This is a genomic window from Rhizobium croatiense, assembly GCF_019793465.1.
GTDB lineage: Bacteria > Pseudomonadota > Alphaproteobacteria > Rhizobiales > Rhizobiaceae > Rhizobium > Rhizobium croatiense.
The window spans coordinates 56,530-113,413 of sequence record NZ_JAILYJ010000013.1 but is presented as its reverse complement, the minus strand read 5'-3'; the positions used below and the strand labels follow the sequence as shown (position 1 = coordinate 113,413).

Genomic DNA, 56,884 nt, shown 5'->3' with positions numbered 1-56,884 from the left:
AAGTCTTACTGCTCGGAGAGTTTCATCTCCGGATCGTAATCCTTGCCTTCGACGGTCTTGACGACGGCCTGGCCGCACTGCATCGCGCCGGTTGCGGCATTGAAGGCATAGCTCGGCGAACCCTCCAGCGACCAGCCCTTGTTGAGGGCGGCGGTGACCTTGTGGCAGAAGGACGCGTCGTCGGGACCGGTCAGGAAGCGGTAGAGTTTCATCAGGCGGGCTTTCTTGCAGAAATCAGGCGAGCTTTATGAACCAGAGCCTCGGCCTGGACAAGATGCAGCCGTTCGATCATCCGTCCGTTGGCATTGATGACGTTGAGGCCCCTGGCGTCAGGATCGGCAAAAGCTGATATGACCGCCTCGGCTTCCGCAATCTCCTCCGCACTCGGACCGAAATGCCGGTTGGCAACTTCGATCTGCGAGGGATGAATCAGCATCTTGCCGGCAAAACCCATGGCGCGGCCCTGGCCGCATTCGGCGTCGAAGCCTTCGGCATCCTTAAAATCGTTGAAGACGCTGTCGATCGCCTCGAGCCCATTGGCCCTGACCGCAAGGACGACCTGCATCAGCCACGGCACGAGATAGTTCCGTCCCGGCTGGGGAAGCACGCCCGTTTCCTTGCGCAGATCGTTGAGGCCGACAACGAGGCAATCGAGCCGTGAGCCCGGCGTGCGGCCGGCTTCGGCGATCGCTCCGACATTCATCACGCCGCGCGGCGTCTCGATCATCGCCCAGATGCGCAGCGCCTCCGGCGCATCCGGATCGGCAAGCAGATCGCTGATATCAGTGACATCGCCAGGCTCGTCCACCTTCGGCAGGAGAACGGCGTCGGGCAAAAGCGCCTTGACCAGATCGAAGTCCGCTGCTCCGAATCCGGATGACAAAGAATTGATGCGGATGATCCTTTCCTTGCCCGCAAGTGGCGGGCCGGCAAAAAAGGCGCGCAGATTTTCCCGCGCCTGCTCCTTCTTCTCGGGCGCGACGGAATCCTCCAGGTCGAAAATAACCGCATCGCAATCAAGGGAATGGCTCTTTTCAAGCGCCCGGAGATTGATGGCGGGCACGCTCAGCACCGAGCGGCGCAGATGCAGGGAACGGAGAGGTATGGTTCGGCTCATCACTCATTAGTGCCAAGCTTCACAAAGCCCGGCAAGACAACAAAAAGCCATGCTTGCCTTGCAGAGAGAAAAAAGAAGGACCACATTCCTTTCTGTAGAAAGGTATCAAACCCATGCAGAACATTCGCTCCATCTTCTTCATGCTTGCCGGCGCCACCGTTTTTGTCGCCATGCTGCTTCTCACCTTTTCGGTGACGCTTGCCGTCGGCGGCATCCTGACCGTGCTCATGGTCGGCCGCGCCCTTTCGATGAAGATGAAGCCCGCTCCGATCCGCGCCAAGGCAAACAACGGCCAACGCGAGATGCGCATCTGGAACGACGGTCGCGGCACGATCATCGATCTCTAAGCCGCGTCGCTCAAAAAAACTGACCGACATTGTCGGATCATGCGTCCATGATACGTCTTTGAAGCAGCCAGGCGCTCAGCCGGCGGTTGAACACGATGGAGGACGAGCATGGATACGACGACGGAAAACAATCCGGTTAAAATGCCGCCGGTCAAGAATGGCCTGCTGCCCTATCTGACGGTCGACGGCGCGGTGAAAGCCGCGGAATTCTACAAGAAGGCCTTCGGCGCCGAAGAGGCGCATCGGGTGCCGGTCGATGAGAGCGGCCGCACCATGCATATTCATCTCTATATCAATGGCAGCTCCCTCATGCTGGCGGATGCCTATCCCGAATACGGCCATCCCTTCAAAGGCCATGAAGGCTTCGCCATCCAGCTGGTCATCGACGATATCGATTTCTGGTGGGAGCGCGCGGTGGCCGCCGGCGCCGAAGTCGTCATGCCGATCGAACTGATGTTCTGGGGCGACCGCTACGGCCAGCTTCGCGATCCTTTCGGCGTGCTTTGGGGCCTGAATGCCCCGACCAAATAACAGGACATGAGCGCGCGCGGCCGCGCGAAACGTCGCGCGGCCGCCATTTAGAGCATGTCGCGCAAAAGTGTATCGCGGTTTTGCGATAACGACATGCGTCAAAACAAAGACCTAAAGCGCAAGCAGCGAATCTGAAAGATCGCGACGCGCTTTAGAAAGATTCTCCTTCATTTCGGCGGAAAACTGGACTAGATGCACATTCAGGAAAGTACATTTGCTGAAATGGAGCATTGGTCATGGATAAATTCGTGAAGCTCACGGGCGTTGCGGCGCCCCTGCCGGTCGTCAACATCGACACCGACATGATCATTCCGAAGGATTATCTGAAGACGATCAAGCGCACCGGCCTCGGCACCGGCCTTTTCGCCGAAGCCCGTTATAACGAAGACGGCTCGGAAAATCCCGATTTCGTGCTGAACAAGCCGGCCTATCGTGATGCCAAGATCCTGGTCGCCGGCGACAATTTCGGCTGCGGTTCCTCGCGCGAACACGCGCCCTGGGCGCTGCTCGATTTCGGCATCCGCTGCGTGATCTCCACCAGCTTCGCCGACATTTTCTACAATAACTGCTTCAAGAACGGCATCCTGCCGATCAAGGTCAGCCAGGAAAATCTCGACAAGCTGATGGACGACGCCTCGCGCGGCTCCAACGCCATCCTGACCATCGACCTGGAAAACCTCGAAATCACCGGTCCCGACGGCGGCTCGATCAAATTCGATCTCGACGAGTTCAAGCGCCACTGCCTGCTGAACGGCCTCGACGATATCGGCCTGACGCTGGAAAAGGGCAAGGCGATCGACGAGTTCGAAAAGAAGAACGCCGCTTCGCATCCTTGGGCCGCTTAAGCCCGAACGAATGCCGATCGATCAAGCCGGGCTTTCGCCCGGCTTTTTCTTTGGTCCAAGCATCTCGCGCAAAAGTGTGCAGCGGTTTGCGGCAACAAAGAACCTAAAGCGCAAGGAGCGAATCCGAAAGAACGCGCTTAGAGATCAGAGAAACCGCTCTCTCCAGAGCCTCAGCTTTTCCAGCGACACGCCGATGCCGCCGCAGACTTCGATCAGCGGATTGTCGAAGCGCGCAAGCAGCCCGGCATGCACGTCGGCAACAGCAAGGGCGGCACCGCAGGCCGGCTCGACCAGAATGCGCTGAGCATCGGCAAACTTCAGGCAGGCGGCAACGGCATCGGCATCGCTGACGAGAACACTTTCGATCGGATGCCGTTTCGGCAGTTCGAAGACATGCTGGGCCACCTGCCGCGCGCCGAGCGATGTGGCGATCGAAGTGATGGCAGGCAGGGTAATGCGCTCATTTGCCTTGAGGCTTTCATGCAGCGAAGCCGCCCCTTCGGTTTCGACGGCAATCACAGGCACGTCGGGCAGCCCGTTTCGCTTCAGCCCCTCGACAATGCCGGCAAGCAGCCCGCCGCCGCCGACGCTGGTGACGACGCAGTCGAATTCCGCACCCCTCATCACCACCTCGTCGATCAGCGTCGCATGACCATCCCACAGAAGTGGATGATCGAAAGGATGCACATAGCTTGCCTTGCGGCTTCGGGCGAGTTCGACCGCGTGGGCATTGGCTTCGTCGAAAACGGCGCCGTGCACGAGGACATTGGCGCCGGTAGCGGCAATCGTCTGCCGCACATCGGCGGCCGTCGTCTCCGGCACGACGATCGTGACCGGCACACCGAGCGCCCGGCCGGCATAGGCCGCGGCAATGCCGGCATTGCCGCCGGAAGCGCAGAAGATCTCGCGCGCGCCATTTTCCACCTCGTGCTGGCAAAGCCGGCCGACGCCGCGCAGCTTGAAGCTGCCGGAGGGCTGCAGCGCATCGAGCTTCAGCCAGAGCGGCTTGCCGCTGGCGCTGTAGTCGGGGGCGGTCCGAACCAGCGGCGTGTCGAGATGGAGAGGTGCAAAAGCCATGGGAGAAATCCGGGAAATAAAAGGGTGGCGACCGTTCTAATCCGTTTGCCGGTCCAGGAGCAACCATTGCGGCCGGCGGTGAAGCGTACCGATTCAGGCCTTCTCTCGCTTGAAATGCCCATTTCCGGGGTCTAAGAAGCCGCAGATTGTTTTTCCAGGAGGGCTTCATGACAGCGCGCAATCTTTTCCTGCTGCCGGGTGACGGCATCGGTCCCGAGGCCATGGGCGAGGTCCGCAAGATCATCGCCTATATGAACGAGGCGATGAATGCCGGTTTTGTCACCGACGAAGGCCTTGTCGGCGGCTCTGCCTATGATGCCCATGGCGCGGCGATCTCGGAAGCCGACATGCAGAAGGCGCTGGCCGCCGATGCCGTTCTGTTCGGCGCCGTCGGCGGCCCGAAATGGGATAGCGTGCCGTATGAAGTGCGTCCGGAAGCCGGCCTGCTTCGCCTGCGCAAGGATCTGCAGCTCTTCGCGAACCTGCGTCCCGCCATCTGCTATCCGGCCCTCGCCTCGGCCTCCTCGCTGAAGCCGGAGCTGGTCGAAGGCCTCGATATCCTGATCATCCGCGAGCTGACCGGCGGCGTCTATTTCGGCGAGCCGAAGGAAATCATCGACCTCGGCAACGGCCAGAAGCGCGGCATCGACACGCAGGTCTACGATACTTACGAGATCGAGCGCATCGCCGGCGTCGCCTTCGAAATGGCCCGCACGCGGCAGAACCGCGTCTGCTCGATGGAAAAGCGCAACGTCATGAAGTCGGGCGTGCTCTGGAACCAGGTGGTGACCGAGACGCATAAGGCGAAATATTCCGACGTCCAGCTCGAACATATGCTCGCCGATGCCGGCGGGATGCAGCTGGTGCGCCAGCCGAAGCAGTTCGATGTCATCGTCACCGACAATCTCTTCGGCGACATGCTCTCCGACGTCGCCGCCATGCTGACCGGCTCGCTCGGCATGCTGCCCTCGGCCTCGCTCGGCGCGCCGGACGGCAAGACTGGCAAGCGCAAGGCGCTCTACGAGCCGGTGCACGGTTCGGCCCCCGATATTGCCGGCAAGGGCATCGCCAATCCGATCGCCATGATCGCCTCCTTCGCCATGTGCCTGCGTTACTCCTTCAATCTGGTGAAGGAAGCCGACGACCTGGAAAAGGCGATTGCCAACGTGCTCGACAAGGGCATCCGCACCGGCGACATCATGGCCGATGGCGCAAGGCAGGTCGGTACCGTCGAGATGGGCGATGCGATCCTTGCCGAGTTCAAGGCGCTTTCCGCCTGATATATTTCACGTGAAACAGTTCCCGCCCTTCGCATTGCGCATGCGGAGGGCTTTTTTCATCGATGAACAATCCGCGGTTCAGTCGAATTAGCCAAAACGGGCTATCCTTGGCCATAATCTCGTGTATTTTTGCGCCGGATTTCACGAGCGCATACTCAGCCGTCGGATGAATTTCCGGTTTATGCGCCACAAAGTGATAGAGCGCCTGTCGGACGCGCCGCGCTCGAAGGCTATTTTGAACGGACGACTAAATGCGGGCATTTTGGACTTCCCTGGACAGGCGCTGGCGCCGGAGCGACGCTGCCATGCCGCCTTTGCGCTGGCAGGCTTGTCTCTTCATCACCATCAACGCCGTTATCCTTTCCATGCTGCTCTTCGATGCGCCGATCGGCGCCAGCGAACCTCCCGCGCCGGTGAAGCAGCTTGGCGAGCTCCTGACCGGTTTCGGCGATTCTGCCTGGCTGATCCTTACCAGCATCCTGCTCTTCTTTCAGGGCAGGGCAGGCTACAAGCTCTTGAAGACGGCGCGCTCCAGGGCGCAGGCACTCTATGTCAGCTGGATCGGCGCCTATCTCTTCACCACGGTCGTTTTCTCTGGGCTTCTCGCCAATCTCCTGAAGCGGGCGATCGGAAGGGCTCGCCCCGATCACTTCCACGATTACGGGATGTTTTCTTTCACGCCCTTTTCGGGCCATTCCGCTTTCGAAAGCTTTCCCTCCGGCCATTCCACCACGGTCGGCGCTTTCTTCGCGGCCTTCGCGCTTCTTTTTCCGCGATACCGCGTTGCCTTCGTCGCCTGCGCCATCTGGCTCGGCATGACGCGTGTCATGGTCGGAGCCCATTATCCGAGCGATGTCATCGCCGGCCTTGCCTTCGGCGCCTGGTTCTCGCTGTTGATGGCGATCGTCTTTGCCCGCTGCGGGTTGCTCTTCAAACTGGCGCCGGATGGCTGGCCGCTCGCCAAGCGCCTTTTCCCTGATATGGAAAAGCCCGGCGCCTTGTGAGCGCCGGGCCGTTTCTCGAACTCCTGGAGACGCGCGCGCGTCATCAATCCATTGCGTGGATATCCCTGTTCTTCGTTTCCGGCAGGAAGATCAGGCCGATCACCAGGGTGATCGCCGCAAAGACGATCGGATACCAGAGACCGTAATAGATATCGCCCGCCGCAGCGCTCATCGCGAAGGCCGTCGCCGGCAGCAAGCCGCCGAACCAGCCATTACCGATGTGATAGGGCAGCGACATGCCGGTATAGCGGATGCGGGTCGGGAACAGCTCGACCAGAAGTGCCGCAATCGGGCCGTAGACCATCGTCACATAGAGGACAAGGACGAACAGGATGGCGACCGTGCCGATCCAGTTGACGCGGGCGGGATCGGCGGTCATGGCGAAGGTGCCGCCATTGGCGATGTTGTAGACCGCCATGTCGGTGACGCCATTGGCCTCATCCGCCGTCAGCAGCTTGCCTTCGACCAGCTTGGCCGCCGGCATGGTTTCCTTCTCGCCGGCGCGGATAGCTTCGGCATTGAGCGCCAGTTCCGGATTGGCGGCGATGAAGGCATCGAGCTTGGCATCCGGCACCTTGGCGACGCCGCGTTTCAGCGGATAGCCGGCATCGTGAAGCGCGATGTTGATGCTCTTTTCGAAGGCGGCAGTCATGCCCTTCGCCTTGTCGCCGGCAGCAGCGGCGTCGAAGCTCGGCACCGTCGCGTTACCCACCTTCACCGTCGCCGGTTGTCCGGCAGGGCCGGCCACGACGTCATAAGGCACCGAGTTCTTCGTCAGGAACGCCGTCGCCACGTCACAAGAGCTGGTGAATTTCGCCGTGCCCGTCGGGTTGAACTGGAACTTGCAGTCCGTCGGATCGGCCGTGACCGTCGCGCGGATCGAGGCCTGCGCTTCGGCAAGCGCCGGGTTTGCCGTCCAGGTCATCGCCTTGAAAAGCGGATTATAGGTCACCGCGGCGATGAGAAGACCGGCCATGATGATCGGCTTGCGGCCGATCCTGTCGGAGAGCCCGCCGAAGATGACGAAGAACGGCGTTCCAAGCAGAAGCGAGATGGCGACCATGATGTTGGCCGATTGCAGATCCACCTTCAGCACGTTCTGCAGGAAGAACAGTGCATAGAACTGGCCGCCGTACCAGACGACCGCCTGGCCCATCGTCGCGCCGAGAAGCGCGATGATCGCGATCTTGGCGTTGCGCCATTGGCCGAAAGCTTCGGTCAGCGGCGCCTTGGAGCCTTTGCCTTCCGCCTTCATGCGCTGGAATGCGGGCGACTCGTTCATCTTCAGGCGAATCCAGACGGAAATACCGAGCAGGACGACCGAGACAAGGAACGGAATACGCCAACCCCAGGCGGCGAATTGAACCGGCCCCATCAGCGACTGAACCAGGATGATAACGATCAGCGACAGGAACAGGCCGAGCGTCGCCGTGGTCTGGATCCAGGAAGTGAAATAGCCGCGGCGCCCGTTCGGCGCATGTTCGGCGACATAGGTTGCCGCACCGCCATATTCACCGCCGAGCGCCAGGCCCTGCAGCAGGCGCAAGCCGATCAGGATGATCGGGGCTGCAATGCCGATGCTGGCGGCACCCGGCAGAATGCCGACGAGGAAGGTCGACATACCCATGATCAGGATCGTCACCAGGAAGGTGTATTTGCGGCCGACAAGATCGCCGAGACGGCCGAATACCAGCGCGCCGAAGGGACGCACTAGGAAGCCGGCGGCAAAGGCGAGCAGCGTAAAGATGTTACGCGTCGCCTCGGGATATTGGGTGAAGTAGGTTGCGCCGATATAGGTGGCGAGCGAACCGTAAAGATAGAAATCATACCATTCGAAAACCGTACCGAGCGAAGAGGCGAAGATGACCTTCTTCTCCTCGCCGGTCATCGGACCGGCCTTCGCGCCGTCGATGCTTGCGACATTTGCCATTGTCTGTCCTCCACAGAGTGATGAGCAACGCGCGCGGCCTACTCTCCTCAAGCATACCCCTGGCCGCGACACGCCTGACGGGAGTGTGCCAGAAACGGCAGATCAAAAAGAGGGATGCTTTGGGATTATGACTTTAGTCTAACAGCAGGGCGCTTTGTCGCACGCATCGCGCTCCGTTGGAAGGAAGTTTGACTGCGGTTTGCGATCTGAACCGTTACGCTCTCAGCGCCTGCGCCGGGGATTGCCGATAGGCGAGCACCGCCGGCAGAGCGGCAAGAATTGCGGCAAAGGCGAGCAGTGCCGCCGCAAGCCCGGCGTCTTCACGGGCGAAGCCGACCGGCATGGCGATACCGCTCGTCTCGGAGAATAGGCCGGACAAAGTCAGCGCCGCAGCATAACCGACGGCGAATCCGAGCCCGATGCCGACCGCCACTAGGAAGAAGAATTCCAGCCAGACGATGCCGAAGATCGCGCCGCGCGGGGCGCCGAAGGCTCTCAGCGCGCCGATCTGGCGGCGGCGCTGGCCGATATGGATGACCGTGACCAGCACCAGCGAGGCGGCGACGAGAGTTTGCGCCCCGGCGGCGACCGCGACGAGGATCTGCTTGGCGTTACCGAGCGTGGCGTAGAGACTGGTCAGCACCTCGCCGGGAAAGACGGCGACCGTATTGCCGCTGCGGTAGTCCTGCCGCAGCTTGTAGGCATCGGCGATGGTCTTCGGCTTGACGAGAATAGCAGGAAGGCCGGGAGTGTCCGCAGTCCAGTTCTCGTTGAGCGCGGCATCCGGATCGGCCTCGCCGTGATGCTCATGCCCATCGTGATGATCGCCGGCTTCCTTATGCTCGTGACCGTGTTCAGCGGTAGCCGTGGCGGACGCCGCCTCATCATTGTGCCCGGCGCCCTCCTCCGCATGCTCATGCCCCTCCATGCCATGGATATGCCAGACGGCCTGGATCGGAACCAGAATGGCCCGATCCCAGGCGGTCCCCGTCGGCCGCAGGCGGCCGGCAACATGATAGTCGAGTTCGGTATGGGTCTCGCCGCCTTCTTCGGCCGAACCATGCATCGGCTTGATTTCACCGCCGAGCGGCAGCTTGACTGCGGAGCCGATCACCGCCTCTCCCTCATGTGCGAAAACCTTGCCCTCGGCAAAGCCGCCGGACAGCTTCTCCGCTAGCGTTACCGTCGTCCCGACGATCGGATAGCCGGAGAAGGAATCGCCGAAGCCGATCGGCGCGGCCCAGTCGACACGGGGATCGGCGGCAAGCTTGGCCAACACCTCGCCCGGCATCAGCGGCAGGGGCGAAGGCTGCAGGAAGACGGAGGAGAGTACGAGCTGTGTCTCGCTGCCGCCGGCGCCGATGACGAGATCGAACTTGTCGGCGGCGCGCGCGCTGCCGAGCCGAAGCGCCCGCTCCTGCAGGACGACGCAAACGCCGAGCGCGGTCGCCAGCGCCACCAGCAGCACGACGACCAGCGACCCGGCCCAGAGGCGGCGAAGATCGACAAGAATGAAGCGGATCATGCTGCTTCCCCCGCCGCCGCAGCAGAATCCTCTCTGATCCGGCCGGAGCCGAAGGTGATGCGTCGGTCGAGGCGGCCCGCGAGGCGCTGGTCGTGCGAAACGATGATCAGCGTGCTGCCTTCGGCAACGGCAAGATCGAGGATGAGATCGCCGACGGCCTCGCCGCTTTCGGCGTCGAGGCTTGCGGTCGGCTCGTCGGCGATGATGACGCCGGGTTTGCGCAGCAGCGCGCGGGCGATCGCCACGCGCTGCATCTCGCCGCGCGACATGGTCTCGATCTTCTGGCCGGGACGGGAAAGACCGACCGTGTTCAAAAGCGCATGCGCCCGCTCGATGACGGCGGCCGTGGCGGCGCCGGCAAGCCGGGCGGGCAGGAGCACGTTTTCAAGTGCCGACAGGCCTGGGAAAAGATAGAATTCCTGCATGACCAAGCCGATATTGGCGGCGCGGAACCGGTCGCGCCGGCTTTCCGAGAAGCCGGCAATATCCTCGCCGTTCCAGCGGATGCGGCCCTGGCGAGCCCGCTCCAGCCCGGCGACGATATTGACGAAGGTGCTCTTTCCGGAGCCGGACGCCCCGGTGATGACAACCCTGCTGCCGGCATCGATCGACAGGCGGCCGATCGCCAGCGCCGGCGAGGCGAGCCCCGGGAAGGTGACATCAAGGTTTTCGACATCGAGCGCGAGCATGTCGGGTTCACACGGCGAAATATTCGGCCTGGCGGATGCGCAGCAGGCTGACGAAGCCGGTTTCCGGATCCGTCCAGGAACCATATTCCAGAGTGCCGCGCACTTCGATCGTCTGGCGCGGCTGCACGAAGGTCTGCTTCTCCCCGAGATAGACGACGACGATATTATCAGGCCAGTCCGCATCGGAAGAGCAGAAGGGGCAGAGCGACATCGGCACTTCGGTGAGCACGAAGAACTGCGCCTCGGCCTTCAGCGGCGGCGCCATGAAGCCCTTCATGCTGATCTCCTGGCCTGCGAGACGCTTGACCTTATCGGAGAACTCAAGGCCCAGCACGCCGAACTTGCCATAGAGCTCGTCGAAGGAGAGCAAAGCGACGGCGGCACGAACAGCGTGAGCGGTGAAGGGGAGCGCAACGGCAGCGCCGATCAGCCGGCGGCGGCTGAGATGCAGCGAAGAGAATATGTCCATGGCGACCTCCAGGAAACAAATCCCGGCCGCTGAACGGCCGGGACCATGATCGACGAAAGACGCAAGGCCGGCAAGCGGCCTTGCGTCTAGAGATCAGTTCGTTTGCTTGGCGCCGAGGGCGAAGGTATCGGCGAGCACGCGATAGACGTCGCTCTGTTCCATGTAACCATGGAAGCCTTCGGCGCCCGGACCGGCCGACTGCAGAACGACGTCGTCAACAGCATGGACGCCGCTCTCGCTGGTCTTCGGCAGATTGCCCTGAACGAGGACCGCGCCCGGAACATCCTTGTACTGTTCGTTGGCGACATATTCCTTCTTTTCGTTCTGGACAGCCGGAACGAACGGACCGTCGAGCTTCGGACGGAAGGTTTCGTAATGGTCGGGGCCGTTATTGGCGCTGAGGAACAGGCGGCGGCTGACGTCGACCTTGTCGGGGTAACCGTCGCCGTTTTCGTCCTTGTAGTTCGGGAAGCCGGCTTCGGCATAGGTGCCGACCTTTTCGCGCATTTCCGTGCCCGGCTTCTCGTCATCGACGGTGCCGATGATCGAAACGCCATGCGTGTGGTCGCCGGTGACGACGATCAGCGTATCCGGATGCGCGTTCTGGAATTCGCGGGCAACGCCGATCGCCTTGTCGAATTCGATGGTGTCGATGACGGCGCGATCCCAATCGAGCGGATGCGACATCTTGTCGATCGAGGAGCCTTCGACCATCAGGAAGAAACCGTCAGGATTCTTGGAGAGGCGGTCGAGCGCAACCTTGGTCATGTCGACGAGACCCGGCTGGTTCGGAAACTTGTCGACGGTGCCCTTCTTCAGGAATTCGCGATCGAGCGTGACGTCCATGTTGCCGGTGTGGAAGAGACCGAGGAGATTGCCGTCAGTCGACGCATTGGCTGCAAGCTCGTTCTTATCGGTCGCAAGCTTGTAGCCGGCATCCTGGAACAGCTTGATGTAGTCCTGATTGTCCTTGCGCTTGGAACCGGCGACTTCCTTGCCGAGGAAATAGGCCGAGCCACCGCCGAGGATGACTTCGGGCTTGACCTCGAGGAGCATGCCGACGATGTCGGCCTTGTCGTTGCGGCTGCGGGTGTGGGAAACGACCGCAGCCGGCGTTGCGTCCTCGATTTCGGAGGTCGCGACGATACCGATCGACTTCTTGGTCGTGCGGCGAACGGCTTCCCCAATGGTTTCAACACGCGGGTCGTCGAGCGGAGCGGGCGTACGGTCCGCATAAACGCCGAGGGCGTTGACGGCCGTCTTGTGGCCGGTCATGAAAGCCGACATGGTGTTGGCCGAGTCCGTGGCGACGGCATTCGTCGACGACGTGCCGATGAAAGCCATATGATCGAGATCGTCCATGTTCAGGCGGCCATTCGCTTTGCCTTCGGTCATGCCCTTGGACATGATGCGGGCGGCAGTGCGATGGGCGACGGAAAGGCCGTCGCCGAGCAGGAAGATGATGTTCTTGGCCTTCGGCTGACCGGCGGTTTCGTAAACGTTCCAGGTGACCGACTTCGTTTCGTCGCCGGCAGAGACCTCGACCTTGTAGTCGCCCGGAGCGGAAATCTTCAGGCCGCGCAGCAGCAGAGCGGAGCCGAGGGCCTTGTCTTCCTTGCCCTTTTCCAATTCGACGAACTGAGCCTCGCCTCCGAGGACGGTCTTGTAATCCTGGCCGTTGACCGTGATCTTCACGTCTTCGGGCTTGACCTGCTTGTTGAGCTCGACCTTGAAGTCGAACGGCGAACCGACAAGGATCGTCGCGCGATCAAGCGGGTAGACCGTCGTTGCCTGGGCGGCGCCAGCGAGAATGGTGGTGGCCGCAAAGGCGGCGAGAAGCATGCGCATGGAAAACCCCCGTTTTCGTTGCAGATATTAACAACCGGGTCGGGATACCCCTGGGTGATGACAGCGGCATGACAAGCCGCCGCAGGACGACACCGCTCCTTCCGCCTGGCAGCTATCGGCGCAAAAACCTTGACTCCTATGGAAAACCTTCTAAGAGCAACAGCGGAAAAGGAATCTCCATGGTTCGCGACGAACACGCCATTGCCGCATGCGATGACCGGGCACAGGTTGCCGGGGTGGATATTGCCGTTCCGGTTTCTGCCAAAACCAAGGCCAAAACGACGACGAAAACCGTCTGACGTCTCTGGCCTGCCGCTCTCTCCCCGGCTCGGCTGGGGACAGGAAGACGCGATCCGTCGCGCCTTTCCCCCTCACCGGACCAGAGGAGAGAAGAGAAAGAGAGCTTGAGAAATGGGTTTCAAAGTAGCAATTGCGGGAGCGACCGGAAATGTCGGCCGGGAGATGCTCAACATCCTCGCCGAACGAGGCTTCCCCGCCGATGAGGTCGTGGCGCTCGCCTCGGCGCGTTCGCAGGGCACCGAGGTGTCCTATGGTGACCGGACATTGAAGGTCTCCAATCTGGAGAACTACGATTTCTCCGACACCGACATCTGCCTGATGTCGGCCGGCGGCGAGGTTTCCAAGAAGTTCTCGCCGAAGATCGGCCAGCAGGGCTGCGTTGTTATCGACAATTCCTCGGCCTGGCGCTACGACGCCGACGTGCCGCTGATCGTGCCGGAAGTGAACCCGGATGCCATCAGCCAGTTCACCAAGCGCAACATCATCGCCAACCCGAATTGCTCGACCGCCCAGCTGGTGGTGGCGCTGAAGCCGCTGCACGACTTCGCCAAGATCAAGCGCGTCGTCGTCTCGACCTACCAGTCCGTCTCCGGCGCCGGCAAGGACGGCATGGACGAACTCTTCAACCAGACACGCGCCGTCTTCGTCGCCGATCCGATCGAGAACAAGAAGTTCACCAAGCGCATCGCCTTCAACGTCATCCCGCACATCGATAGCTTCATGGAAGACGGCTATACCAAGGAAGAGTGGAAGGTGCTGGCCGAGACGAAGAAGATGCTCGACCCGAAGATCAAGGTGACCTGCACGGCCGTGCGCGTGCCCGTCTTCATCGGCCATTCGGAATCGGTCAACATCGAGTTCGAAAACGAGATCACCGCCGACCAGGCCCGCGACATCCTGCGCGACGCCCCGGGCTGCCTCGTCATCGACAAGCGCGAGAACGGCGGCTACATCACGCCCTATGAATCCGCCGGCGAAGATGCGACCTACATCTCGCGTATCCGCGAGGACGCGACGGTCGAAAACGGCCTCAATATGTGGGTGGTTTCCGACAACCTGCGCAAGGGCGCAGCGCTGAACGCCATCCAGATCGCCGAGCTGCTCGTCAATCGCGGCCTGGTCAAGCCACGCAAGCAGGCAGCCTGATACCATTTGTAAACCATAAGATGTTAAAGCCCTGCTCGCTGAGCGGGGCTTTTCCGGGCAAATACAACTGTATAAGCGATCGCTAAAAGGTGGTCGTGACAAAATCGCGAGTGGCTGGCATCCTCTTGCCCGCCTGAAAGCTATGCAGATCGAGAGTGGGGTTTCTCAATGCGCATGACAAAGTTGTTTCTGGCGGCCGCTGCGGCAATGGGCCTTCTCCATGCGGTACCGGCGTTCGCGCAAGGACCAGAATGCGGCAATACCAGCGCCGGCTTCGACGCCTGGGTCGCCGATTTCAAACAGACGGCAGCCGCAAACGGCGTCAGCCAGTCGGTGCTCAGCCGCGCCTTCGCCAACGTCAACTACAACAAGCCGACGATCGCCGCCGACCGCGGCCAGAAAAGCTTCAAGCTCTCCTTCGACGCCTTCATGCAGAAGCGCGGTGGTGCCGCCGTCATCTCCCGCGGCCGTTCGATGAAGGCGGCCAACCAGGCGCTTTTTGCCTCGCTCGAGCGTCGCTTCGGCGTTCCCGCCGGCCCGCTAATCGCCATCTGGGGCATGGAGACCGGTTTTGGCAGCTATATGGGCAACCAGCATACGCTGTCGGCTGTTTCGACCCTTGCCTATGACTGCCGTCGTTCGGAATATTTTACCGACCAGCTCTATGCCGCGCTCCAGCTCGTCTCGGAGGGCTATCTGAGCCCGCAGGCCAAGGGTGCCGCCCACGGTGAAATCGGCCAGACGCAGTTCCTGCCGAGGAACGTCGTGCGTTTCGGCGCCGACGGCGACGGCGACGGCCGTGTCGACATGGTCGGTTCCCGAGCCGATGCGCTGGCCTCGACCGCCAATTTTCTCAAGGGCCACGGCTGGCGGGCCGGCGCCGGCTATCAGCCGGGAGAGCCGAATTTCGCTGCCATCCAGGGCTGGAACGCCGCCAGCGTCTATCAGCAGGCGATTGCCTATATCGGCCAGCAGATCGACGGCGGCAGATAGGCCTGCATAGACAACGATCCCCCGAAACGCCGCTGCAAGATGCGGCGTTTTTCATAGGCGGGAATCGAAACCACCGCCGGAGGCCGTCTTGCGGCGCTCCTCCTGCGGCGGAGCCGGTACGACCGGCCCCGAAACGACGCAGTTGCGGCCGGAGGCCTTGGCGGCGTAAAGCGCCAGATCTGCGCGTTTGACAAGATCCTCGAAGTTCCGGCTTGCGCCGTCGTTTGCCCGGCCGGCGCATCCGAAACTCGCCGTCACCTTGAGCAGCTCGCCGCTCGGTAAAGGGATTTCCGCCATCTCGATCGCCAGCCGCACCCGCTCGGCGACGATGGCAGCGTCGTCCGGCGTCGAATCGGGCAGAAGCGCCAGGAATTCCTCGCCGCCGTGGCGCACCAGCAGATCGAAGGAGCGGAAATTCTCGCGCGCGATGCCCGCGACATGGCGAAGCACGGCGTCGCCGGCATCATGACCGTTGACATCGTTGATCTTCTTGAAATGATCGAGATCGAACAGCACGACGGATATCCAGCGCGATCCGTGTTCGGCCTGGGTGAGAAGCGCCGATGCGGCGACCTCGAAGCCGCGCCTGTTGTAGAGGCCGGTCAAGAGGTCGGTCTGGGCGGCGTTGCGCAATTCCGCCACCAGCGCCTCGCGATCCAGCGTCAGCCGGTCGATCAGGCGCAGACCCCTTGCCGCCAGCATCATCACCAAGGTGGCGAGGATCAGCAGACCAGCGCACAGCGCCAGGATCCGCGTCAAATGCAGGTGCGAACGCGTCGAAAAGTTCTCGCCGGTGTCGTGAATATCTCGGGCGGCTTCGATCATCTTCTGCTGCAGGAAACTCATCCGTTCGTTCTGCGCCGTGGCCCAGACGTCACGTATTGTGCGCGTCGGCCGCGATCCGGCGAGTATCGCATCGGTGATGGCATTCGCCTTCACCTGGCTGCTGCGACCGAGATAGCCGACGATATCGCGCTCGATCGACGTCGCGGAATGGAAGACCATGTGATCCATACCCTCGCCGATCATCACTTTTCCCTGCACGAACAGCTCCACCGGAAATCTGACGGAAGGGCCGCGGTCGAGGTAACGCGTGCCGATCCCGGTGATCAGCCTTTCGCCGTAGTAGGTCAGCATGATGCCCATCAGCTGGTTGGATTTCTCGAGCAGCACCGGATCGTTGATCAGCGGGGAGAGCGCATCGACGACGGCAAGCTGCTTGAGAGCCGCGTACCAGTAGATGGCACCGGGATCGCTGCCGGCATAACGACCTTGGTCGACGGCGCTTCGGGCGGCGACGATGCGGCTATAGGCGAGGCTGAGAGCCGACAATTCGTCCACGAGCCCTTCGTCGAGCGCATCGCGGGAAGGCAGGCTGGCGTGAAAAGCCAGGCGTTCGTCGTCGAGCGTCGCCCGACTGCGCTGCATTTCGATCGCGGTCCTACTGCTGGGATGGGCGAGATAGCGGCGCGTGGCGCCGATTTCACTCAGGATTTCCGTGGCGGCGATGGACCCGCCGCGGGCAAGCACGTCGGCGAACTGCCGGTCTTTCTCGAGGTTCCAGTATTGCGTCAGCGAAGTCCGGATAACGACGACGCCCTCAATGAGCATGAAGACGAAGGGCAGCATGATGGCCGCCAGAATAACCTTTTTGATGGTTTCGAACTTCATCGCCAATCGCCACGGTGATCAAGACGTCGGTCGTGCGCGACCAATTCCGGCAGCTTAACAACAATCCTTAAAAAACTGATAAACCCGTTGATCCCTAGATCTCGGGGCGAATGAAATCACGCGTTTCGGCGTCCATCACCCAGAGTTCACCCGTCGATATGTCGAACCAGGCGCCGTGGAGATGCATTTTTCCCGCTTCCTCGAGCGCCTTGATGTCGGGAAAGCTTCTGAGATTGTCGATCGAATTGCGGATCGAGACACGCTCCAGCGCCGTCTGCCGCTCGGCGGCCGTCATCACATCATTGCTCTGGATCTGCTCGGCTGCCGGTTTGACCAGCGACATCCAACGACCGATGAAATCGCCCGGCGACAGCGGCTCGGCATTCGGATCGAGCGCCGCGCGGATGCCGCCGCAGCGGCCATGGCCCATCACCACGATATCCGAGACCTTCAGCGCCTGCACAGCAAATTCGAGCGCGGCCGATGTCGAATGGAAATGACCGTCCGGCTCGTAGGGCGGCACCATATTGGCGACGTTGCGGATGACGAAAAGCTCGCCCGGGCCGGCATCGAAGATCAGCTCGGGCGCCGCACGTGAATCCGAACAGGCAATCACCAGCGTACTGGGACTTTGACCGTTTTCGGCCAGTTGCCGATATCGGTCGCGGGCGTCGGCGTAACGCCCGTTCATAAAGTTGCGATAACCGTCCAGAAGGGTGTTTGGAAAACGCTGCATGCTTCTGGATTAGCGCGCACGGAAGACAAGATCAACTGCTGCACCGCAAAATGAGCAAACTGGCAGATGCGTCATTTTTTCCGCCGCTGCGCCGGGTGGACGAGCCGCCGCATCTGCACCATGGCCATCGGCGTCGAAAGGCTGGACGCGTCGCTTGCCAGCATTAACTCGTTGCTGCCGCGCTTGACCGCACGCGCGAGCACTTCGAACACGCTGGCGGTGGCGAGCTGCAACGCCTTTTCATCCTCGAGGCCGGACAGCAGGCGCGACAGGAAAACCGCGGCGAGCAGGTCGCCGAGACCATTCGGCGGGTTCTCGACGACGCGGTGCTCGGCAAGAAGCGCGTGACGGCCGGAGAGGTAGAGATTACCGGTGCCGCCCGCCATCATCGGCACCGCCGAGGTGACGAGCATGCGCGATGGCCCGAGCGCCAGCGCCGCCTCCATGATCGCGCTATTGTCGTCAAGCGCCGCTCCCGACAGCCAGGCAAGCTCGTAGCGGTTCGGCGTCGCCAGCGAAGCGAGCGGGATGAGATGATCACGAATGGCCTCGGCCGTGGCTTCCGGCACGTAGAGGCCGCCGAGGTCGCCCATCACGGGATCGCAGACATAGAGCAGTTCGGGATTGTTCTGCCGGAGGGCAGCGATCAGCCGGGCGACGGAGCGCGCCTGGGCGGCATTGCCGAAATAGCCCGAAAGCACTGCCCGGACTTCGCCGATCCAGGGCGCACGGACCAGATCGTCGATCGCCGCGTCGAAATCGGCTTCCGCAAATGTCAGCCGCGTCGAACGGCCATGGCCGGGATGCCAGGGCAAAACGACGGTCGGCAGCGCCCAGACCGGATGGCCGAGCGTCTCCAGCGCAAACACCGCCGCCCGGTTGCCGACCGAGCCGCGCACGACATGGCTGGAAATGACGATGACTGCGCCCGCTGCATTTTCCGACATGATACCGAGGTCCGAATGATGATGGCGTTTGATGATCTTTTTGACGCCACGCTGTCAACCATTCTTCACGTGAGCATGGAAATGTGCGGCGGAAGAAAAAACAAAAAGAGGGCCGTCCACGTTTGTTTTGGCTACGAAATCGGAAAAATCTCCGACAATTTCCCATTTCCGACGTCAAAAAAGCATCAAAACCATCCCGCTGGCCCCCATTTTAGAGATTTTTTCGAAGAATCTTCTGCTAGCTTGCAGAAAATCAGTCCATTGCGGGAGGCGATCCATGGCTGCCAGAAACAATCCGAAACGAGAAAAACAGATTGAAGGCGCGCGAAAGATCGCCAAGGAGAGGGGCGAGGCCCATCTCGATCCGGAAATTCTCTTCGGCCGGGCAAGCAATGACGATCTCGAACGCTACACGCCTGAAATGCTGGCGCTTTCTGCCGTGCATTCGGCCAAAGAACTTGCCGCCTGGAACAGCAAGACCCCGCGCGTCAGTATCGACGCCATCGGCGGTGTGGCGCCTGACGGCATTGCCGTCTCGGTGCTTTCGGTCACCGACCGGAATATGCCTTTCCTCTATGAATCGGTGATGGGTGAAGTGACGAGCACCCACCGCGATCTCTTCATGGCCATACATCCCATCCTCATCATGGAGAAGGGCAAGGCGCCTACGCTCTATTCCGCCGACCAGCCGAGTGATCCCGCGACGCGCGTCAGCCACATCCAGCTTCATATCGCCCCGTTGAATTCCAGCCAGGCTGCCGATCTCGTCAATCGCATCCAGACTGTGCTCGAACATGTCCGTCTGTCCGTCTCGGACTGGGAGCCGATGCTTTCCAAGCTCGACGGGGTGATTGCCGAGCTTTCGGCCAATGGCGCTGGCCGCAAGAAGGCCGAACACGCCGAGGCGGTGGCGTTCCTCACCTGGCTGCGCGACGAGAATTTCACCTTCCTCGGCATGCGCGAATATGTCTATTCCGGCAAGGGTGCCGACGCCAAGGTCGAGCGCGACAAGGGGACGGGCCTCGGCATCCTCTCCAATCCCGATGTTCTCGTGCTGCGCACCGGCAAGGATGCCGTGACCACGACGCCCGAGATCCTCGCCTTCCTCGACGGCCCCGACTTCCTGATCGTCACCAAGGCGAATGTGAAATCGATCGTCCATCGCCGCGCCTATATGGATTATGTCGGCGTCAAACGTTTCGACGCCGAGGGCAATGTCACCGGCGAGCTGCGCATCGTCGGCCTCTTCACCTCGACCGCCTATACCTCGCTCGCCTCGGAAATCCCGCTGCTGCGTTCCAAGATCGAAAAGGTGAAGGAGCATTTCGGCTTCGACCCGATGAGCCATTCCGGCCGCATGCTTGATAACACGCTGGAATCCTATCCGCGCGACGATCTTTTCCAGATCGACACGACGCTGCTTGCAAGCTTTGCCGAGCAGATCAACGACCTGGCCGACCGGCCGCGCGTGCGCGTCCTGCCGCGCATCGACCATTTCGACCGCTTCGTCTCGGTGATCGTCTATGTCCCGCGCGAGGAATACGATTCCATCGTCCGCGAGCGGATCGGCACCTATCTGAAGACGGTCTATGACGGGCGTGTCTCCGCCTATTACCCGGCTTTCCCCGAAGGCGGCGTGGCGCGCGTGCATTTCATCATCGGTCGCTCCGGCGGCAAGACGCCACGCATTCCGCAAGCCAAGCTCGAGCAGACGATCCGCGAAATCACCGCCCGCTGGGACGACCGCTTCGAAGCGCTGGCCGGGCCGAAGGCGCCGAAAATATCGGTCGACCAGGCCTTCCAGGATTCCTTCACCCCTGAGGAAACCGTAGCGGACCTCGCCGATATCGGCGCCTGCGCCGCCGGCGAGCCGCTCCGCATCCAGTTCTATCATCGTCAGGAAGAACAGGGCCGCATCCTTTCGCTGAAGATCTTCCACGCCGGCGGCCAGCTGGCGCTGTCTCGGCGCGTGCCGCTTCTCGAGAACCTCGGATTCAATGTCGTCAGCGAACGCACCTTCGATATCGGGGTGCCGGTCGCCGACGGCCAAACCGAACTCGTCGTGCTGCATGACATGGAGCTCGAGACCCGCAACGGCCGCGACATTGACCTGCAGCGTTATGGCGCCGCCCTCGAGGAAGCCTTCGTCGCCGCCTTCGCCGGCACGATCGACAATGACAGCTTCAACCGGCTGATCCTTTCGGCGGGGCTCTCGGCCCGCGAAACGAATGTGCTGCGCGCCTATGCGCGCTACCTCCGCCAGGCCGGCATCGCCTATTCGCAGGACTATATCGCAACGACGCTCGACAAATATCCTGAGGTCGCTGCCGCCATTTTCCGGCTGTTCCACGACACGCTCGATCCCAAGCTGCCGGAAAAGGCCCGCGTGAAGAAGCTCGCCGAGCTGCACCAGGCGATCGAGGCCGAGCTTGCCGAGGTGCCGAGCCTCGACGACGACCGCATCCTGCGCCGCTACGTCAACATCGTCGATGCGACGCTGCGCACCAATTACTTCCAGAAAAACCCTGATGGTTCGCCGAAAGCGATGCTCGCCTTCAAGCTCGATCCGCACCTGGTCGACGGGCTGCCGCAGCCGAAACCCTTCCGCGAGATGTTCGTCTACGGCGTCGAGGTCGAAGGTGTGCATCTGCGCTTCGGCAAGGTGGCGCGCGGCGGCCTGCGCTGGTCGGACCGCGCCGAGGATTACCGCACCGAGGTGCTCGGTCTCGTCAAGGCACAGCAGGTGAAGAACGCCGTCATCGTGCCGGTCGGCGCCAAGGGTGGCTTCTATCCGAAAAAGCTTCCCGTCGGCGGCAGCCGCGACGAGGTCTTCAATGCCGGCCGCGAGGCCTACAAGACCTATATCCGCACGCTGCTTTCGATCACCGACAATATCTCCGGTGCCGAGATCGTGCCGCCGAAGGATACGGTGAGGCTCGACGGCGACGACCCCTATTTCGTCGTCGCTGCCGACAAGGGCACGGCAACCTTTTCCGACACCGCCAATGCGCTGGCGCAGGAAGCCGGCTTCTGGCTGGACGATGCCTTCGCCTCCGGCGGCTCGGCCGGTTATGACCACAAGAAGATGGGCATCACCGCCCGCGGCGCCTGGGAAACCGTCAAACGCCATTTCCGGGAAATGGACATCGACATCCAGACGACCCCCTTCACCGTCGCCGGCGTCGGTGACATGTCGGGCGACGTCTTCGGCAACGGCATGCTGCTCTCGCCGAAGATCCGGCTCGTCGCCGCCTTCGACCACCGCGACATCATCATCGATCCCGATCCCGACATGGAAAAGACGCTGGCAGAACGCCAGCGGCTCTTCGACCTGCCGCGCTCGAGCTGGCAGGATTTCGACAGAAACATGCTTTCGAAGGGAGCGATGATCATTTCCCGCGCGGCGAAATCGGTGACGCTGACGCCAGAAGCGATCGCTGCGATCGGCATCGACAAAGCCGTGGCCACGCCGTTCGAGATCATGACGGCGATCCTGAAGAGCCCGGTCGACCTGCTCTGGTTCGGCGGCATCGGCACCTATGTCAAAGCGCCGTCCGAAACCGATACCGAAGTCGGCGACCGTGCCAACGACCCGATCCGCGTCACGGCGGCGGAGGTGCGCGCCAAGGTGATCGGCGAGGGCGCAAACCTCGGCGTCACCCAGAAGGGCCGTATCGCCTACGGTCTTAACGGCGGGCGCTGCAATTCCGACGCCATCGACAACTCGGCCGGCGTCAACACCTCGGACGTCGAGGTCAACATCAAAATTGCGCTGGCGGCCGCCATGCATGACGGGCGGCTGACGCGGGCAAAACGCGACCAGCTGCTTTCATCGATGACCGGCGAAGTGGCGGCCCTGGTGCTGCGCAACAACTACCTCCAGTCGCTGGCGATCTCGCTGACGGAGCGCAAGGGCACGGCCAACGGCCTGGAGCTCGGCCGCTTCATGAGCGTACTCGAGGGGGCCGGTCAGCTGAACCGCAAGGTCGAGACCTTGCCCGACGACCAGACCCTCGCCGAACGTTATACGGCCGGCAAGCCGCTGACGCGGCCGGAGATCGGCGTGCTGGTCTCCTATGCCAAGATCGTGCTCTTCAATGCGCTCGCCGCAAGCGATCTGCCCGACGACCCCTATTTTGCCGCGACGCTGTCGAATTATTTCCCCGTCAAAATGCAGAAGTCGAACGCCGGCGACATCGCCAGCCACCGCCTGCGGCGTGAAATCGTCGCGACCGTGCTTGCCAACGAAGCGATCAACCGCGGCGGGCCGAGCTTCACCGTCGCCATGATGGACGCGACGGCGGCTTCGGCGCCGGAAGTGGTGCGCGCTGCAATCGTTGCCCGCGACGGTTTCGATCTCACCCGGCTCTGGGCCGAGACGGATGCACTCGACGGCACGATATCGGGCGAGATGCAGAACCGAGTCTACGAGGAAATCAGCCACAGCTATATCGTGCTCACGCGGCTGCTGTTGAAAACCGCCATGACCAGGTCCGATATGGCCGAGGTGATTAGCCGGCTGCAGGCAGCCCTGAAGAAGCTGAGGCCTTCTTTCGCCGAGCAGGCGGCGGGCGATGCCGCGGCACGCCAGGCGGAATATGTCCAGGCAGGTGTGCCCGAAAAGCTCGCGGCCGAGATCGCCAACCTCCAGAGCTTCGCGCTGGTGCCGGAGATCATGCAGATCGCCGAGCGCACCGGCGAGCCGCTGGTGCGTGCGGCCGAGAATTATTTCGCGGTGTCGAGGACCTTCCGCATCGCCCGGCTGCTGGCGGCCGGCGGCCGGATCCTCACCTCCGACCACTACGAAAATCTGGCCCTTGCCCGCAGCATCGACCAGATTGCCAGCGCCCGGCGCGACATCGTCATCTCGGCCCTTTCCGATCACGGCAAGGAAAAGCTGCCCGTCCAGGCCTGGCATGCCCAGGATCGCGTTCGCATCAACCGCATCGTCGAGGAACTTTCGAGCCTCAGCGACAGCGGCGACCCCAATCTCGCGCGTATTACCGTTGCTGCAGGTATCCTGACCGATCTTGCGCGCGACCGGGCGAGGTGAGACAGTCCGCCAAAACAGGAGCGGATGTTGAATCGCATAGACTGGACAGGAACGCAGCCGCCAAAAGCCACGGAGAAGGGCATCTGGGGGTGGATGTTCTTCGATTGGGCGGCGCAGCCCTTCTTCACCGTGGTCACCACCTTCATCTTCGGGCCCTATTTCGTCTCGCGCCTGACCGATGATCCGGTGTCGGCCCAGACGACGTGGAGCAACATGGCGACGATCTCCTCGGTGATCATCGCCCTGCTCTCGCCGGTTCTCGGCTCTATCGCCGACCAGTCCGGCGCACGCAAACCCTGGATCGGATTCTTCGCGATCATCAAGATCGCGAGCCTTTTCGGCCTGTGGTTCGCCGCCCCGGGTTCGCCTGTCCTCTATCCCGTGATCTTCATGATCCTCGCCTCGATTTCGGCCGAGTTTTCGATCGTCTTCAACGATTCTATGATGCCGCGTCTGGTCGCCAAGCACGAGGTCGGCAAGCTCTCCAACACCGCCTGGGGGCTGGGTTATCTCGGCGGGATGATCGTGCTGATTGCCGTCGTCACGCTTCTGGCGGCAAGCCCGGAAAGCGGCAAGACCGTTCTCGGCCTCGACCCGCTTTTCGGCCTTGATCCCAAGACCGGCCAGGATGCGCGCATCACCGGGCCGATCTCGGCCGTCTGGTACCTGATCTTCATCCTGCCGATGTTCTTCTTCACGCCCGATGTCGGCAGAGGCCTGCCCTTCGGCACTGCCATCCGCGCCGGCCTGCGGGAGTTGAGAAACACGCTCGGCGAACTCAAAGAGCGGCGCGGCATCCTGAAATTCCTGATTTCCCGCATGATCTATCAGGACGGCGTCAACGGCCTGTTGATCCTCGGCGGCGTTTTCGCCGCCGGCATGTTCGGCTGGGCGACGATCGAGATCGGTCTCTACGGCATCATCCTCAACGTCGTCGCCATTTTCGGCTGCCTGATCGCCGGCCGGATCGACAAGGGCGTCGGTTCGAAGGTAACCGTCGTCATCAGCCTTACCATGCTGCTTCTCGCCACCGTCGGCATCATCTCGACCGGGCCGGGCTACACGCTGTTTGGCCTGATGGCGCTGCCGACGGCCGATTCCGGCGGCCTCTTCGGCACCGCGGCGGAAAAGGCCTATATTCTCTATGGCCTCTTGATCGGGTTCGCCTTCGGGCCGGTGCAGGCCTCGTCGCGCTCCTATCTCGCCCGCAGCGTCAGCCTCGAGGAAGCCGGCCGCTACTTCGGCATCTATGCGCTTTCAGGGCGCGCCACGAGTTTCATGGCGACGCTGCTCTTCTCGCTGATGACCTATATCAGCGGATCACCGCGGCTCGGAATGGCGACGCTGATCCTGTTCCTCGCCGGCGGCCTGCTGCTCTTGATCCGCACGCCTTATCCGGCCGACCGCGCCTGACGATTGTCCGGCACTCTTCAGAGCATGATATCGAAAAGTGTGAGCAGTTTTCGGGCGACATCATGCTCTAACTCTTTAATTTAGAACAGGATTCATATTTTAGGCCGACCGGGCCGAAAATCATCCTGTTCTAGTGCCTGAAGTGGCGCATGCCGGTGAAGACCATCGCGACGCCGTGTTCGTTGGCGGCATCGATGACCTCCTGATCGCGCATTGAGCCGCCCGGCTGGATCACCGCCGTCGCGCCTGCGGCAATCATCGACAGAAGACCGTCGGCAAACGGCAGGAAGGCTTCGGAAGCAACCGCCGAACCCTTGGTCATCGGAACCGCAAGGCCGAGCGCCTTGGCGGCCTCTTCGGCCTTCAACGCGGCGATGCGGGCCGAATCGACCCGGCTCATCTGGCCGGCGCCGATACCGGCCGTCTGGCCGTCCTTGGCATAAACCACGGCGTTTGATTTGACGTGTTTGCCGACCTTGAAGGCGAACTTCATGTCCTCGAGCTCCTGCGCCGTCGGTGCGCGCCTGGTGACGACCTTGAGTTCCAGATCCTCGACCATGCCGTTGTCGCGGCTCTGGACCAGCAGGCCGCCGGAGACGGTCTTGGCCATCAGCCCTGCAACGCGCGGATCGGGCAGGCCACCGGCAGACAAGAGCCGCAGGTTCGGTTTGCGGGCGACGATCGCCTTTGCCTCTTCGGTGACATCAGGGGCGATGATGACCTCGGTGAAGAGCTTGACGATCTCTTCGGCCGTTTCGGCATCCAATATCTGGTTGAGCGCTATGATGCCGCCGAAGGCGGAAACGGAATCGCAGGCAAGCGCCCGCTGATAGGCTTCGACCAGGCTCGATCCGGTGGCGACGCCGCAGGGATTGGCATGTTTGATGATGGCGCAGGCCGGCGCCTTTTCCGGCAGAAACTCGGCGACGAGCTCGTAGGCGGCATCGGTATCGTTGATGTTGTTATAGGAGAGCTGCTTGCCCTGGAGTAGGACAGCCGTCGAAACACCCGGACGCTTCTCGCCGGTCACATAGAAGGCCGCCTTCTGGTGCGGGTTTTCGCCATAGCGCATCTCCTCCTTCAGCACGCCGCCGATGACGCGGTGGCGCGGCGTGTCGATCGACAGGGCCTCGGCAAACCAGTTGGAAATCGCAGCGTCATAGGCCGCGGTCCGGGCATAGGCCTTGGCCGCCATGCGCTGGCGGAAGGCGTAGGCCGTCTTGCCGGCATCGGCAGAAAGCTGCTCCTTGAACTCGGCATAATCGTTGGGATCGGTCAGAATGGTCACATAGGCGTGGTTCTTTGCCGATGCCCGGATCATCGCCGGGCCGCCAATATCGATGTTCTCAACCGTCGTCGGGTAATCGCCGCCGGCCGCGCTCACCTCTTCGAAGGGATAGAGGTTGATGACGGCGAGGTCGATGGCCTCGATGCCGTGCTCTTTCATCGCGTCCTGGTGCTCGCTGTCGTCACGGATCGCCAGCAGGCCGCCATGCACCGTCGGGTGCAGCGTCTTGACGCGTCCATCCATGATCTCGGGAAAACCGGTGATGTCGGAAACATCGGTGACGGCGAGACCGGCCGCGGCAATCGCCTTGTAGGTGCCGCCGGTCGACAGCAGGCGCACGCCTCTTTCAGACAAGGCCTGGGCGAGCTCGACGATCCCCGTCTTGTCGAAGACGGAGAGGAGTGCGGTCTTGATTTCGACCTTGTCCGGGGCGGGGATCTTCTTGGAAATGACGGCCATGAACTTTCTCCGTTCGGCTTCGGTTCTGCTTGCGCCGCGTTAGCACAGCTTCGCCGCCGCGCAAACAGGCGCTATCCCTTGTGGGATAAAAACCAGCGGATTTCCGTCTTCTCGCCAAGATCGAAGTCAATCTCGATCTGGTCCGAGCCGCAAATACCGGAGCTGTCGGCAAAGAAAATGTCCTCGGAAATCAGCACTTCATTGCCGGGGGCGGAAAACAGCCAGCTTTCGCCGTCCGGCGCTGTCAGCAGCACAGACTCCCCGTCACTCTGCTGCAGGACGATCGAAGGATGGACGTGAAAACGGGCGACAGCCTTCACCGGCTCGTCAATCTCATATCCTTCACGGACGACAAGCCGGTCGCGGCCGGTCACGATCGTGCCTGCCGCATTGAGTGTGATTTCACGCTCGTGCAGCACACCGAACGCTCGCACATAACCGTCATGACTGAGCTTGATGCCGTCGCGTCCATCCTCCGTTTCGGCACGCTCGACGGTGACGGTCCTGGCCGGTTCGGTAATCGCATGGTTGAGGAAAGGCGAGAGAGAGAAGCGACTGGACGATGTGTCGTTGAGGATGACGGTCGAATGCGCCGCCGTGGTGCGCGCCATCTGGACATAGCGGTGCCCGGCAAATTTCGGCGAGCCGGAATTGACGATGAAGCGATGGCGGCCGGACGACATCTCGAATGAGAGGGTGCCGGCATGCGCACTGCGCAACGCGCCTCCCGAAGGCGGCGTGCCGGTATCGGCAATGATGATTGTCTTGCCCCCGGCAAGCCGTTGATAGCGCGACTGCGGCAAAGCCTTGAACGGCTGACCGGCGGTCTCGTCATATCTGAGCACCGACATCAGTTCATTGGCGAGCGTCGACGTCGCGCCGTTGAAAAGCGCCAGATCCCCATCCTGATGGCGAAAGAAACGCAAGGCCGGATACATGCGGTCGATGCCGGAGATCAGCTTCTGCGGCAGATCATGGCCGAGATTGACATAGGTCTGGCGCAACGGCAGCAGATCGAGCAGCAGTTCCAGCCCGGCGCGCGGATTGCGCGAGACATGGCCGCCATCCGGCAGAATCTGGCTATCGAATTCGCGGTCGAGCGCCTGGGCCGCCCGTTTGAGCGTGGAGGCGCGGGTCGGCATCGCGACGGAGGCCATGGCGAGCGCAATGCGCAGGCGAAACAGCTCCAGACCGCCGAGCGTATAGGGCGCCATGCGATGCAGGAACCTTACCTGAAACGCCAGCGACTTCATGAACCGACGATAGAAGCCGCGGTCGGCATTCTGCAGCACGACCGGCGAATGGGAAAGCCAGGCGATGACGCGCTGGGCAGTGACGTCGGTCTCCCAGGCAATTCCTTCCATGCGGCCGGCATGAACGGAAAGCCAGCTGTCGACGATGGCGCGGGCGGCGGCCGAGTTGCGTTCCGTCTTGTGCGCCCGCATGTGCCGCAACCAGCCGAAGCTGTGAAGGCGGGTCGCGAAGGGGCGCGAGGGCAGGGTGAAGGTAAAGGGCGATTTGCCATTCGTCTCCAACATCCGCCCGGCCAGGAGAAACCGACCGTTGAGAATTTCGTCGGCCACATGCGGATCGATGCCGCGAAGATCGGTCGGCGCGACGATCAGGCGCTCAGGCACTTTGATCGAACGGCGAAAAAGCTTCAGGCGCAGCAGCGCGACGCGGCGCAAGGCGCGCCGCCAAGCTTCCCGAACATACATGCTCGCAAAACGCCGACCGGACTGCATATTCTATTGTCTATTGACCCTCGTGGTTAAGAATAGGTGAAAAGCGGCCGATTTCATCGCCCGCAATGAATTAATTCGTGACAAGTTCGGATATACGCAAGTTACCGCATTTCAGTTGAGATCATTCGACGGTTCACAACGCACCGTGGCGATGATGCGAGGATTTCAATCCCCGCATTGGTTTGCTCCGACCTTTGCGGTTGGTCAGCCCGCTCGTCGCAGCACCGCTGCGTAAAAGCCGTCGAGGCCGGAGGCGATGCCCTCAGGCATTTTCAGCATGGTCGGAAGCGTGCGGAATTCGCCAAGCGGCGTGATCGCAGCCTCAAGGCCGGGCCAGTCGCCCACGTTGATCGGAACGCGCTCGATCGCGTCCGTATCGGAAAGAACACGGGCGACGACCTCCTCACCCTCGGCGGGATCGAGCGAGCAATTTGAAAACACCAGCATGCCGCCGGGCGTCAGCAAGGTCAGCGCATGACGCAGCAACCGCTCCTGCAACGCCGCCAGCCTGGCGATATCCTCCGGCCCCTTGGTCCACAGCACGTCGGGGTGCCGGCGCGTCGTGCCGGTGGAAGAGCAGGGCGCGTCGAGCAGGATCGCATCGAAGCCTTCTGGCGGATTGAATGTCGTCAGGTCTGCCGCGACCGTTTCCGCCTTCAGGCCGAGTCGGTCGAGATTCGAGCGCAGCCGCCTTAGCCGGCTTTCCGACTGATCGAGCGCGGTGACCGCGCCGCCGGCAAGGATGAGCTGTGCCGTCTTGCCGCCCGGCGCGGCACAAAGATCGGCGGCACGTTTGCCTGAGAGATCGCCGAAAAGCTTGGCCGGAATGCTTGCCGCTGCATCCTGAACCCACCAGGCGCCCTCATCGAACCCCTCGAGCGACGGAATGCCGCCATCGAAGGCGGCGAGGCGCACGCCGCCTGTCGGCAGCGCAACGCCGTTCAACCTCTTTGCCCAGCCTTCGGCGTCGGATTTGACGGTCAGATCGATCGACGCCGGCTCGAGCTGCGATTGCGAGATCGCCAGCGCCGCATCGCGGCCATAGGCCTTTTCCAGCCGTGCGAGGAACCAGGCCGGCATCGGCGCGACCTTGCCGATCTCCGCCAGCACCTCGTCCTTTTCGCGGCCGAGCCGGCGCAGAACGGCGTTGACCAGCTTGGCGAAACGGCGATTGCGCGGATCCTGATTGGCCTGTTCGACGGCAAGATCGACGGCCGAATGATCGGGCACGTCGAGATAGAGAATCTGTGCCGCGCCGATTGCCAGAACGTGATGCAGCGCCCGCGCGCCCTCCGGCAGCGGCGATTCCAGCAGCGAGGCGATCGCCGCATCGATACGCGGCAGATGGCGCAGCGTCGTGTTCAGAATGGCGCGGACAAGCGCCCGGTCGCTTTCGCCGAGCGCCTTATAGGCAGGATTGCCATGTTCGTGATCGAGAGCACCGTCGAGCGGCAGCTTGCGGTCGACGACGGCGGCGAGAATTTTTGCCGCCGCGGCCCGGGCCTGCAGGCCGGGCTTGGTCGGCGTCGATCGGCCGGTCGGCCGGTCGTTGGAAGGTTTCTGTTTATGGAATGGCTTTCTCGTGCCGTCTGAATTCAAGACCACGGACCTCTTGGCGGTTGCGAACCACCGCGACCCGTATTCGGAACAGAACGCGATTTGCGCGTCGGATTACCAGCACGAACCGGTCCCGTCGAGACATTCATGCCGCTTTGCGCCATCTCCTGCAGCGCGGCAATGCGGTTTTCCGTGTCTGGATGCGTAGAAAACAGATTGTCCATGCGCTCGCCGGACAGCGGATTGATGATGAACATGTGCGCCGTCGCCGGATTGCGCTCGGCATCCTCGTTGGGCACATGGGCGGCACCGCGGGCGATCTTGCCGAGCGCCGACGCGAGCCAGAGCGGGTTGCCGCAGATTTCGGCGCCGCGGCGGTCGGCCGAATATTCGCGCGTGCGGCTGATCGCCATCTGCACCAGCATGGCGGCGAGCGGCGCCACGATCATGGCGACGAGGACGCCGACGAAACCGAGCGGATTGTTGTTGTTGTCGCGATTGCCGCCGAAGAAGAAGGCGAAATTGCCAAGCATCGAGATCGCCCCGGCAAGCGTTGCCGTGATCGTCATCGTCAGCGTGTCGCGGTTCTGAATATGGGCAAGCTCATGCGCCATTACGCCGGCGACTTCCTCCGGAGACAGTGCCTGGAGCAGACCTGTCGAGGCGGCGACGGCGGCATTTTCGGGATTGCGGCCGGTGGCGAAGGCATTCGGCTGCGGGCTGTCATAGAGATAGACCTTCGGCATCGGCAGCCCGGCATTGCGAGCGAGATCACGGATGATCGCGAAAAATTCCGGCGCATTGCGCTCGTCGGCCTGCTGGGCGCGATAGGCCGAAAGCACCATGCGATCGGAATTCCAGTAGGAGAAGAAGTTCATGCCGGCGGCAATGAGGAATGCGATCATCATGCCGGCCCGACCGCCGATCAGGAAGCCGACAAACATGAAGAGCGCCGTCATGAAGGCAAGCAACATGGCAGTGCGAACGAGGTTCATTGCGAATCTCCAACTCCGATTTCGGCGCCGCAAGCTTTTAATCCCGGCGGCGGCGCATTATGATTTGGTTATTCACCAGCCATTTTCAATGTTTTCCGGCAGGAGAAGCCATGCAGGACGCCGATAACGACAATAGCCAAACGCCGACGGCCGAAGGATCGGAGCCGCCGCGCAAGATGCTGTCCCCGGCTGCCCAGCGTGCGCTTGCCGAGGCCGAGGAGCGGCGAAAGAATCAGAAGCCGCTGGACCTGCCGCCGGAGATCGGCGGCCGCGACGGAGCCGAGCCGGCCCGTTTCGGCGATTATGAGATCAATGGCCGGGCGATCGATTTCTAAGCAAGGATTGTCGGGCCCGAACCGGGCCTTGCGCAGGCCGCCCAATATCAGCCAACAACGTAACGTGAGCCGCCCCGGGACTCGGATGGCCGGAGCGGCTCTGTGTGTCAGGCGGTCGCCTTGTTCTGCCGGTTGGCGATCAGATCGTCGACGACTGCCGGATCGGCAAGCGTCGAGGTGTCGCCGAGCGCGCCGAAGTCGTCCTCGGCAATCTTGCGCAGGATGCGGCGCATGATCTTGCCCGAGCGGGTCTTCGGCAGGCCGGGCGCAAACTGGATCTTGTCCGGCGCGGCGATCGGGCCGATTTCGGCGCGCACGTGCTTGACCAGATCCTGGCGAAGCGTGTCCGTCCCTTCGTGGCCGGCCATCAGCGTCACATAGCAATAAATGCCCTGGCCCTTGATCGAATGCGGATAGCCGACGACTGCCGCTTCCGAAACCAGATTGTGCGACACGAGCGCCGATTCCACCTCCGCCGTGCCGAGGCGGTGGCCGGAGACGTTGAGCACGTCGTCGACGCGGCCGGTGATCCAGTAATAGCCGTCTTCGTCGCGCCGGCAGCCATCGCCGGTGAAGTACTTGCCCTTGTAGGTGGAGAAATAGGTCTGGATGAAGCGCTCGTGATCGCCGTAGACGGTGCGCATCTGGCCCGGCCAGCTGTCGGTGATGCAGAGATTGCCGTCGGCGGCCCCTTCCAGCACCTTGCCCTCATTGTCGACCAGCTCAGGCTTGACGCCGAAGAACGGCGTGGTCGCCGAACCGGGTTTCAGGTCGGTCGCACCCGGCAGCGGCGTGATCATGTGGCCACCGGTTTCCGTCTGCCACCAGGTGTCGATCACAGGGCAGCGCTTGTCGCCGACGACGTTGTAATACCACTCCCAGGCTTCCGGGTTGATCGGCTCGCCGACCGTGCCGAGCAAACGCAGCGACGAGCGCGAGGAGCGCGTGACGAATTCATCGCCGGCGCCCATCAGCGAGCGGATCGCCGTCGGCGCCGTATAGAAGATATTGACCTTGTGCTTGTCGATGACTTCCCAGAAACGCCCCTGATCCGGGAAGTTCGGCACGCCTTCGAACATCAGCGTCGTCGCGCAGTTCGAAAGCGGCCCATAGACGATATAGGAATGGCCGGTGACCCAGCCGACATCGGCCGTGCACCAGTAGACGTCGCCATGATGATAGTCGAAGACATATTCATGCGTCATCGAGGCGTAGACGAGATAACCGCCCGTCGTGTGCAGCACGCCCTTCGGCTTGCCGGTCGAACCTGACGTATAGAGAATGAACAGCGGATCTTCCGCCTTCATCTTCACCGGCGGGCATTCGGCCTTCACCGTGGCGACTTCCTGGTGATACCAGAGGTCACGGCCCGGCGCCCAGCCGGTCTTGCCGCCGGTGCGGCGCACGACCAGCACCTTGCTGACATTGACATGCTGGCGGGCGGCGATGTGGATCGCCGTATCGGTATTGTCCTTCAGCGGCACCGGCTTGCCGCCGCGCACGCCTTCATCGCAGGTGATGACGAAGGTGGATTCGCAGTCGACGATGCGCCCCGCCAGCGCTTCCGGCGAGAAACCGCCGAAGACGACCGAATGCACCGCGCCGATGCGGGCGCAGGCGAGCATCGCGTAAGCCGCCTCGGGGATCATCGGCATATAGATGGTAACGCGATCGCCCTTTTTGACGCCGTGCTTCTTCAACACGTTCGCCATCCGGCAGACGTGCTCGTAGAGCTCGTTATAGGTGATCTTCTTGTCGATGTAGGGATTGTCGCCTTCCCAGATGATCGCCACCTGGTCGCCGTTCGTCTTCAGATGGCGGTCGATGCAATTATAGGAGACGTTGGTCTGGCCGTCCTCGAACCATTTGATCGAGACCTTGCCGGTAAAGGAGGTGTTCTTGACCTTGGTATAGGGCTTGAACCAGTCGATCCGCTTGCCGTGCTTGCCCCAGAACTTGTCCGGGTTCTCGATGCTCTCCTCGTACCATTTCAGGTACTTCTCCTTATCGATCAGGGCACGCGCCTTCACCGGCTTCGGCACCGGATGGATCTTCTCCGACATGGAACTCCTCCTCATGGGACATGCGACGGGCCAAGCGATCTACGAGCCCGGACTTCAAATCAGGGCAATTCATAGCAGGTCGCATCGCCACGGCAATTAGACAAAGGTCATTTGATTTCGGAAGAATTGCAATTCTGCGACAGTCCGGTTATATAGCGGCATATTTCCCGGACATTGTGGTGACAATCCACGGACCGCGACCGGCGCGGACGATAGAAGGACTATATCCATGGCTCAAACACTGCTCATGCCGAAGGCGACCGCCATCTGGCTTGTCGACAACACGGCGCTGTCTTTCGATCAGATTGCGCAGTTCTGCAAACTGCATCCGCTCGAGGTCAAGGCGATTGCCGATGGAGAAGCGGCGCAGGGCATCAAGGGCCTCGATCCGATCTCGACCGGTCAGCTTTCACGCGACGAGATCGCCCGCGCCGAAGCCAATCCGAACCACAAGCTCAAGCTCTCCGAACCGAAGGTGCGCGTGCCGGAATCCAAGCGCCGTGGCCCGCGTTATACCCCGGTTTCCAAGCGACAGGACCGTCCGAACGCCATTCTCTGGCTCGTTCGCAACCATCCGGAGCTGAAGGACGCGCAGATTTCCCGCCTCGTCGGCACGACGAAATCGACGATCGAGCAGATCCGCGAGCGCACCCACTGGAACTCCGCCAACCTCGCGCCGATGGATCCGGTGACGCTCGGCCTCTGCAGCCAGATCGACCTCGACATGGAAGTGGAAAAGGCCTCCAAGGGCCGACCGCTGCCGACCGCCGCCGAGCTTGGCGCGACGCTGCAATCGGCCCAGGAAACCGAGCGCCTGACCCCGAGCTACGAGCGCGAGGAGGAAAAGGAAAAGGAAATCGACGCCGATGCCGTGTTCCGCAAGCTGAGCTCGCTGCGCTCGGCTCCGAAGGACGAGGACGAGGAAGATCAGTACTGAGATATCCGCGATCTCATCAGGAAAACCCCGCCGAGCGAACCGCCCGGCGGGGTTTTTATTGAGGATCCTCTGTCCCCGCGTCAGCTGCGGAACAGGGTGAGGATGTTCTGTGCCGAGCTATTGGCGATCGAAAGCGACTGGATGCCAAGCTGCTGCTGCGTCTGCAACGCCGAGAGCCTGCTCGATTCCTCTTCCATATCGGCATCGACCAAGCGACCGATGCCCGAGTCGATGGAATCGTGAAGACCGCTGACGAAATTCTCCTGCAGCTGGATGCGCGTCGAGATCGAGCCGAGAGCGGAGCCGGCAGCGGTCATGGCGCCGAGAACCAGTTCGATCCCGGTCAGGGCTGCGTCAAGCTGGCCTTGGGTGAAACCGGTAATGTCGAGATCATAGATCGACGGCATGACGATGACGGTGCCGCCATAGGTGCCGTTGAAGGCGGTGCCGATGATACCGCTGCTCGTCTCGATCGCACCCGTGCTGGTCATGCCGAAGAGCACATTGCCGAGCGAGCCTGAATCGAGCACATAATCGGTCATCTTCACCGAAACGGCATTGCTGCCGTCACGGACGAAGGAGGAGACGACGCTCTTCGTTCCGGAAGCGCCGGCCACCCAGTTTTCGCCGGAGAAGGATGCGGATTGGGCAATGCTGAGCAGCTGCTCCTGCAGCTGGTCGAGTTCCTGCTGGATCTTTGTCTTGTCGACGCCCTTTTCCGTGGCGGCAACGATCTTCGCCTTGATTTCGCTGACGACGTCAAGCGCGCTGTCCATAGCCGCATAGGCGGTATCGACCTTGGCCGCACCGAGGCCGAGAGCGTCGGAGACGGCCGAAAGCGCCAGGTTGTCGGAACGCATGGTCGTGGCGATCGACCAGTATGCGGCATTGTCGGCGGCCTTCTCGACACGATAACCGGAGGAAACGCGACCCTGGGTGTCCTTGAGGCTATCGTTTACGCCGCGCAAAGTCTGCAGCGCTGCCATGGCAGCGTTGTTGGTGAGGATGCTCGTCATGATCCGCTCCACAATCGGAGAAAGGGGCATTCCGGACTACAGCGCCGCGCGTCTTTCAGACGCGCAAAGGACGCTATAGCACTTCAACTGCTGCATGATTTTATCCTTAAATCGATTCCGATTTAGGGAATTATGCAGCAGGCCGGTAACGGCGACCGCGTCATGCAAAGCCTGCTATGCAAGCCATTGCCGTTAACAAATCCTTGCGCAAGATGGTTAACAATTCCTCAATTAGGCTTATGAATGCTTAATTTTTACATCGGCAGAGAGCCGAAACCGCGCTTGCGCAGCGCCTCGGCGATCTCCTCCAGAATCGCCGGATCATCGATGGTTGCGGGCATTTTCCAGGGTATGCCGTCAGCAATTTTCTGCATGGTGCCGCGCAGGATCTTGCCCGACCGCGTCTTCGGCAATCGGTTGACGGTGATCGCCGTCTTGAAGGCGGCGACAGGCCCGATCTGATCGCGAATCATCGCCACGACCTCTGATTCAATTGCCGCCGATTCGCGCTGCACATGCCGCTTCAGCACCAGGAAGCCGCAGGGCGCCTGACCCTTCAGCGCATCAATGACACCGATGACGGCGCATTCGGCGACATCGGGATGCCGCGCGCAGACCTCCTCCATCGCACCGGTCGAGAGCCGATGACCGGCACAATTGATGATGTCGTCGGTCCGCGACATGATGAAGAGATAGCCGTCCTCATCGACATAGCCGGCGTCGGCGGTCTTGTAATAACCGGGAAACTCATCGAGATAGGCCGATCGAAAACGGTCGTCCGCCTGCCAGAGGGTCGGCAGGCAGCCGGGCGGCAGGGGCAGCTTGATGACGATATTGCCGAGCGTCCCCGCCTCGATCGGATGGCCGGCATCGTCGAGCACCGTCACCTCGTAGCCCGGCATCGGCAGTGCCGGCGAACCATGCTTGACGGGCAGGGCGCCGAGGCCGAGCGGATTTGCGGCGATCGGCCAGCCGGTCTCCGTCTGCCACCAGTGATCGATGACGGGGATGGCAAGCATGCGTTCGGCCCATTTCAGGGTCTCCGGATCCGCCCTCTCGCCGGCAAGAAACAGCGCCCGCAAGTTCGGCATCTTGTAGTTCGCGATCAGTTCGCCGTCCCCATCCTCCCGCCGGATGGCGCGAAAGGCGGTCGGCGCCGTGAAGAGCACGCGCACGTCGTGCTCTGCAACAACGCGCCAAAATGCGCCGGCATCGGGCGTGCCGACCGGCTTTCCCTCGAAGATCAAGGTCGTCACGCCCGATATCAGCGGTGCGTAGACGATATAGGAATGGCCGACGACCCAGCCGATATCGGAGGCCGTCCAGAAGACCTCGCCCGGCGTCACGCCGTAGATATTCCGCATCGACCAGTTGAGCGCGACCATGTGGCCGCCATTGTCGCGCACCACGCCCTTCGGCTGGCCGGTCGTGCCGGAGGTGTAGAGAATGTAGAGCGGATCGGTCGCCTTGACGGAAACACAGGCCACCTCGGCGCCGCGATGGCGCGCCACCGCTGCCTCGAAATCCTCATCGCGGCCGCTGACAAGTTCTGCCTGAAGCTGCGGCCGCTGCAGCACCAGACAGCGCTCCGGCTTTACCCGCGCAATCTCGATCGCCTGATCGACCAGCGGCTTATAGGCGACGACGCGACCGGGCTCGAGCCCGCAGCTTGCGGTAATGACCAGCCTGGCGCCGCTGTCGTCGATGCGCGCCGCAAGCTCGCTGGCGGCAAACCCGCCGAAAACGACGGAATGGACCGCACCGATCCGCGCGCAGGCAAGCATGGAAAACACTGCCTGCGGCAGCATCGGCATATAGAGGATCACCCGATCGCCTCGGTCGATGCCGAACGCCAGCAGCGTCGCGGCAATGGCCTTCACCTCGCCGAGCACCTCGTCATATGAGAACCGGCGCTTCTCGCCGGTCATGGCGCTGTCGAAAATGATAGCCGTCTCGCCGCCGCGTCCGGCCGTCACATGCCGGTCCAGGCAATTGTGACAGGTATTGGTTTCCGCTCCCGGGAACCACAGGCCGTAAATACCGTCACCAGGCGAAAACACCCGCTCCGGCGGCTTGAACCAGTCGATCTCGGCGGCGGCTTCGTGCCAGAAGGCTTCGGGATCGCGTTTCCAGGCCGCATAGGCCAGATGATAGCCGTTCTGCATCTGCTCCTCCCCAGGACATGCAAGCCGCAAGATCAGTCTACTGCATGTCGGCGCAAAAGTGCGCAGCAGTTTTGGGCGGCATAGAGAGGCTTAAAACGGGTTGCGCCGAACGGGAAGCCCGACCAAAGCAGCGTATCAGCGCGCGCCGAAAATCGCCGATCCGACGCGGACGCTGGTGGCGCCGAAGGCGATCGCTGTCTCGTAATCGCCCGACATGCCCATGGAGAGTTTCTCAACGCCGCATTTCGACGCGAGCTTTGCCAGCAGAGCAAAATGCGGTCCGGGATTTTCCTCGGCCGGCGGAATGCACATCAGACCTTCGATCGGAAGACCGAGCTCGCCACGGCAAAGCGAGACGAAGGCCGGCGTGTCGTCAGGGGCAATGCCGGCCTTCTGCGGCTCGAGCCCGGTATTGACCTGAACGTAAAGCCGCGGCTTCCTGTCTTGCCGCTTCATCTCCTCGGCAAGGGCGCGGGCAATCTTTTCCCGATCGACGGTCTCGATGACGTCGAAAAGCGCCACCGCGTCGGCCGCCTTGTTCGACTGCAGCGGTCCGATCAGATGCAGTTCGACATCGGGATTCTCTGCCTTCAGCGCCGGCCATTTGCCTTGGCTTTCCTGCACCCGGTTCTCGCCGAAAATGCGCTGCCCGGCTTCGATCGCCGGGCGGATCGCCTCCGCCTCGAATGTCTTCGACACCGCGACGAGCCGAACCGAGCCGGCCGCACGGCCTGCCTGGCGTTCTCCGGCGGCAATCCGCGATCGCACGTCGTTCAAGCGCTCTTGAAGTTCCATCGTTCTGCCTCGACATTTCAGCACGAGAGTGATGGCAATGAACTAGCCAGCCATTCTGTGCTTGCCAAGACCCGCTGCCGCGAAATCGCCCGGCCGGAATGAAGATCGGGCGCTCGCAGCGCCTGCAAAACTTGACGCTACGGTGGTTTCATGGTGAAGGTCTCGACCAACCTCCCCTGATTTTCCGGAATTTTGAATACAATGGCCACCGAACGTTATAATCCGCGCGATGCCGAGCCCCGCTGGCAGCAGAAATGGAATGAAGACAAGGTCTTCGAGACCGACAACGCCGATCCGCGCGAAAAATATTACGTCCTCGAAATGTTCCCCTATCCGTCGGGGCGCATCCATATGGGCCATGTCCGCAACTACGCCATGGGCGATGTCGTTGCCCGCTACAAGCGTGCCCGCGGCTATAACGTGCTGCATCCGATGGGCTGGGACGCCTTCGGCATGCCGGCGGAAAACGCCGCCATGGAACGCGGCGTTCACCCCGCCTCCTGGACCTATCAGAACATCGCCTCGATGAAGGCGCAGCTGAAGGCCATGGGGCTTTCGCTGGACTGGAGCCGCGAGTTCGCCACCTGCGACGTCGACTATTACCAGCACCAGCAGCATCTCTTCGTGGATTTCCTGGAGAAGGGCCTGGTCTACCGCAAGCAGTCGAAGGTCAATTGGGATCCGGTCGACAACACCGTGCTCGCCAACGAACAGGTGATCGACGGCCGCGGCTGGCGTTCCGGCGCGCTGGTCGAACAGCGTGAATTGACGCAATGGTTCTTCAAGATCACCGATTTCAGCCAGGACCTGCTGGACGCGCTGGATACGCTCGACCAGTGGCCGGAAAAAGTTCGCCTGATGCAGAAGAACTGGATCGGCCGTTCGGAAGGCATGACCATTCGCTGGGAGATCGTGCCGGAAACGGCGCCGGCTGGCGAAAGCGAGATTACCGTCTATTCCACCCGGCCGGATACGCTGTTCGGCGCCTCCTTCCTGGCGATTTCCGCCGACCATCCGCTGGCCAAGGATGCCGCCGCCAAGAACGCCGAGATCGAGGCCTTCTGCGAGGAATGCCGCCGCGCCGGCACTTCGCTCGCAGCACTCGAGACCGCCGAAAAGAAGGGCCTGGACACCGGCATCCGTGTGCGCCATCCGCTCGATCCCTCCTGGGAGCTGCCCGTCTATATCGCCAATTTCGTACTGATGGATTACGGCACGGGCGCGATCTTCGGCTGCCCCTCCGGTGACCAGCGCGACCTCGATTTCGCCCGCAAATACGGCCTGCCGGTCGTGCCCGTGGTCATGCCGAGCGATGGCGACGCTGCGAGCTTTTCCGTCGGCGATACCGCCTATGACGGCGATGGCGTCATGATCAATTCTCGCTTCCTCGACGGCAAGACGACCGAAGAGGCCTTCAATATCGTTGCCGACCGGTTGTCGGCCGCTTCGCTCGGCAATACGCCGGTGGCTGAGCGGAAGATCAATTTCCGCCTGCGCGACTGGGGCATTTCGCGCCAGCGCTATTGGGGCTGCCCGATCCCGGTCATCCATTGCGATGCCTGCGGCGTCGTGCCGGTGCCGAAGAAGGATCTGCCGGTAAAACTGCCGGACGACGTCAGCTTCGACCAGCCGGGCAACCCGCTCGACCGCCATCCGACCTGGCGTCACGTCGCCTGCCCGAATTGCGGCAAGGCTGCCCGCCGCGAGACCGATACGATGGACACCTTCGTCGATTCGAGCTGGTATTACACCCGCTTTACCGCGCCGTGGGAGGGCAAGCCGACCGATCCTGAGGCGGCTAACCGTTGGCTGCCGGTCGATCAATATATCGGCGGCATCGAGCACGCGATCCTGCATCTGCTCTATTCGCGCTTCTTTACCCGCGCCATGCGCGAAACCGGTCACGTCGCGGCGAGCGAACCTTTCAAGGGCCTGTTCACCCAGGGCATGGTGGTTCATGAGACCTACAGCCGCAACGCCGGCGCCGGCCGTGAATGGGTGGCTCCCGCCGATATCCGCATCGAGGAGATCGACGGCAAACGCCGCGCCCTGCTCTTGGCGACAGGCGAGGAGGTCGCCATCGGTTCGATCGAGAAGATGTCGAAATCGAAGAAGAATGTCGTGGATCCCGACGATATCATCGCCTCCTATGGCGCCGATACCGCCCGCTTCTTCGTGCTGTCCGATTCTCCGCCGGAGCGCGACGTCATCTGGTCCGAAGCGGGTGTCGAAGGGGCTCACCGTTTCACCCAGCGCCTGTGGCGGCTGATTTCCGAAGCGGCCGGCGTCCTGTCGACCGTTGCAGCCGCACCGGCAAGCGAGGGCGAGGCGCTGGCGATCTCGCAGGCGGCGCACAAGACGCTAAAGGCCGTTCAGAACGACTACGACAAGCTCTGGTTCAACAAGGCCGTCGCCCGCATTTATGAGCTCGTCAATGCGCTCGCTGCGCCGCTGACGAGGGTTGCGGCAGGTGAGGGCGATATCGCCTATCGTGCCGCCGTGCGCGACGCAGCCGAAATTCTGATTCAGCTCGTCGCCCCGATGACGCCGCATCTCGCTGAAGAATGCTGGGCAACGCTTGGCAATACGGGGCTGCTTGCCCGCACCGACTGGCCGCGTTTCGTCGAAGCGCTCGTTGTTGAAAACGACGTTGTCCTGCCCGTGCAGATCAACGGCAAGAAGCGCGCCGAATTGACAATTTCTCGCGATGCGGATCAGAATGCCGTCACCGACGCCGTGCTGGAACTGGACGCGGTGAAACATGTGCTGAACGGTCAGGCACCGAAGAAGATCATCGTGGTTCCCCAAAGGATTGTGAACATTGTCGTCTGAAATCGCTCGCAAGCTGGCCCGCAATGCCGGCATCGCCATGATCCTTGCCGCCGCGACATTTCTGTCGGCCTGCCAGGTCCGGCCGCTTTATTCCGAGAGCTCGGGCGTCACCGAAAAGCTGTCCTCGGTCGGATTTTCCGATGCATCCGGCCGCATCGAACAACAGGTGCGCAATCGGCTGACCTTCCTGGCGTCGCGCGGCGCCGGCGAAGCGGCAAATCCGCAGTATCACGTTGAACTGCGGGCCACGTCGAGCGTCGCCGATACGCTCCTGCGGCAATCCGGCGATACGTCGCGCGCCGGTCGCGTCACCGTCACCGTCACTTATACGCTGAGCGCCATCGCCGACGGTCGCGTCATCAAGGCCGGCAGCCGCCAGGCGACCGCGCTGGTGGATTTCTCCGAGCAGGAATTTGCCAAGCAGAGGGCGATTCGCGATGCCGAGAACCGCGCCGCCGATCAGACGGCGGAATTCGTCGGGGCCGATCTCGCCGCTGCTCTCGGCCGCTGAGGGCGGGCAGGTGGCGGAGATCAAGTCCCACGAGTTCGAAACCTTTCTGCAGAAATCGGTGCGGAACTACCGGATTTTCGTCATTTACGGGCCGGATCGGGGTCTAGTGTCCGAGCGCGCCGGTCAGCTCGCCGGCAAGACCGGCGTCGCGCTGGACGACCCTTTTTCGCTGACAAAACTCGATATCGCCGATCTGCAGAAGGATCCCGGGCGACTGGTTGACGAGGCCCAATCCATCGGGCTGTTCGGCGGCGAAAAACTCATCTGGATCCGCGGCGCCGCCAACGAGAAATACCTCGTCGATTCCCTGGCGCTCTTGGCTGAAAAACCGCTCGAGGCCGCCTATCTGATCGTGGAGGCCGGCGATCTGAAAAAGGGATCGCTGCTGCGCAAGACGGCGGAAGCCGCGCGAGCCGTCATGGCGGTGCCGTCTTATGCCGACGACAGCCGCGCCTTGAACGGCTTGGTCGATGCTGAACTCGGGGCGGAAAAGATCGGTATTACACCGGCGGCGCGTCAGGCGCTGATCGCGCTGATCGGCGGCGATCGTATCGCTTCACGCAATGAAGTGCGCAAGCTCGCCCTTTACTGCCGCGGCCTCGATACGGTCGAAGAACATCACGTTACCGAAATAATCGGCGATGCCAGCGCGATCTCCGTTGATGACGCCGTCGACGCCATCCTCGGCGGCGACCTCAACGGCTTCATCCATGCCATGCAAAAGATCAGCAGTTCGAAAACAGCGATCTTTCTCGTGCTGCAGGCCTGTCTGAAGCAGTTCCAGCTTCTGGATACCATGCGTGCAGAGATGGAAGAAAAGCGCCAGCAGGCGCCGCAGGTGATGCAGACGATGGGACGGCATCTGCATTTTCGCCGCAAGCCGATCCTCGAGCAGGCGCTTCGCCAGTGGTCCGCGGAAAGCATCGCGCGTGAATCCAACCGGCTGCAGGCGGCCATTCTTCAGAGCCGGCGTCGGCAGGTGCTGGAAGACAGCGTTGCGATGCAAACACTTCTCTCCACCACCCTGCAATCCGGTCGCAAGTCGGCGTGATTAACGCCGTTCCAGCAAGCGGCAGACTTCCTCGAGCTGCTCGAGCGACTTATAGGAAATTTTGATCTGGCCGCCGCTCGTTTTGTGATTGATTGACACCTCGAGTCCGAGGGCATCCGACAGCGTGCGTTCCAGCGCCAGCGTATCCGAGTCCTTTTGATCGCGGCGCGTGGCCGTCTGCTGCGGCTCCGATTGCGCCTTGATATTGTTCTGCGCCAGCTTTTCGGCATCACGCACCGACATGCCCTTGGCAACGATCGTGCGAGCAAGGCTTGCCGGATCGGGCGTCGACACCAGCGCACGCGCATGTCCGGCCGAAAGACTGCCGGCGGCCAGCAGATCGCGAACCGGATCCGGCAGTTTCAGCAAACGCAGCGAGTTAGCGACATGGCTGCGGCTCTTGCCGATAATTTCGCCAAGATCATTCTGGGTATAGCCATATTCCGCGATAAGCTGCTCATAGCCCAGCGCCTCTTCAAGAGGATTGAGATCCGCGCGCTGCACGTTTTCGACAATGGCGATCTCAAGCGCCGTTTTATCGTCGACATCGCGGACAATGACGGGGATTTCGATCAGGCCGGCAAGCTGCGCTGCGCGCCACCGCCGTTCGCCGGCGATGATTTCATAGCGGTCCCGCTCCATCGTTCGCACCACGATCGGCTGCACGATGCCATGCTGGCGGATGGAGCTGGCAAGATCGTGCAATTCGGTGTCGTCGAAGAAACGACGGGGGTTGCGGGGGTTGCGACTGACGAACTCGATCGGGATCATCCGATCGGCGCTGACGGTTCGCTCAGCCTCCACCGGAACAGGTTGATCCATTTCACCAATCAGCGCCGCAAGACCACGGCCCAATCGCCTTTTCGATACATCGTCATTCATGATCTACACTCACCTGCATCCTGAAATGATTTTACGCAGCCAGTCTCTGGCGCTCCCGCTGAATGACCTCGGAGGCCAGCTGCAGATAGGCCTGGCTGCCCGCGCATTTCAGATCATAGAGAATGGCCGGCTTGCCGTAGGAGGGCGCCTCGGACACCCGGACATTGCGCGGAATTAACGTATGGTAAACCTTCTCGCCGAGATGCGTGCGCACATCATTGACAACCTGTTGGGCAAGGTTGTTGCGGGCATCGAACATCGTCAGGACGATGCCCTGGATATCCAGCCGTGGGTTGACCGTCCGACGCACCTGGCTGACGGTTTCGAGCAGCTGGCTCAGCCCCTCGAGCGCGAAAAATTCGCACTGCAACGGCACCAGCACCGAATGGGCTGCCGCCATCGCATTCATCGTCAGCAGATTGAACGAAGGCGGGCAATCGAGAAGAATATAGGAAAATGCCATGGCTTCAGCGGACGACAGTGCCTTCCGCAATTTGAAGACTCGATCGCTCTGCTGTGAGATCTCCATCTCGATCCCGAGCAGATCCATGGTCGATGGCACGATGAACAGGTTGGGAACCGCAGTTTCCAGCGTCACCTCACTGATTCCGCGCTCTCCAACCATCAGGTCATAAGAGGAAAGCTTGCGATCGCGACGGTCGATGCCGAGGCCGGTGCTGGCGTTGCCCTGCGGATCGAGATCCACGATCAGGACGCGCTCGCCGATGGCGGCCAGCGCTGTTGCTAGGTTGATGGCAGTGGTCGTTTTGCCAACGCCACCCTTCTGATTTGCGATGGTGATTATCCGATGTCGTTCGCCAGCCATTGCCGCAATATCCGATCTGTTAAACCAAGCGCCGGAGATTCGATATTTCCAAAATAACAGATTCCTGCTCGACGGCGCTCTTATGTTCTAACAGATCGAATTCCCACCGGCCACGTGCTTCGTCGATTTCCCTCAGGTAATCCCGGCCTTTATGAAAAAACCCACGACAATTTTCCTTGCCAAGCATCCAAGGCGCTGCATAACCGATCAGCCCGTCGAGGTCGGCGAGGGCTCTGGCTGAAATCGCATCACACTCGCCGATCTCGGAATGGGCATCCTCGATTCGAATGGCATGAACGCTGCCGCGTGCATTTGTCTCCCGCAGTGCGGTTCGCAAAAATGCTGCCTTTTTGTGGTTGCTTTCGACAAGATGCACCCACCCATCCTGCAGTTCCGCTAGGAAGATCGCGGTAATCACGCCGGGAAAGCCGCCGCCGCTGCCAAGATCGACCCAGCGAACCGGCTCGGGATAAATCTGAAAGATCTGGCTGCTGTCCGCGATATGACGCCGCCACAGATCATCGAGCGTCGATGGCGCAACGAGATTGATGGCCTTTGCCCATTTCTGAAAGAGTGCCGCAAACTGGCGGAGTCGTGCCTGTGTTTCACGTGAAACACGCAAACCGTTCAATTCCATTCTCAAAGAACTCTCAATCTTGTGTTAGGCAGTTTGGCGCTCTGCACCGCTGCGCCGGCGCAAATGCACCAGCAGCAGCGCAATAGCAGCCGGCGTCATGCCCTCGACAATGGCTGCCTGCGCGACGTTGAACGGACGGGCCGTACTAAGCTTCGTCTTGAGCTCGTTCGACAAGCCGGAAAGCGCAGAATAATCGAAATCATCGGGGATACGCCGCTCCTCGTCGCGCTGCTGGTCGGCAATGGCCGCAGCCTGCCGGTCGAGATAAACGGAGTAGCCCGCTTCGATCTCCAACGCCTCGGCAACCGTCGGTCGGATCGCGCCCAGGGCATCCGGCCAGACCTGCCGGAGGGCGGCAAAGTTGTAATCAGGATAGGACAATAAATCATAGGCCGTCCGGCGCTGACCATCCAGATTGATGTTCAGGCCGGCGCGCCGCGCTTCATTGGGGGTCACCGTCAGCGACATCAGCTGGGCTCGCCCGGCGTCGACTTCTGCTTGATAGGCCGTGAATCGCCGCTCGCGTGCACTGCTGACGCAGCCAAGCCGCATTCCGAGCGGTGTCAGTCGAACATCGGCATTATCGGCCCGCAAAGTCAAACGGTACTCCGCGCGCGACGTAAACATCCGATACGGTTCCGTAACGCCTCGCGACGTGAGGTCATCGATCATCACCCCAATGTAAGAGTTCGTCCGGCTAAAATGGAACGGATCCGAATCGTTGCTTCGCAGTGCAGCATTTAAGCCCGCCGCCAACCCCTGCGCCGCTGCCTCCTCATAACCGGTGGTCCCGTTGATCTGGCCGGCGAGAAACAGGCCGCTTAGTCGCTTGACTTCAAGCGACGGCGTCAGCTCCCGCGGGTCGACATGATCATACTCGATGGCATAACCCGGCTGGAGGATCCGCGCCGTCTCGAGTCCGGGAATGGTCTTCATGAATTCCGCCTGGACCTCGGCTGGCAACGACGTCGAAATGCCATTGGGATAGACCGTATCGTCGTCGATGCCCTCGGGTTCGAGAAAGACCTGATGGCCATCGCGTTCGCCAAACTTGACCAGCTTGTCCTCGATGGATGGGCAATAACGCGGACCGACGCCTTCGATCTGACCGGAATACATGGCCGAGCGCTTGATATTGTCCACGATGATCCGGTGCGTCGCTTCCGTCGTCCTGGTGACGCCACATTCGATCTGCCGCGTCGTGATCGAATCCGTCATGAAGGAAAAGGGCACGAGATCCTCGTCCGCACCCTGCCGACCGACGGACTGCCAGTCGATCGTCTTGCCATCCAGCCGGGCCGGCGTGCCCGTCTTCAATCGCCCCAGGCGCAGCCCCAGCCGGGCCAGAGTGGCCGACAGCCCGAGCGAAGGAGGTTCGCCGACGCGGCCGGCGGGTGTCTTTTGCGAACCGATATGGATCAGACCGCGCAAAAAGGTGCCGGTCGTCAACACGACTGCCGGCGCTTTCAGCTGCCGGCCATCCTTCATGATCACGCCGGCAACACGGTTATCAACGACGTCGAGATCGAATGCGTCGCCTTCGACGATATCCAAGCCTGGTGTCGCTTCGATCGCCGCCAGCATCGCCAGTCGATACAGCTTGCGATCCGCCTGCGTTCGCGGACCGCGGACGGCCGCACCCTTCTTCCGGTTCAGCATTCTGAACTGGATACCGGCTAGATCGGCGACCCGGCCCATGAGACCGTCCATCGCGTCGATCTCGCGGACCAGATGTCCCTTGCCAAGCCCGCCAATCGCCGGATTGCAGGACATGACACCAATCGTGTCTCGCCTGTGAGTGACCAAGGCGGTTTTCGCGCCGAGACGCGCAGCTGCACTGGCAGCCTCCGTGCCCGCATGGCCGCCGCCGATCACAATCACATCATAGACATTGCCGGTCATCTCAAACTCCAACTCGGCGGGGTTTTCACGTGAACTCGGGCGACAGCCTCAAGAAGGTTTCACGTGAATCATTTGCCGATACAAAACTCCGAGAAGATCACATCGAGCAGCTGCTCGACATCCACCCGCCCGGTAATCCGTCCCAAATACTCAGCCGCCAGGCGAAGCTGCTCCGTGCGCAGTTCGAGATTTGACTCGCTCTGCGAGATTGCCGCATCGAGCGCTGCCAAACATTTCGCCAGCGAATCCTTATGCCGCTGTCGGCTCGGGATCGCCATAGACAGGCCATTAAACCGCTCTCTGACGACGCGCCCGATCAGCGCCCGCAATTCCGGCAGGCCTTCACCAGTTGCCGTCGAAATTCGCAGATCATATCGATCGGAGCCAGTCTCGATGAGATCCTTCTTCGTTCCGACCCTAACATGCGGCAAAGCCTGGTCCAAGTCGGCAGGAATAACGGGATCGCTCACATCGACCAACAACAGCACAAGATCGGCATCGCGAAGCGCAACCCGCGCCCGCCGCACGCCTTCCATCTCCACCCGGTCGTCCGCCTCACGCAGACCGGCCGTGTCATAGAGTTTGACAAGATAGCCGTCAACGTCGAGATCGACCTGTAGGACGTCACGGGTGGTCCCGGCAATATCCGTGACGATGGCGACGTCACGTCGGGCGAGTGCATTAAGCAGGCTCGATTTTCCCGCATTCGGCGCGCCGGCGATGACCACCTTAAAGCCGTCCCTGATAATTTCGCCCGCCGAAGCCGCGTCGAGATGATGCCGGATATCATTGCGAAGGCGATCCATGTCGGCCCAGACCATATCCGACACCGACCCCGGGACATCATCCTCGTCGGCAAAATCGAGTTCCGCTTCGATCAAGGCGCGCGCGCGGGTCAATCGTTCCGCCCACGAATCGTATACTGCCGAGACACCACCAGCGCTGTGTTCCACGGCAAGGCGGCGCTGCATCTCGGTCTCAGCCCCGATGAGATCGGCCAGGCCCTCAACCTCGACAAGATCAAGCTTGCCGTTTTCGAAAGCCCGTCGCGAAAACTCGCCTTCAATCGCCATACGAACACCGGGAGTATCACCCAGCGCCTGAAACAGCGCTGCCAGGACGGCCTTGCTGCCGTGGATCTGCAGCTCGGCGACATCCTCGCCCGTAAACGAGTTCGGAGCGGGGAAAAACAGGACCAGACCGCTATCGATCGGCTGGTTATTACGTGCCCGAATCGTTCGGTAGGAAGCCAGCCGATCGGGCTGCACCGACCCGGTCAGCCTGACCAGAAGATCTCTGGTCAACGGACCGCTGATGCGAATGACCGAAACACCCGAGGGCGGGGCGCCGCTCGAAAGCGCATAAATCGTATCAACCATGGCCATGCATCCGCTTGTCAGTTCGAATCCGAATCGATTCCTCTCAAACAAAAAGCAGGCGACATCGAGGCGATGCGCCAGCTCTCAAAGGATGAATCCGGCTAAGGATCAGGTATTCATCGAGTCGAAGAAATCGGAATTGTTCTTCGTCTGCTTGAGCTTGTCGATCAGGAATTCGATCGCATCGGTGGTGCCCATCGGAGCGAGGATACGACGAAGTACGAAGATCTTCTGCAGATCCTGGCGTGGAACGAGCAGGTCTTCCTTGCGCGTGCCGGACTTGAGGATGTCCATCGCCGGGAAGATGCGCTTGTCGGCGACCTTGCGGTCGAGGACGATTTCCGAGTTGCCGGTGCCCTTGAACTCTTCGAAGATCACTTCGTCCATGCGGCTGCCGGTATCGATCAGCGCCGTTGCGATGATGGTCAGAGAACCACCTTCCTCGATGTTGCGCGCGGCGCCGAAGAAGCGCTTCGGCCGTTGCAGCGCATTAGCGTCGACACCACCCGTCAGCACCTTGCCGGAGGAGGGGACGACCGTGTTATAGGCGCGCCCGAGACGTGTGATCGAATCGAGCAGGATCACGACGTCGCGGCCATGCTCGACGAGACGCTTGGCCTTTTCGATGACCATTTCGGCCACCTGGACGTGACGCACCGCCGGTTCATCGAAGGTCGAGGAAATAACCTCGCCGCGGACGGAACGCTGCATGTCCGTCACTTCTTCCGGACGTTCGTCGATCAGAAGAACGATGAGATAGCATTCCGGGTGGTTGGCCGTGATCGAATGGGCGATGTTCTGAAGAAGGACGGTCTTACCGGTGCGCGGCGGCGCGACGATCAATCCGCGCTGGCCCTTGCCGAGCGGCGCGACGAGATCGATCACGCGGGGTGACAGATCCTTGGAGGTCGGAATGTCGAGTTCCATCTTGAAGCGCTCATTCGGATAGAGCGGCGTCAGATTGTCGAAATGAACCTTGTGACGAATCTTTTCCGGATCGTCGAAATTGATGGTGTTGACCTTCAGCAGCGCGAAATAGCGCTCGCCTTCCTTCGGTCCGCGGATCGGTCCCTCGACCGTGTCGCCTGTCTTCAAAGAGAAGCGGCGGATCTGCGACGGCGAGATATAAATATCGTCAGGGCCGGGCAGGTAGTTAGCGTTGGCCGAGCGCAGGAAGCCGAAGCCGTCCTGCAGCACTTCGACCACCCCTTCGCCGATGATCTCCACATCCTGGCTGGCCAGCATCTTGAGGATCGCAAACATCAGCTCCTGTTTGCGCATCGTGCTTGCATTCTCGACCTCGAGCGATTCGGCAAAAGCGAGAAGATCCGTCGGGGATTTGCTCTTAAGTTCCTGAAGCTTCATTTCAGCCATGAAGTGACCAATACTCTTTTCATTTTCGAAGGGGAAAGGCGATGTTGGGTCGTATTCGGTACTGCGGAAGGGGCTCGCAGACGACTGAACTCTTCACACATGCCACGTAGATGAGATGCGCGGAAAATAGCGAGTCGCAATCGCCGCCGCAAGGGGGCTGATTAAAATGAAGCAAATTTAACCTGAGGAGGATTTTCCTCAGAACGGCTTCACCACCACGAGGATCACGATCAGGATCATCAGCAGTGTCGGCGCCTCGTTCATGAACCGCCAATAGCGTGCCGAGCGGCGATTTTCGTCGCGCTCGAAAGCGCCGACAGCACGGCTGAAGAACATATGAACAGCGGTCAGCAGCACGACCAGACCGATCTTGGCATGCAGCCAGCCGCCCTGGAATCCATAGACCGACCAGGCAAGATAGAGGCCGAAGATCCAGGTCAGCATCATCGCCGGCGTCATGATGATCCGCAGCAGCCGGCGCTCCATCACCTTGAAGGTTTCCGACTGCACCGAGCCCGGTTTCGCGTCGGTGTGATAGATGAACAGCCGCGGCATGTAGAACAGTCCGGCCATCCAGGAAATCACCGCGATGATGTGAAGCGCCTTGATCCAGAGATAGAGGTTGTCGGGGTTCCAGGCGAAAAGCCCGACCGCCATCAGCGCGAAGAAGGCCAGTGCAAAATGGGCACGGCGCCGAGCATAAGCGCCAGCTTTCCGATCCGTCTGCCTTTCCGCCGTCACTTCGCGCCCCGCACGCGTTCGACCAGCTGACGCACATGATCCGGGTCGGCCTGCGGCGTGATGCCGTGGCCGAGATTGAAGATCAGCGGTCCATGGCCGAGATGCTGCAGAATATCGTCGATACCCTCTTCCAGCGCCCGGCCGCCGGCGACGACGCGCATCGGATCGAGATTGCCCTGCACCGGTCCATCCTTCTGAAGTTCGGCGGCAAAGGCCAATGGGACCGACCAGTCGAGGCCGATTGCATCGGCGCCGGTTTTCCGACGATAGGTTTTGAGCTGATAGCCGGCCCCCTTGGCGAAGGCGATCATGCGCGCATGCGGGCGCTGCGACTTGATCGACGCGATCATCCGCGCAACCGGCCTGACCGCGAAAGCTTCGAACTCCTTCTCCCCGAGAACCCCAGCCCAGGAATCGAAGATCTGAACGGCATCGGCGCCGGCGTCGATCTGGGCGACGAGATAGTCTGCCGAAACGTCGGCAAGCAACATCAGCAGATGTTCGAAAGCGCGGGGATATTTGTAGGCGAAGAGACGGGCAGGGGCCTGATCCGGCGTGCCGTGTCCGGCGATCATATAGGTCGCAACCGTCCAGGGCGCGCCGCAGAAGCCGAGCAGGGTCGTTTCATCAGGCAACTCCTCCCGCAACCGTCGCACCGTTTCCAGGACCGGTCTGAGATAGGCGACGACCTCTTCTCCGTTCAATCGCCCGATCCCGGCTTCATCGATCGGATCCATCTCCGGCCCATGCCCTTCAGTGAACCGGACATTCCGTTTCATTGCATCGGGGATGACCAGAATATCGGAAAACAGGATGGCCGCGTCGAAGCCATAGCGGCGGATCGGCTGCAGCGTCACCTCGACGGCGTAATCGGGCGTGTAGCAGAGATCGAGAAAACTTCCGGCCTTTGCCCGGGTCTCTCTGTATTCCGGCAGATAACGTCCCGCCTGCCTCATCAGCCAGAGAGGAGGAGGGCTCAGGCTTTCGCCATCGAGAACCCTCATGATCTTTCGGCGCGTGTCGCTCAAGCGCTTCTTCCCTATAAAAAATCAAAGATATTTTAAAAGGTTTCTATTTCTTAGAGTCGGTGTCTATCAAGGATTAAAATCCATCCACAGCCGATGCCATTTGTCGCGCGTCCGCACCAAAACTCGAAAAGAATTTTCTGATTCTGCGAAATTTCGGGGAGAAGGCGAATCCGGAAATGATTCCAAAATCTTGCCCGGCAAGCAATTTTCTCCTTTCTGTGGATAGCTTGTGGAGCTTTCGTCGACAAACCGATTTCGTCCCCATCCTCCACAGGAGCTGGCAAAACCGACCAGCAAAATTCGAAATGTGGATAAGGCGGCATGTTTTCCCTTGCCCGAGGCAGCCTCGCCGCCTTAGCTCTCCATCATCCAGTGTTTTCAACAGGCAGCGGAAAATAGCGTGGAGAACAGAACGAACTTCTTTCATCTGCATCTGATTTCTGACTCGACGGGAGAGACTCTGATCTCTGCCGGCCGCGCCGCCTCGGCGCAGTTCCGATCCGCTCAGCCGATCGAGCACGTCTATCCGCTGATCCGCAACCGCAAACAGCTGCTGCCGGTTCTGCAGGCGATCGACGATGCGCCCGGCATCGTGCTCTACACCATCGTCGACCGGGAACTGGCGAGCCTAATCGACGAGCGCTGCACCGAAATGGGCGTCGCCTCGGTCAATGTGCTGGAGCCGGTCATGAATGCGTTTCAGATCTATCTCGGCGCTCCGTCGCGTCGCCGGGTTGGAGCCCAGCATGTGATGAATGCCGGCTACTTCGCCCGCATCGAAGCGCTGAATTTCACCATGGATCACGACGATGGCCAGATGCCGGACGATTACAACGATGCCGATGTCGTCATCATCGGCATCAGCCGGACGTCCAAGACACCGACGAGCATCTATCTCGCCAACCGAGGCATCAAGACGGCCAACATTCCGATCGTCTACGGCGTGCCATTGCCCGAGAGCCTACTTGTCGCGACCAAACCCCTGATCGTGTGCCTGATCGCCACCACCGACCGCATCTCCCAGGTGCGGGAAAACCGCATCCTCGGAGCGACCCAGGGCTTCGATCGTGAACACTATACCGATCGCGCCGCGATTTCCGAGGAGCTGAAATATGCCCGCTCGCTTTGCGCCCGTCACAACTGGCCGCTGATCGACGTGACCCGCCGCTCGATCGAGGAAACCGCCGCGGCAATCGTTGCCCTGCGCCCGAAGCTGCGCTAAGCGCTGACGGAAAGCCGGCACTCCGAGGAACCTATGACAACAAAAATCATCCTTGCATCGTCGAGCCCGTTTCGCCGGATGCTGATGGAAAATGCCGGTCTGTCCTTGGAGGCGCATGCCGCAAGGATCGATGAAAGGGCGCTGGAAGCGCCGCTGGAAAAGGCCGGAGCGACGCCGGATGCCGTTGCCCTCGCCCTGGCCAGGGCCAAGGCCGAGGATGTCAGCCGCCGTTTTTCGGACAGCCTGGTTATCGGTTCGGATCAAACGATGTCGCTCGGCGACCGCGTCTTCCACAAGCCGAAGGACATGGCCGACGCGGCGAGCCATCTTCACGCCCTGAAGGGAAAAACGCATCGATTGAACAGCGCCGTTGCCATCGTCAACAATGGCGTGGTTCTGTGGGAACATCTCGCCCATGCGGAACTGACGATGCGGCCGCTGACGACCGATTTCATTGCCGGGCATCTGGCGCGGGTCGGCAACAGAGCGCTTTCGAGCGTCGGCGCCTATCAATTGGAGGGGCAGGGCATTCAGCTCTTCGAGAAAATCGAAGGTGATTATTTCACCATCCTCGGCCTGCCGATGCTGCCGCTTCTGAAGAAATTGCGCGAACTCGGAGCGATCGATGGGTGATTCACGTGAAACATTCGGGCCGAAAGCGTTTGTCACCGGCTTTCCGGTCAAGCATTCGCGCTCGCCGTTGATCCACGGATATTGGTTGAAGACGCTCGGCCTGCCGGGCAGCTACCGCGCTCACGAAGTCGCACCGGAAGCCTTTGCCGATTTTATCGCTTCGCTGAAGGACGGCAGTTCCGGTTTTGCCGGCGGCAATGTCACCATTCCCCACAAGGAGTTGGCCTTCCGCCTCGCCGACAAACCGGACGCGCTGTCGGGCGAACTCGGCGCGTCGAACACGCTGTGGCTGGAGGATGGCCTTCTCCACGCGACAAATACAGATGGCCGCGGTTTCACTGCCAACCTTGACGAATGCCATCCGGGCTGGGACCGGCATGACACGGCCGTGATCTTTGGCGCCGGCGGCGCCAGCCGGGCCGTCATACAGGCGGTTCGCGACCGCGGCTTCAAGACAATTCACGTCGTCAACCGTACGGTCGAACGGGCCCGCGAACTGGCCGACCGCTTTGGCCCGAAGGTTCACGCCCATCCGGCCGGTGCGCTTGCCGAGGTCATGAAAGGCGCCGGCCTCTTTATCAACACGACGTCGCTCGGCATGGATGGCGAGGCGGCACCGCAGCTCGATTTCACTCTTGCGGCCGGCGCCGTCGTCACCGATATCGTCTATGTGCCGCTGAAGACGCCGATCCTGGCGCAGGCGCAAGAGCAGGGCTTTGCGATCGTCGATGGTCTCGGCATGCTACTGCATCAGGCCGTGCCGGGCTTCGAGAAATGGTTCGGCAAGCGCCCCGTCGTCGACGCCGCACTGCGTGCACTGATCATTGCGGATATGGAAGCACACTGATGCTGAAGATCGGATTGACCGGCTCGATCGGAATGGGAAAGTCGACGGCCGGCAAGCTCTTTGCCGAGGCCGGGATCCCGCTGAACGATTCGGATGCCGTGGTCCACGATCTCTATGCCGGCGAGGCTGCCCCGCTGGTGGATGTCGCCTTTCCCGGCACGATGAAGGACGGCGTGGTCGACCGGCACGAACTCGGCCGCCAGCTGGCGGTCGATCCCGACGGCTTCAAACGGCTGGAGGCGATCGTTCACCCGCTGGTCCGCAATCGCGAGACGGAATTTCTGGCGCACCACCGCGCCGCCGGCGCCGAGATGGTTCTGCTCGATATCCCGCTGCTTTTCGAAACCGGCGCCTGGGAAAGGGTGGATGTCATCGTCGTCGTCAGCACCGATCCACAGATTCAGCGTCAGAGGGTGCTTGCGCGCGAAGACATGACCGAGGAAAAATTCGAGATGATTCTCTCTCGCCAGACGCCGGATGCGGAAAAACGGCGCCGTGCCGATTACCTGATCGACACCAGCCACAGCATCGAGCAGACGAGGGAACGGGTGCTTGAGATCGTCGCCGATCTGAAAATACGAATTGCCAAGGGAGATTTCCGGAATGCGTGAGATCATTTTCGATACGGAAACCACCGGTCTCGACAACCGGATGGACCGCATCATCGAAATCGGCGGCATCGAACTCTTCAATCACTTCCCGACCGGCAACACGCTTCATATCTACATCAATCCGGGAGATCAGAAGGTCCATCCGGATGCGCTCGCCGTGCACGGCATTACCGACGAATTCCTGAAGGACAAGAAAGCCTTCGCCGAGGTCGCCGAGGAAATTCTCGCCTTTTTCGGCGATGCCAAATGGATCGCCCATAACGCTACCTTCGACATGGGCTTCATCAATGCTGAATTCGCGCGAATCGGTTTGCCGCCGATCCTGCCGGAACGGGTGGTCGATACGCTGTCCATGGCGCGGCGCAAACATCCGATGGGACCAAATTCGCTCGACGCGCTTTGCCGGCGTTACGGCGTCGACAATTCGCACCGCGCCAAACACGGCGCGCTTCTCGACTCCGAACTGCTGGCCGAAGTCTATATCGAAATGATCGGCGGCCGGCAGGCGGCCCTTGGCCTCGGCCTATCGGGCCAATCCGGCCAGGCGGCGCGCGGCGAAATGGCGATGGAAGATGATGGCGTGATATCAGCGCTGCTTGAGCGGCCCCGTCCGCTTGTGCCCCGCCTCAGCCAGGCCGAAGCGCAGGCGCATGAGGCGCTGGTCGCCAAGCTCGGCGAAAAAGGTATCTGGTCGAAATTTGGCAGCCCGCCTGCGTGATTCCCTAAATCGGGACATAACGTCTTTTGCCCGTCTCTAGACGCGCGGCGCTGAATTGAAAATGCCCGGGACTTGCCCGGGCATCCGCATGACAGAACCGAAGGAATTCGATCAGTTCGGAACAGCCTGAACCTTGGCGCGGGCCTGCTCTTCGGCAACGCGCTGGGCGAACATCTGCGTGAAGTCGATCGGATCGATCATCAGCGGCGGGAAGCCGCCGTTGCGGGTCACGTCGGCGATGATCTGGCGGGCGAAGGGGAAGAGCATGCGCGGGCATTCGATAAAGAGAACCGGCAGCATGTGCTCCTGCGGAAAGCCGGCAACGCGGAAGACGCCGCCATAGACGAGTTCGGTGTGGAACACCGTCTTGTCATCGTCTTTGGCTTCGGCATTCAGCGAAAGCACGACATCGAAATCCGTGTCGGAAAGCGGATTGGCGTTGACGTTCACATTGATGTTGATCGTCGGTGCCTTGTCGCGGGCCTGCAGCGAACGCGGCGCACCCGGATTTTCGAAGGACAGATCCTTCGTATATTGCGCAAGGATCGAAAGGGTGGGGTTGGTCGCACCGTTGCTGTTGTTGTCGTCTGCCATTGGCTTTTCCTCGAAGGGCATGGGAATGGTGCCGCCATCTAACATTTCGGGGAAGGGCTTACAACCCTGGGCGCTGGGCGCCGTTGCTCGGTCGAAGCACCTCAATCACCGAGATGTTTGCCGGACCACGGCGAGTTGCGGTCCGGCTGCCGATGATAATCCTCCTCGTCGAGATCCACCACCTTCGAATTCCGGTTGCCGTCGCGGAAATCCGGTTTCGGGCCGGCGGAAAAGCCACGCTCGGGGTTGACGACGACGAAGCGCTTGGCGATCGAGCGCCAGACGAGATCGCGCACCGGCGGAATGAGTATGAGGATTGCGATGATATCGGTGAGGAAGCCGGGAATGATCAGAAGCAGCGCGGCGATGACGTTCATCGCCGGCTTCAGCAGATCGCTGCCGGGCATCACGCCGTTTCGTCCTTCGCTCGACATGCGGAGCAGGATACCGATGCCCTGGCGGCGCAGCAGGGCCACGCCGAAAACAAAGCTCGCTACGACGAGCGCAAGTGTCAGCGCCAAGCCGAGCGCCCGGCCGACGACGACGAAACCGGCAATTTCGCCCAGCGGCAGCAGCAGAATGAAAGCCGGAAGGATTGAAAAACGCATGGTCGTCATGTCCCGGACTGGCCGGTCTCCTCTTGGCGGCGGCGAAGATGCCAGCCATCATTTGAATCATCTGTATAGGCGGACTATATGGGAGTACAAATCAGAGATGTTAACGGCGGTTGCGATACGATATGAGTTCGAACGACTTCATCACATTATTCTTCCTGGTGGCGGCGGTGCTGATTTTCTTTCAGCTCCGCTCCGTGCTCGGC

51 protein-coding genes (1 of these 51 cut by a window edge) are annotated in these 56,884 nt (G+C 61.3%); 22 read left to right on the top strand and 29 right to left on the bottom strand.

All coding sequences use genetic code 11. The features are described 5' to 3' along the window. Window positions 1-5: 5 nt before the first annotated feature. Entirely contained in the window at window positions 6-212 is a 207-nt protein-coding gene (locus K6M89_RS20940) for a DUF1737 domain-containing protein (protein ID WP_097583110.1), read from the bottom strand. Next, on the bottom strand, window positions 212-1,117 hold the full coding sequence (locus K6M89_RS20935; RefSeq protein WP_097583108.1) for an HpcH/HpaI aldolase/citrate lyase family protein: 906 nt from the start codon (window positions 1,115-1,117) through the stop codon (window positions 212-214). The genes K6M89_RS20940 and K6M89_RS20935 overlap by 1 nt, the downstream gene beginning before the upstream one ends. A 113-nt stretch (window positions 1,118-1,230) precedes the next feature. Here K6M89_RS20935 and K6M89_RS20930 point away from each other — a divergent pair, with 113 nt between their 5' ends. The 3 genes from K6M89_RS20930 (at window position 1,231) to leuD (ending at window position 2,840) form a co-directional block, all read left to right on the top strand. Next, window positions 1,231-1,464 carry a hypothetical protein gene (locus K6M89_RS20930; RefSeq protein WP_097583106.1) on the top strand — a complete coding sequence of 78 codons (234 nt, stop codon included), beginning with the start codon at window positions 1,231-1,233 and terminating at the stop codon, window positions 1,462-1,464. Between the two features lie 108 nt (window positions 1,465-1,572). Further along, window positions 1,573-1,995 (top strand): VOC family protein, encoded by a 423-nt coding sequence (locus K6M89_RS20925; protein ID WP_097583104.1) that lies wholly within the window; start codon window positions 1,573-1,575, stop codon window positions 1,993-1,995. Between the two features lie 236 nt (window positions 1,996-2,231). Beyond that, window positions 2,232-2,840, top strand: a complete 609-nt coding sequence (gene leuD / locus K6M89_RS20920; RefSeq protein ID WP_183917647.1) for a 3-isopropylmalate dehydratase small subunit — start codon at window positions 2,232-2,234, stop codon at window positions 2,838-2,840. A gap of 144 nt (window positions 2,841-2,984) precedes the next feature. Here leuD and K6M89_RS20915 read toward each other — a convergent pair whose 3' ends face one another. Then, the gene (locus tag K6M89_RS20915) at window positions 2,985-3,917 is read right to left on the bottom strand and encodes a pyridoxal-phosphate dependent enzyme (protein WP_222140822.1); all 933 of its coding nucleotides are present in this window, start codon (window positions 3,915-3,917) and stop codon (window positions 2,985-2,987) included. A gap of 167 nt (window positions 3,918-4,084) precedes the next feature. On the opposite strand from K6M89_RS20915, the gene leuB reads away from it, so the two are divergent. Together leuB and lpxE are read left to right on the top strand one after the other, a co-directional pair. Beyond that, on the top strand, window positions 4,085-5,197 hold the full coding sequence (leuB, locus tag K6M89_RS20910; RefSeq protein WP_222140821.1) for a 3-isopropylmalate dehydrogenase: 1,113 nt from the start codon (window positions 4,085-4,087) through the stop codon (window positions 5,195-5,197). Window positions 5,198-5,448: 251 nt separating this feature from the next. After that, window positions 5,449-6,201: a lipid A 1-phosphatase LpxE gene (lpxE, locus tag K6M89_RS20905; RefSeq protein WP_222140820.1), complete on the top strand. Its 753-nt coding sequence runs from the start codon at window positions 5,449-5,451 to the stop codon at window positions 6,199-6,201. 43 nt (window positions 6,202-6,244) lie between these two features. Here lpxE and K6M89_RS20900 read toward each other — a convergent pair whose 3' ends face one another. From K6M89_RS20900 to K6M89_RS20880, 5 genes are all read right to left on the bottom strand, one after another. Then, window positions 6,245-8,131, bottom strand: a complete 1,887-nt coding sequence (locus K6M89_RS20900; protein WP_222140819.1) for an MFS transporter — start codon at window positions 8,129-8,131, stop codon at window positions 6,245-6,247. A 214-nt stretch (window positions 8,132-8,345) separates the two neighbouring features. After that, window positions 8,346-9,656, bottom strand: a complete 1,311-nt coding sequence (locus K6M89_RS20895; protein ID WP_222140818.1) for an ABC transporter permease — start codon at window positions 9,654-9,656, stop codon at window positions 8,346-8,348. Then, complete coding sequence (locus K6M89_RS20890) at window positions 9,653-10,345, bottom strand: ABC transporter ATP-binding protein (RefSeq protein ID WP_222140817.1); 693 nt, start codon at window positions 10,343-10,345, stop codon at window positions 9,653-9,655. The genes K6M89_RS20895 and K6M89_RS20890 overlap by 4 nt, the downstream gene beginning before the upstream one ends. A 7-nt stretch (window positions 10,346-10,352) precedes the next feature. After that, window positions 10,353-10,814 carry a hypothetical protein gene (locus K6M89_RS20885; protein ID WP_222140816.1) on the bottom strand — a complete coding sequence of 154 codons (462 nt, stop codon included), beginning with the start codon at window positions 10,812-10,814 and terminating at the stop codon, window positions 10,353-10,355. A 93-nt stretch (window positions 10,815-10,907) separates the two neighbouring features. Beyond that, a complete protein-coding gene (locus tag K6M89_RS20880; protein WP_222140815.1) occupies window positions 10,908-12,662 on the bottom strand; it encodes an alkaline phosphatase in 1,755 nt (584 codons plus the stop codon). Window positions 12,663-12,730: 68 nt separating this feature from the next. On the opposite strand from K6M89_RS20880, the gene K6M89_RS20875 reads away from it, so the two are divergent. The 3 genes from K6M89_RS20875 to K6M89_RS20865 all read left to right on the top strand — a co-directional run bounded on the left by K6M89_RS20875 (window position 12,731) and on the right by K6M89_RS20865 (window position 15,101). Next, window positions 12,731-12,961, top strand: coding sequence for a hypothetical protein (locus K6M89_RS20875; RefSeq protein ID WP_222140814.1), 231 nt, complete (start codon window positions 12,731-12,733; stop codon window positions 12,959-12,961). A 112-nt stretch (window positions 12,962-13,073) separates the two neighbouring features. Next, window positions 13,074-14,108 carry an aspartate-semialdehyde dehydrogenase gene (locus K6M89_RS20870; protein ID WP_222140813.1) on the top strand — a complete coding sequence of 345 codons (1,035 nt, stop codon included), beginning with the start codon at window positions 13,074-13,076 and terminating at the stop codon, window positions 14,106-14,108. 168 nt (window positions 14,109-14,276) lie between these two features. Then, window positions 14,277-15,101 (top strand): lytic murein transglycosylase, encoded by an 825-nt coding sequence (locus K6M89_RS20865; RefSeq protein WP_222140812.1) that lies wholly within the window; start codon window positions 14,277-14,279, stop codon window positions 15,099-15,101. Between the two features lie 51 nt (window positions 15,102-15,152). Here K6M89_RS20865 and K6M89_RS20860 read toward each other — a convergent pair whose 3' ends face one another. The 3 genes from K6M89_RS20860 to pdxY form a co-directional block, all read right to left on the bottom strand. Continuing rightward, the gene (locus tag K6M89_RS20860; protein WP_097583079.1) at window positions 15,153-16,772 is read right to left on the bottom strand and encodes a GGDEF domain-containing protein; all 1,620 of its coding nucleotides are present in this window, start codon (window positions 16,770-16,772) and stop codon (window positions 15,153-15,155) included. A gap of 94 nt (window positions 16,773-16,866) precedes the next feature. After that, window positions 16,867-17,508: a carbonic anhydrase gene (locus K6M89_RS20855; protein WP_010031455.1), complete on the bottom strand. Its 642-nt coding sequence runs from the start codon at window positions 17,506-17,508 to the stop codon at window positions 16,867-16,869. Between the two features lie 71 nt (window positions 17,509-17,579). Then, the gene (gene pdxY / locus K6M89_RS20850) at window positions 17,580-18,455 is read right to left on the bottom strand and encodes a pyridoxal kinase PdxY (RefSeq protein WP_222140811.1); all 876 of its coding nucleotides are present in this window, start codon (window positions 18,453-18,455) and stop codon (window positions 17,580-17,582) included. Between the two features lie 15 nt (window positions 18,456-18,470). Here pdxY and K6M89_RS20845 point away from each other — a divergent pair, with 15 nt between their 5' ends. From K6M89_RS20845 to K6M89_RS20835, 3 genes are read left to right on the top strand one after another with little or no spacing between them, the layout of a single operon-like run. Continuing rightward, window positions 18,471-18,773 carry a hypothetical protein gene (locus tag K6M89_RS20845; RefSeq protein ID WP_222140810.1) on the top strand — a complete coding sequence of 101 codons (303 nt, stop codon included), beginning with the start codon at window positions 18,471-18,473 and terminating at the stop codon, window positions 18,771-18,773. Beyond that, the gene (locus tag K6M89_RS20840) at window positions 18,733-23,508 is read left to right on the top strand and encodes an NAD-glutamate dehydrogenase (RefSeq protein WP_222140809.1); all 4,776 of its coding nucleotides are present in this window, start codon (window positions 18,733-18,735) and stop codon (window positions 23,506-23,508) included. The genes K6M89_RS20845 and K6M89_RS20840 overlap by 41 nt, the downstream gene beginning before the upstream one ends. Window positions 23,509-23,532: 24 nt before the next feature. Further along, window positions 23,533-24,921, top strand: coding sequence for an MFS transporter (locus K6M89_RS20835; protein WP_222140808.1), 1,389 nt, complete (start codon window positions 23,533-23,535; stop codon window positions 24,919-24,921). Window positions 24,922-25,051: 130 nt separating this feature from the next. Here K6M89_RS20835 and purH read toward each other — a convergent pair whose 3' ends face one another. From purH to htpX, 4 genes are all read right to left on the bottom strand, one after another. After that, window positions 25,052-26,668: a bifunctional phosphoribosylaminoimidazolecarboxamide formyltransferase/IMP cyclohydrolase gene (gene purH / locus K6M89_RS20830; RefSeq protein ID WP_222140807.1), complete on the bottom strand. Its 1,617-nt coding sequence runs from the start codon at window positions 26,666-26,668 to the stop codon at window positions 25,052-25,054. Between the two features lie 71 nt (window positions 26,669-26,739). After that, a complete protein-coding gene (locus tag K6M89_RS20825; protein WP_222140806.1) occupies window positions 26,740-28,413 on the bottom strand; it encodes a heparinase II/III family protein in 1,674 nt (557 codons plus the stop codon). 204 nt (window positions 28,414-28,617) lie between these two features. Then, a complete protein-coding gene (locus tag K6M89_RS20820) occupies window positions 28,618-30,018 on the bottom strand; it encodes an RsmB/NOP family class I SAM-dependent RNA methyltransferase (RefSeq protein ID WP_222140805.1) in 1,401 nt (466 codons plus the stop codon). Then, on the bottom strand, window positions 30,009-30,965 hold the full coding sequence (gene htpX, locus K6M89_RS20815; RefSeq protein WP_222140804.1) for a zinc metalloprotease HtpX: 957 nt from the start codon (window positions 30,963-30,965) through the stop codon (window positions 30,009-30,011). The genes K6M89_RS20820 and htpX overlap by 10 nt, the downstream gene beginning before the upstream one ends. A gap of 110 nt (window positions 30,966-31,075) precedes the next feature. Between htpX and K6M89_RS20810 the strand changes: the two genes are divergently transcribed. Continuing rightward, window positions 31,076-31,300, top strand: coding sequence for a DUF1674 domain-containing protein (locus K6M89_RS20810; RefSeq protein WP_222140803.1), 225 nt, complete (start codon window positions 31,076-31,078; stop codon window positions 31,298-31,300). A gap of 107 nt (window positions 31,301-31,407) precedes the next feature. On the opposite strand, the gene acs is transcribed toward K6M89_RS20810, so the two are convergent. After that, the gene (gene acs, locus K6M89_RS20805) at window positions 31,408-33,363 is read right to left on the bottom strand and encodes an acetate--CoA ligase (protein ID WP_222140802.1); all 1,956 of its coding nucleotides are present in this window, start codon (window positions 33,361-33,363) and stop codon (window positions 31,408-31,410) included. Window positions 33,364-33,592: 229 nt separating this feature from the next. Here acs and K6M89_RS20800 point away from each other — a divergent pair, with 229 nt between their 5' ends. Continuing rightward, window positions 33,593-34,300, top strand: a complete 708-nt coding sequence (locus K6M89_RS20800; protein ID WP_097583984.1) for a DUF1013 domain-containing protein — start codon at window positions 33,593-33,595, stop codon at window positions 34,298-34,300. A gap of 80 nt (window positions 34,301-34,380) precedes the next feature. Here the strand turns inward: K6M89_RS20800 and K6M89_RS20795 are convergent, their stop codons facing one another. The 3 genes from K6M89_RS20795 to K6M89_RS20785 all read right to left on the bottom strand — a co-directional run bounded on the left by K6M89_RS20795 (window position 34,381) and on the right by K6M89_RS20785 (window position 38,276). After that, window positions 34,381-35,316: a flagellin N-terminal helical domain-containing protein gene (locus K6M89_RS20795; protein ID WP_097583986.1), complete on the bottom strand. Its 936-nt coding sequence runs from the start codon at window positions 35,314-35,316 to the stop codon at window positions 34,381-34,383. Window positions 35,317-35,570: 254 nt separating this feature from the next. Then, a complete protein-coding gene (locus K6M89_RS20790; RefSeq protein ID WP_222140801.1) occupies window positions 35,571-37,481 on the bottom strand; it encodes a propionyl-CoA synthetase in 1,911 nt (636 codons plus the stop codon). Window positions 37,482-37,616: 135 nt separating this feature from the next. Next, on the bottom strand, window positions 37,617-38,276 hold the full coding sequence (locus K6M89_RS20785) for a YggS family pyridoxal phosphate-dependent enzyme (protein WP_222140800.1): 660 nt from the start codon (window positions 38,274-38,276) through the stop codon (window positions 37,617-37,619). Window positions 38,277-38,477: 201 nt separating this feature from the next. Between K6M89_RS20785 and leuS the strand changes: the two genes are divergently transcribed. Genes leuS through holA form a run of 3 tightly spaced genes read left to right on the top strand, consistent with a single transcriptional unit; the run spans window position 38,478 to window position 42,670 of the window. After that, window positions 38,478-41,108 (top strand): leucine--tRNA ligase, encoded by a 2,631-nt coding sequence (leuS, locus tag K6M89_RS20780; RefSeq protein WP_222140799.1) that lies wholly within the window; start codon window positions 38,478-38,480, stop codon window positions 41,106-41,108. Beyond that, window positions 41,098-41,619 carry an LPS assembly lipoprotein LptE gene (gene lptE / locus K6M89_RS20775; RefSeq protein WP_222140798.1) on the top strand — a complete coding sequence of 174 codons (522 nt, stop codon included), beginning with the start codon at window positions 41,098-41,100 and terminating at the stop codon, window positions 41,617-41,619. The genes leuS and lptE overlap by 11 nt, the downstream gene beginning before the upstream one ends. A 10-nt stretch (window positions 41,620-41,629) precedes the next feature. Further along, entirely contained in the window at window positions 41,630-42,670 is a 1,041-nt protein-coding gene (holA, locus tag K6M89_RS20770; protein WP_222140874.1) for a DNA polymerase III subunit delta, read from the top strand. Here the strand turns inward: holA and K6M89_RS20765 are convergent, their stop codons facing one another. The 8 genes from K6M89_RS20765 to hemE form a co-directional block, all read right to left on the bottom strand. Then, window positions 42,671-43,552: a ParB/RepB/Spo0J family partition protein gene (locus K6M89_RS20765; RefSeq protein ID WP_222140797.1), complete on the bottom strand. Its 882-nt coding sequence runs from the start codon at window positions 43,550-43,552 to the stop codon at window positions 42,671-42,673. 31 nt (window positions 43,553-43,583) lie between these two features. Beyond that, window positions 43,584-44,378 (bottom strand): ParA family protein, encoded by a 795-nt coding sequence (locus K6M89_RS20760; RefSeq protein WP_038692104.1) that lies wholly within the window; start codon window positions 44,376-44,378, stop codon window positions 43,584-43,586. Between the two features lie 19 nt (window positions 44,379-44,397). After that, a complete protein-coding gene (gene rsmG, locus K6M89_RS20755) occupies window positions 44,398-45,015 on the bottom strand; it encodes a 16S rRNA (guanine(527)-N(7))-methyltransferase RsmG (RefSeq protein ID WP_222140796.1) in 618 nt (205 codons plus the stop codon). A gap of 24 nt (window positions 45,016-45,039) precedes the next feature. Next, window positions 45,040-46,917: a tRNA uridine-5-carboxymethylaminomethyl(34) synthesis enzyme MnmG gene (gene mnmG / locus K6M89_RS20750; protein ID WP_222140795.1), complete on the bottom strand. Its 1,878-nt coding sequence runs from the start codon at window positions 46,915-46,917 to the stop codon at window positions 45,040-45,042. A gap of 68 nt (window positions 46,918-46,985) precedes the next feature. Continuing rightward, entirely contained in the window at window positions 46,986-48,302 is a 1,317-nt protein-coding gene (mnmE, locus tag K6M89_RS20745; protein WP_222140873.1) for a tRNA uridine-5-carboxymethylaminomethyl(34) synthesis GTPase MnmE, read from the bottom strand. 102 nt (window positions 48,303-48,404) lie between these two features. Next, window positions 48,405-49,670 carry a transcription termination factor Rho gene (gene rho, locus K6M89_RS20740; protein ID WP_003571435.1) on the bottom strand — a complete coding sequence of 422 codons (1,266 nt, stop codon included), beginning with the start codon at window positions 49,668-49,670 and terminating at the stop codon, window positions 48,405-48,407. Between the two features lie 198 nt (window positions 49,671-49,868). Further along, window positions 49,869-50,411 (bottom strand): protoporphyrinogen oxidase HemJ, encoded by a 543-nt coding sequence (hemJ, locus tag K6M89_RS20735; RefSeq protein WP_222140794.1) that lies wholly within the window; start codon window positions 50,409-50,411, stop codon window positions 49,869-49,871. Further along, a complete protein-coding gene (hemE, locus tag K6M89_RS20730) occupies window positions 50,408-51,439 on the bottom strand; it encodes a uroporphyrinogen decarboxylase (protein ID WP_222140793.1) in 1,032 nt (343 codons plus the stop codon). Before hemE ends, hemJ begins: the two co-directional genes overlap by 4 nt. Before the next feature lie 400 nt (window positions 51,440-51,839). On the opposite strand from hemE, the gene K6M89_RS20725 reads away from it, so the two are divergent. From K6M89_RS20725 to dnaQ, 5 genes are read left to right on the top strand one after another with little or no spacing between them, the layout of a single operon-like run. Then, window positions 51,840-52,661: a pyruvate, water dikinase regulatory protein gene (locus tag K6M89_RS20725; protein WP_037115893.1), complete on the top strand. Its 822-nt coding sequence runs from the start codon at window positions 51,840-51,842 to the stop codon at window positions 52,659-52,661. A 33-nt stretch (window positions 52,662-52,694) separates the two neighbouring features. Further along, window positions 52,695-53,294, top strand: a complete 600-nt coding sequence (locus K6M89_RS20720; RefSeq protein WP_222140792.1) for a Maf-like protein — start codon at window positions 52,695-52,697, stop codon at window positions 53,292-53,294. Beyond that, window positions 53,287-54,141: a shikimate dehydrogenase gene (locus K6M89_RS20715; protein ID WP_097584008.1), complete on the top strand. Its 855-nt coding sequence runs from the start codon at window positions 53,287-53,289 to the stop codon at window positions 54,139-54,141. Before K6M89_RS20720 ends, K6M89_RS20715 begins: the two co-directional genes overlap by 8 nt. Next, window positions 54,141-54,752, top strand: a complete 612-nt coding sequence (gene coaE / locus K6M89_RS20710) for a dephospho-CoA kinase (protein ID WP_222140791.1) — start codon at window positions 54,141-54,143, stop codon at window positions 54,750-54,752. The genes K6M89_RS20715 and coaE overlap by 1 nt, the downstream gene beginning before the upstream one ends. After that, window positions 54,745-55,470, top strand: a complete 726-nt coding sequence (gene dnaQ, locus K6M89_RS20705) for a DNA polymerase III subunit epsilon (protein WP_222140790.1) — start codon at window positions 54,745-54,747, stop codon at window positions 55,468-55,470. The genes coaE and dnaQ overlap by 8 nt, the downstream gene beginning before the upstream one ends. A 111-nt stretch (window positions 55,471-55,581) precedes the next feature. On the opposite strand, the gene secB is transcribed toward dnaQ, so the two are convergent. Together secB and K6M89_RS20695 are read right to left on the bottom strand one after the other, a co-directional pair. Beyond that, entirely contained in the window at window positions 55,582-56,064 is a 483-nt protein-coding gene (gene secB, locus K6M89_RS20700; RefSeq protein ID WP_037115887.1) for a protein-export chaperone SecB, read from the bottom strand. 101 nt (window positions 56,065-56,165) lie between these two features. Continuing rightward, a complete protein-coding gene (locus K6M89_RS20695) occupies window positions 56,166-56,672 on the bottom strand; it encodes an FxsA family protein (protein ID WP_313140750.1) in 507 nt (168 codons plus the stop codon). A gap of 131 nt (window positions 56,673-56,803) precedes the next feature. Here K6M89_RS20695 and K6M89_RS20690 point away from each other — a divergent pair, with 131 nt between their 5' ends. Beyond that, window positions 56,804-56,884 carry the beginning of a Tim44/TimA family putative adaptor protein gene (locus K6M89_RS20690; protein ID WP_222140788.1) on the top strand. It continues 624 nt past the right edge of the window, so 81 of the gene's 705 nt are visible here — the first part of the coding sequence; the start codon lies at window positions 56,804-56,806; its stop codon lies beyond the right edge, outside the window.

Bases quoted from the DNA above. Each gene is read 5' to 3' on its own strand.
- K6M89_RS20940 (WP_097583110.1), bottom strand. From the start codon at position 212: ATGAAACTCTACCGCTTCCTGACCGGTCCCGACGACGCGTCCTTCTGC.
- K6M89_RS20935 (WP_097583108.1), bottom strand. From the start codon at position 1,117: ATGAGCCGAACCATACCTCTCCGTTCCCTGCATCTGCGCCGCTCGGTG.
- K6M89_RS20930 (WP_097583106.1), top strand. From the start codon at position 1,231: ATGCAGAACATTCGCTCCATCTTCTTCATGCTTGCCGGCGCCACCGTT.
- K6M89_RS20925 (WP_097583104.1), top strand. From the start codon at position 1,573: ATGGATACGACGACGGAAAACAATCCGGTTAAAATGCCGCCGGTCAAG.
- leuD (WP_183917647.1), top strand. From the start codon at position 2,232: ATGGATAAATTCGTGAAGCTCACGGGCGTTGCGGCGCCCCTGCCGGTC.
- K6M89_RS20915 (WP_222140822.1), bottom strand. From the start codon at position 3,917: ATGGCTTTTGCACCTCTCCATCTCGACACGCCGCTGGTTCGGACCGCC.
- leuB (WP_222140821.1), top strand. From the start codon at position 4,085: ATGACAGCGCGCAATCTTTTCCTGCTGCCGGGTGACGGCATCGGTCCC.
- lpxE (WP_222140820.1), top strand. From the start codon at position 5,449: ATGCGGGCATTTTGGACTTCCCTGGACAGGCGCTGGCGCCGGAGCGAC.
- K6M89_RS20900 (WP_222140819.1), bottom strand. From the start codon at position 8,131: ATGGCAAATGTCGCAAGCATCGACGGCGCGAAGGCCGGTCCGATGACC.
- K6M89_RS20895 (WP_222140818.1), bottom strand. From the start codon at position 9,656: ATGATCCGCTTCATTCTTGTCGATCTTCGCCGCCTCTGGGCCGGGTCG.
- K6M89_RS20890 (WP_222140817.1), bottom strand. From the start codon at position 10,345: ATGCTCGCGCTCGATGTCGAAAACCTTGATGTCACCTTCCCGGGGCTC.
- K6M89_RS20885 (WP_222140816.1), bottom strand. From the start codon at position 10,814: ATGGACATATTCTCTTCGCTGCATCTCAGCCGCCGCCGGCTGATCGGC.
- K6M89_RS20880 (WP_222140815.1), bottom strand. From the start codon at position 12,662: ATGCGCATGCTTCTCGCCGCCTTTGCGGCCACCACCATTCTCGCTGGC.
- K6M89_RS20875 (WP_222140814.1), top strand. From the start codon at position 12,731: ATGACAAGCCGCCGCAGGACGACACCGCTCCTTCCGCCTGGCAGCTAT.
- K6M89_RS20870 (WP_222140813.1), top strand. From the start codon at position 13,074: ATGGGTTTCAAAGTAGCAATTGCGGGAGCGACCGGAAATGTCGGCCGG.
- K6M89_RS20865 (WP_222140812.1), top strand. From the start codon at position 14,277: ATGCGCATGACAAAGTTGTTTCTGGCGGCCGCTGCGGCAATGGGCCTT.
- K6M89_RS20860 (WP_097583079.1), bottom strand. From the start codon at position 16,772: ATGAAGTTCGAAACCATCAAAAAGGTTATTCTGGCGGCCATCATGCTG.
- K6M89_RS20855 (WP_010031455.1), bottom strand. From the start codon at position 17,508: ATGCAGCGTTTTCCAAACACCCTTCTGGACGGTTATCGCAACTTTATG.
- pdxY (WP_222140811.1), bottom strand. From the start codon at position 18,455: ATGTCGGAAAATGCAGCGGGCGCAGTCATCGTCATTTCCAGCCATGTC.
- K6M89_RS20845 (WP_222140810.1), top strand. From the start codon at position 18,471: ATGATGATGGCGTTTGATGATCTTTTTGACGCCACGCTGTCAACCATT.
- K6M89_RS20840 (WP_222140809.1), top strand. From the start codon at position 18,733: ATGGCTGCCAGAAACAATCCGAAACGAGAAAAACAGATTGAAGGCGCG.
- K6M89_RS20835 (WP_222140808.1), top strand. From the start codon at position 23,533: ATGTTGAATCGCATAGACTGGACAGGAACGCAGCCGCCAAAAGCCACG.
- purH (WP_222140807.1), bottom strand. From the start codon at position 26,668: ATGGCCGTCATTTCCAAGAAGATCCCCGCCCCGGACAAGGTCGAAATC.
- K6M89_RS20825 (WP_222140806.1), bottom strand. From the start codon at position 28,413: ATGCAGTCCGGTCGGCGTTTTGCGAGCATGTATGTTCGGGAAGCTTGG.
- htpX (WP_222140804.1), bottom strand. From the start codon at position 30,965: ATGAACCTCGTTCGCACTGCCATGTTGCTTGCCTTCATGACGGCGCTC.
- K6M89_RS20810 (WP_222140803.1), top strand. From the start codon at position 31,076: ATGCAGGACGCCGATAACGACAATAGCCAAACGCCGACGGCCGAAGGA.
- acs (WP_222140802.1), bottom strand. From the start codon at position 33,363: ATGTCGGAGAAGATCCATCCGGTGCCGAAGCCGGTGAAGGCGCGTGCC.
- K6M89_RS20800 (WP_097583984.1), top strand. From the start codon at position 33,593: ATGGCTCAAACACTGCTCATGCCGAAGGCGACCGCCATCTGGCTTGTC.
- K6M89_RS20795 (WP_097583986.1), bottom strand. From the start codon at position 35,316: ATGACGAGCATCCTCACCAACAACGCTGCCATGGCAGCGCTGCAGACT.
- K6M89_RS20790 (WP_222140801.1), bottom strand. From the start codon at position 37,481: ATGCAGAACGGCTATCATCTGGCCTATGCGGCCTGGAAACGCGATCCC.
- K6M89_RS20785 (WP_222140800.1), bottom strand. From the start codon at position 38,276: ATGGAACTTCAAGAGCGCTTGAACGACGTGCGATCGCGGATTGCCGCC.
- leuS (WP_222140799.1), top strand. From the start codon at position 38,478: ATGGCCACCGAACGTTATAATCCGCGCGATGCCGAGCCCCGCTGGCAG.
- K6M89_RS20765 (WP_222140797.1), bottom strand. From the start codon at position 43,552: ATGAATGACGATGTATCGAAAAGGCGATTGGGCCGTGGTCTTGCGGCG.
- K6M89_RS20760 (WP_038692104.1), bottom strand. From the start codon at position 44,378: ATGGCTGGCGAACGACATCGGATAATCACCATCGCAAATCAGAAGGGT.
- rsmG (WP_222140796.1), bottom strand. From the start codon at position 45,015: ATGGAATTGAACGGTTTGCGTGTTTCACGTGAAACACAGGCACGACTC.
- mnmG (WP_222140795.1), bottom strand. From the start codon at position 46,917: ATGACCGGCAATGTCTATGATGTGATTGTGATCGGCGGCGGCCATGCG.
- mnmE (WP_222140873.1), bottom strand. From the start codon at position 48,302: ATGGCCATGGTTGATACGATTTATGCGCTTTCGAGCGGCGCCCCGCCC.
- rho (WP_003571435.1), bottom strand. From the start codon at position 49,670: ATGGCTGAAATGAAGCTTCAGGAACTTAAGAGCAAATCCCCGACGGAT.
- K6M89_RS20720 (WP_222140792.1), top strand. From the start codon at position 52,695: ATGACAACAAAAATCATCCTTGCATCGTCGAGCCCGTTTCGCCGGATG.
- K6M89_RS20715 (WP_097584008.1), top strand. From the start codon at position 53,287: ATGGGTGATTCACGTGAAACATTCGGGCCGAAAGCGTTTGTCACCGGC.
- coaE (WP_222140791.1), top strand. From the start codon at position 54,141: ATGCTGAAGATCGGATTGACCGGCTCGATCGGAATGGGAAAGTCGACG.
- dnaQ (WP_222140790.1), top strand. From the start codon at position 54,745: ATGCGTGAGATCATTTTCGATACGGAAACCACCGGTCTCGACAACCGG.
- secB (WP_037115887.1), bottom strand. From the start codon at position 56,064: ATGGCAGACGACAACAACAGCAACGGTGCGACCAACCCCACCCTTTCG.
- K6M89_RS20695 (WP_313140750.1), bottom strand. From the start codon at position 56,672: ATGCGTTTTTCAATCCTTCCGGCTTTCATTCTGCTGCTGCCGCTGGGC.